Source organism: Burkholderia sp. Se-20373, from assembly GCF_017104705.1.
In the GTDB taxonomy this organism is placed as follows: Bacteria; Pseudomonadota; Gammaproteobacteria; order Burkholderiales; family Burkholderiaceae; genus Burkholderia.
On sequence record NZ_JAAGPH010000009.1, the window covers coordinates 1 to 54,820 of the forward strand.

At 68.1% G+C, this 54,820-nt stretch carries 57 protein-coding genes and 1 pseudogene (1 of these 58 cut by a window edge); 44 read left to right on the plus strand and 14 right to left on the minus strand.

Annotated features, from left to right (window positions below; all coding sequences use genetic code 11):
- Window positions 1–35 precede the first annotated feature (35 nt).
- The 3 genes from G3N96_RS05185 to G3N96_RS05195 all read left to right on the plus strand — a co-directional run bounded on the left by G3N96_RS05185 (window position 36) and on the right by G3N96_RS05195 (window position 2,047).
- Window positions 36–1,199, plus strand: coding sequence for a DUF1501 domain-containing protein (locus tag G3N96_RS05185; protein ID WP_206136514.1), 1,164 nt, complete (start codon window positions 36–38; stop codon window positions 1,197–1,199).
- A gap of 62 nt (window positions 1,200–1,261) precedes the next feature.
- Window positions 1,262–1,480, plus strand: a complete 219-nt coding sequence (locus G3N96_RS05190; RefSeq protein WP_041493558.1) for a YXWGXW repeat-containing protein — start codon at window positions 1,262–1,264, stop codon at window positions 1,478–1,480.
- Between the two features lie 168 nt (window positions 1,481–1,648).
- Complete coding sequence (locus G3N96_RS05195; RefSeq protein ID WP_206136515.1) at window positions 1,649–2,047, plus strand: lysozyme inhibitor LprI family protein; 399 nt, start codon at window positions 1,649–1,651, stop codon at window positions 2,045–2,047.
- A gap of 46 nt (window positions 2,048–2,093) precedes the next feature.
- On the opposite strand, the gene G3N96_RS05200 is transcribed toward G3N96_RS05195, so the two are convergent.
- Together G3N96_RS05200 and G3N96_RS05205 are read right to left on the minus strand one after the other, a co-directional pair.
- A complete protein-coding gene (locus G3N96_RS05200) occupies window positions 2,094–3,287 on the minus strand; it encodes a tyrosine-type recombinase/integrase (protein ID WP_206136516.1) in 1,194 nt (397 codons plus the stop codon).
- A gap of 94 nt (window positions 3,288–3,381) precedes the next feature.
- A pseudogene (locus tag G3N96_RS05205) lies at window positions 3,382–3,492 on the minus strand (SDR family oxidoreductase); the annotation flags it as partial.
- Between the two features lie 94 nt (window positions 3,493–3,586).
- Here G3N96_RS05205 and G3N96_RS05210 point away from each other — a divergent pair.
- The 3 genes from G3N96_RS05210 (at window position 3,587) to G3N96_RS05220 (ending at window position 4,715) form a co-directional block, all read left to right on the plus strand.
- Window positions 3,587–3,967 carry a DUF4377 domain-containing protein gene (locus G3N96_RS05210; RefSeq protein WP_206136517.1) on the plus strand — a complete coding sequence of 127 codons (381 nt, stop codon included), beginning with the start codon at window positions 3,587–3,589 and terminating at the stop codon, window positions 3,965–3,967.
- Window positions 3,968–4,158: 191 nt separating this feature from the next.
- Window positions 4,159–4,437: a CopG family ribbon-helix-helix protein gene (locus G3N96_RS05215; RefSeq protein ID WP_206136518.1), complete on the plus strand. Its 279-nt coding sequence runs from the start codon at window positions 4,159–4,161 to the stop codon at window positions 4,435–4,437.
- Window positions 4,425–4,715, plus strand: coding sequence for a type II toxin-antitoxin system RelE/ParE family toxin (locus G3N96_RS05220; protein ID WP_206136519.1), 291 nt, complete (start codon window positions 4,425–4,427; stop codon window positions 4,713–4,715). Before G3N96_RS05215 ends, G3N96_RS05220 begins: the two co-directional genes overlap by 13 nt.
- Window positions 4,716–4,828: 113 nt before the next feature.
- On the opposite strand, the gene G3N96_RS05225 is transcribed toward G3N96_RS05220, so the two are convergent.
- Window positions 4,829–6,217, minus strand: a complete 1,389-nt coding sequence (locus G3N96_RS05225) for a DHA2 family efflux MFS transporter permease subunit (RefSeq protein ID WP_206136520.1) — start codon at window positions 6,215–6,217, stop codon at window positions 4,829–4,831.
- A 159-nt stretch (window positions 6,218–6,376) separates the two neighbouring features.
- On the opposite strand from G3N96_RS05225, the gene G3N96_RS05230 reads away from it, so the two are divergent.
- Window positions 6,377–7,237, plus strand: coding sequence for a LysR family transcriptional regulator (locus G3N96_RS05230; protein ID WP_206136521.1), 861 nt, complete (start codon window positions 6,377–6,379; stop codon window positions 7,235–7,237).
- Window positions 7,238–7,294: 57 nt separating this feature from the next.
- Here the strand turns inward: G3N96_RS05230 and G3N96_RS05235 are convergent, their stop codons facing one another.
- Entirely contained in the window at window positions 7,295–7,645 is a 351-nt protein-coding gene (locus G3N96_RS05235; RefSeq protein ID WP_175011909.1) for a VOC family protein, read from the minus strand.
- 258 nt (window positions 7,646–7,903) lie between these two features.
- Between G3N96_RS05235 and G3N96_RS05240 the strand changes: the two genes are divergently transcribed.
- The 7 genes from G3N96_RS05240 to G3N96_RS05270 all read left to right on the plus strand — a co-directional run bounded on the left by G3N96_RS05240 (window position 7,904) and on the right by G3N96_RS05270 (window position 16,189).
- Complete coding sequence (locus tag G3N96_RS05240) at window positions 7,904–9,043, plus strand: LLM class flavin-dependent oxidoreductase (protein ID WP_124577126.1); 1,140 nt, start codon at window positions 7,904–7,906, stop codon at window positions 9,041–9,043.
- Between the two features lie 163 nt (window positions 9,044–9,206).
- On the plus strand, window positions 9,207–10,400 hold the full coding sequence (locus G3N96_RS05245; RefSeq protein WP_206136522.1) for an acyl-CoA dehydrogenase family protein: 1,194 nt from the start codon (window positions 9,207–9,209) through the stop codon (window positions 10,398–10,400).
- A gap of 10 nt (window positions 10,401–10,410) precedes the next feature.
- Entirely contained in the window at window positions 10,411–12,171 is a 1,761-nt protein-coding gene (locus G3N96_RS05250; RefSeq protein WP_206136523.1) for an FAD-dependent oxidoreductase, read from the plus strand.
- Complete coding sequence (locus G3N96_RS05255) at window positions 12,168–12,686, plus strand: flavin reductase family protein (RefSeq protein ID WP_124577120.1); 519 nt, start codon at window positions 12,168–12,170, stop codon at window positions 12,684–12,686. Before G3N96_RS05250 ends, G3N96_RS05255 begins: the two co-directional genes overlap by 4 nt.
- A 15-nt stretch (window positions 12,687–12,701) precedes the next feature.
- Window positions 12,702–13,757 carry a ferredoxin--NADP reductase gene (locus tag G3N96_RS05260; protein WP_206136524.1) on the plus strand — a complete coding sequence of 352 codons (1,056 nt, stop codon included), beginning with the start codon at window positions 12,702–12,704 and terminating at the stop codon, window positions 13,755–13,757.
- 39 nt (window positions 13,758–13,796) lie between these two features.
- Window positions 13,797–15,383 (plus strand): FadD3 family acyl-CoA ligase, encoded by a 1,587-nt coding sequence (locus G3N96_RS05265; RefSeq protein WP_277399429.1) that lies wholly within the window; start codon window positions 13,797–13,799, stop codon window positions 15,381–15,383.
- A 32-nt stretch (window positions 15,384–15,415) separates the two neighbouring features.
- The gene (locus G3N96_RS05270; RefSeq protein ID WP_206136526.1) at window positions 15,416–16,189 is read left to right on the plus strand and encodes an SDR family oxidoreductase; all 774 of its coding nucleotides are present in this window, start codon (window positions 15,416–15,418) and stop codon (window positions 16,187–16,189) included.
- 76 nt (window positions 16,190–16,265) lie between these two features.
- Here G3N96_RS05270 and G3N96_RS05275 read toward each other — a convergent pair whose 3' ends face one another.
- The 3 genes from G3N96_RS05275 to G3N96_RS05285 form a co-directional block, all read right to left on the minus strand.
- Window positions 16,266–17,501 (minus strand): acyltransferase, encoded by a 1,236-nt coding sequence (locus G3N96_RS05275; protein ID WP_206136527.1) that lies wholly within the window; start codon window positions 17,499–17,501, stop codon window positions 16,266–16,268.
- Window positions 17,502–17,802: 301 nt separating this feature from the next.
- The gene (locus G3N96_RS05280; RefSeq protein WP_206136528.1) at window positions 17,803–18,468 is read right to left on the minus strand and encodes a methyltransferase domain-containing protein; all 666 of its coding nucleotides are present in this window, start codon (window positions 18,466–18,468) and stop codon (window positions 17,803–17,805) included.
- A 216-nt stretch (window positions 18,469–18,684) separates the two neighbouring features.
- Window positions 18,685–19,062 (minus strand): hypothetical protein, encoded by a 378-nt coding sequence (locus G3N96_RS05285; protein ID WP_206136529.1) that lies wholly within the window; start codon window positions 19,060–19,062, stop codon window positions 18,685–18,687.
- Between the two features lie 135 nt (window positions 19,063–19,197).
- On the opposite strand from G3N96_RS05285, the gene G3N96_RS05290 reads away from it, so the two are divergent.
- From G3N96_RS05290 to infA, 23 genes are all read left to right on the plus strand, one after another.
- On the plus strand, window positions 19,198–19,881 hold the full coding sequence (locus G3N96_RS05290; RefSeq protein WP_206136530.1) for a hypothetical protein: 684 nt from the start codon (window positions 19,198–19,200) through the stop codon (window positions 19,879–19,881).
- Between the two features lie 397 nt (window positions 19,882–20,278).
- Window positions 20,279–20,515 (plus strand): DNA-binding protein, encoded by a 237-nt coding sequence (locus tag G3N96_RS05295; RefSeq protein ID WP_206136531.1) that lies wholly within the window; start codon window positions 20,279–20,281, stop codon window positions 20,513–20,515.
- On the plus strand, window positions 20,448–20,918 hold the full coding sequence (locus tag G3N96_RS05300) for a type II toxin-antitoxin system VapC family toxin (RefSeq protein WP_185634120.1): 471 nt from the start codon (window positions 20,448–20,450) through the stop codon (window positions 20,916–20,918). Before G3N96_RS05295 ends, G3N96_RS05300 begins: the two co-directional genes overlap by 68 nt.
- Before the next feature lie 199 nt (window positions 20,919–21,117).
- Window positions 21,118–22,014 (plus strand): VOC family protein, encoded by an 897-nt coding sequence (locus G3N96_RS05305; protein WP_206136532.1) that lies wholly within the window; start codon window positions 21,118–21,120, stop codon window positions 22,012–22,014.
- Between the two features lie 9 nt (window positions 22,015–22,023).
- On the plus strand, window positions 22,024–22,917 hold the full coding sequence (locus G3N96_RS05310; protein ID WP_206136533.1) for a CoA transferase subunit A: 894 nt from the start codon (window positions 22,024–22,026) through the stop codon (window positions 22,915–22,917).
- Between the two features lie 10 nt (window positions 22,918–22,927).
- Window positions 22,928–23,725, plus strand: a complete 798-nt coding sequence (locus G3N96_RS05315; RefSeq protein WP_206136534.1) for a ketoacid CoA transferase — start codon at window positions 22,928–22,930, stop codon at window positions 23,723–23,725.
- 8 nt (window positions 23,726–23,733) lie between these two features.
- Window positions 23,734–24,714, plus strand: coding sequence for an enoyl-CoA hydratase (locus G3N96_RS05320; protein ID WP_206136535.1), 981 nt, complete (start codon window positions 23,734–23,736; stop codon window positions 24,712–24,714).
- Complete coding sequence (locus G3N96_RS05325) at window positions 24,711–25,811, plus strand: nitronate monooxygenase (protein WP_206136536.1); 1,101 nt, start codon at window positions 24,711–24,713, stop codon at window positions 25,809–25,811. Before G3N96_RS05320 ends, G3N96_RS05325 begins: the two co-directional genes overlap by 4 nt.
- Before the next feature lie 25 nt (window positions 25,812–25,836).
- Complete coding sequence (locus G3N96_RS05330) at window positions 25,837–26,646, plus strand: enoyl-CoA hydratase family protein (protein ID WP_206136537.1); 810 nt, start codon at window positions 25,837–25,839, stop codon at window positions 26,644–26,646.
- Window positions 26,643–27,812, plus strand: a complete 1,170-nt coding sequence (locus tag G3N96_RS05335) for an acyl-CoA dehydrogenase family protein (protein WP_206136538.1) — start codon at window positions 26,643–26,645, stop codon at window positions 27,810–27,812. The genes G3N96_RS05330 and G3N96_RS05335 overlap by 4 nt, the downstream gene beginning before the upstream one ends.
- A 35-nt stretch (window positions 27,813–27,847) precedes the next feature.
- Window positions 27,848–28,915, plus strand: coding sequence for an acyl-CoA dehydrogenase (locus tag G3N96_RS05340; protein ID WP_206136539.1), 1,068 nt, complete (start codon window positions 27,848–27,850; stop codon window positions 28,913–28,915).
- Entirely contained in the window at window positions 28,915–30,066 is a 1,152-nt protein-coding gene (locus G3N96_RS05345; RefSeq protein WP_206136540.1) for an acetyl-CoA C-acetyltransferase, read from the plus strand. The genes G3N96_RS05340 and G3N96_RS05345 overlap by 1 nt, the downstream gene beginning before the upstream one ends.
- A gap of 34 nt (window positions 30,067–30,100) precedes the next feature.
- Window positions 30,101–30,979: an SDR family oxidoreductase gene (locus G3N96_RS05350; RefSeq protein WP_206136541.1), complete on the plus strand. Its 879-nt coding sequence runs from the start codon at window positions 30,101–30,103 to the stop codon at window positions 30,977–30,979.
- A 3-nt stretch (window positions 30,980–30,982) separates the two neighbouring features.
- Window positions 30,983–32,218 (plus strand): acyl-CoA dehydrogenase family protein, encoded by a 1,236-nt coding sequence (locus G3N96_RS05355; RefSeq protein WP_206136542.1) that lies wholly within the window; start codon window positions 30,983–30,985, stop codon window positions 32,216–32,218.
- Entirely contained in the window at window positions 32,215–33,417 is a 1,203-nt protein-coding gene (locus G3N96_RS05360) for an acyl-CoA dehydrogenase family protein (protein ID WP_206136543.1), read from the plus strand. Before G3N96_RS05355 ends, G3N96_RS05360 begins: the two co-directional genes overlap by 4 nt.
- Window positions 33,414–34,214, plus strand: coding sequence for an SDR family oxidoreductase (locus tag G3N96_RS05365; protein WP_206136544.1), 801 nt, complete (start codon window positions 33,414–33,416; stop codon window positions 34,212–34,214). Before G3N96_RS05360 ends, G3N96_RS05365 begins: the two co-directional genes overlap by 4 nt.
- A complete protein-coding gene (locus G3N96_RS05370; RefSeq protein ID WP_206136599.1) occupies window positions 34,214–34,699 on the plus strand; it encodes a MaoC family dehydratase in 486 nt (161 codons plus the stop codon). The genes G3N96_RS05365 and G3N96_RS05370 overlap by 1 nt, the downstream gene beginning before the upstream one ends.
- A gap of 17 nt (window positions 34,700–34,716) precedes the next feature.
- Window positions 34,717–35,922 (plus strand): acetyl-CoA C-acyltransferase, encoded by a 1,206-nt coding sequence (locus tag G3N96_RS05375; RefSeq protein ID WP_206136545.1) that lies wholly within the window; start codon window positions 34,717–34,719, stop codon window positions 35,920–35,922.
- 150 nt (window positions 35,923–36,072) lie between these two features.
- Window positions 36,073–37,044, plus strand: a complete 972-nt coding sequence (locus G3N96_RS05380; protein WP_206136546.1) for a sialidase — start codon at window positions 36,073–36,075, stop codon at window positions 37,042–37,044.
- A gap of 55 nt (window positions 37,045–37,099) precedes the next feature.
- Entirely contained in the window at window positions 37,100–39,562 is a 2,463-nt protein-coding gene (locus G3N96_RS05385) for an MMPL family transporter (RefSeq protein WP_206136547.1), read from the plus strand.
- Between the two features lie 68 nt (window positions 39,563–39,630).
- Entirely contained in the window at window positions 39,631–40,710 is a 1,080-nt protein-coding gene (locus G3N96_RS05390) for a Rieske 2Fe-2S domain-containing protein (protein WP_206136548.1), read from the plus strand.
- 289 nt (window positions 40,711–40,999) lie between these two features.
- Window positions 41,000–41,203, plus strand: coding sequence for a cold-shock protein (locus G3N96_RS05395; RefSeq protein WP_006483056.1), 204 nt, complete (start codon window positions 41,000–41,002; stop codon window positions 41,201–41,203).
- Window positions 41,204–41,672: 469 nt separating this feature from the next.
- Window positions 41,673–41,936 (plus strand): translation initiation factor IF-1, encoded by a 264-nt coding sequence (infA, locus tag G3N96_RS05400; protein ID WP_011355053.1) that lies wholly within the window; start codon window positions 41,673–41,675, stop codon window positions 41,934–41,936.
- Window positions 41,937–42,112: 176 nt separating this feature from the next.
- Here the strand turns inward: infA and G3N96_RS05405 are convergent, their stop codons facing one another.
- Window positions 42,113–42,292, minus strand: a complete 180-nt coding sequence (locus G3N96_RS05405) for an alpha/beta hydrolase (protein ID WP_241022494.1) — start codon at window positions 42,290–42,292, stop codon at window positions 42,113–42,115.
- 234 nt (window positions 42,293–42,526) lie between these two features.
- Here G3N96_RS05405 and G3N96_RS05410 point away from each other — a divergent pair, with 234 nt between their 5' ends.
- Together G3N96_RS05410 and G3N96_RS05415 are read left to right on the plus strand one after the other, a co-directional pair.
- Complete coding sequence (locus G3N96_RS05410; protein WP_206136549.1) at window positions 42,527–43,774, plus strand: alkaline phosphatase family protein; 1,248 nt, start codon at window positions 42,527–42,529, stop codon at window positions 43,772–43,774.
- Window positions 43,771–44,019: a hypothetical protein gene (locus G3N96_RS05415; RefSeq protein WP_206136550.1), complete on the plus strand. Its 249-nt coding sequence runs from the start codon at window positions 43,771–43,773 to the stop codon at window positions 44,017–44,019. The genes G3N96_RS05410 and G3N96_RS05415 overlap by 4 nt, the downstream gene beginning before the upstream one ends.
- A 121-nt stretch (window positions 44,020–44,140) precedes the next feature.
- Here G3N96_RS05415 and dmpG read toward each other — a convergent pair whose 3' ends face one another.
- From dmpG to G3N96_RS05445, 6 genes are all read right to left on the minus strand, one after another.
- Window positions 44,141–45,172 carry a 4-hydroxy-2-oxovalerate aldolase gene (gene dmpG, locus G3N96_RS05420; RefSeq protein WP_206136551.1) on the minus strand — a complete coding sequence of 344 codons (1,032 nt, stop codon included), beginning with the start codon at window positions 45,170–45,172 and terminating at the stop codon, window positions 44,141–44,143.
- A gap of 16 nt (window positions 45,173–45,188) precedes the next feature.
- Complete coding sequence (locus G3N96_RS05425; RefSeq protein WP_206136552.1) at window positions 45,189–46,088, minus strand: acetaldehyde dehydrogenase (acetylating); 900 nt, start codon at window positions 46,086–46,088, stop codon at window positions 45,189–45,191.
- Window positions 46,089–46,101: 13 nt separating this feature from the next.
- On the minus strand, window positions 46,102–46,884 hold the full coding sequence (dmpE, locus tag G3N96_RS05430) for a 2-oxopent-4-enoate hydratase (protein WP_124577061.1): 783 nt from the start codon (window positions 46,882–46,884) through the stop codon (window positions 46,102–46,104).
- Between the two features lie 117 nt (window positions 46,885–47,001).
- Window positions 47,002–48,384 (minus strand): DUF1329 domain-containing protein, encoded by a 1,383-nt coding sequence (locus G3N96_RS05435; RefSeq protein ID WP_206136553.1) that lies wholly within the window; start codon window positions 48,382–48,384, stop codon window positions 47,002–47,004.
- Between the two features lie 40 nt (window positions 48,385–48,424).
- Window positions 48,425–49,990, minus strand: a complete 1,566-nt coding sequence (locus G3N96_RS05440; protein ID WP_124577057.1) for a DUF1302 family protein — start codon at window positions 49,988–49,990, stop codon at window positions 48,425–48,427.
- A 157-nt stretch (window positions 49,991–50,147) separates the two neighbouring features.
- Complete coding sequence (locus G3N96_RS05445) at window positions 50,148–50,927, minus strand: SDR family oxidoreductase (RefSeq protein ID WP_206136554.1); 780 nt, start codon at window positions 50,925–50,927, stop codon at window positions 50,148–50,150.
- A gap of 137 nt (window positions 50,928–51,064) precedes the next feature.
- Here G3N96_RS05445 and G3N96_RS05450 point away from each other — a divergent pair, with 137 nt between their 5' ends.
- The 5 genes from G3N96_RS05450 to G3N96_RS05470 all read left to right on the plus strand — a co-directional run.
- Complete coding sequence (locus G3N96_RS05450; protein WP_206136555.1) at window positions 51,065–51,901, plus strand: alpha/beta hydrolase; 837 nt, start codon at window positions 51,065–51,067, stop codon at window positions 51,899–51,901.
- A 66-nt stretch (window positions 51,902–51,967) separates the two neighbouring features.
- Entirely contained in the window at window positions 51,968–52,756 is a 789-nt protein-coding gene (locus tag G3N96_RS05455) for an SDR family NAD(P)-dependent oxidoreductase (protein WP_089427384.1), read from the plus strand.
- 38 nt (window positions 52,757–52,794) lie between these two features.
- Window positions 52,795–53,544 carry an electron transfer flavoprotein subunit beta/FixA family protein gene (locus G3N96_RS05460; RefSeq protein ID WP_206136556.1) on the plus strand — a complete coding sequence of 250 codons (750 nt, stop codon included), beginning with the start codon at window positions 52,795–52,797 and terminating at the stop codon, window positions 53,542–53,544.
- Window positions 53,545–53,560: 16 nt separating this feature from the next.
- Window positions 53,561–54,505 carry an FAD-binding protein gene (locus G3N96_RS05465; protein ID WP_206136557.1) on the plus strand — a complete coding sequence of 315 codons (945 nt, stop codon included), beginning with the start codon at window positions 53,561–53,563 and terminating at the stop codon, window positions 54,503–54,505.
- Window positions 54,506–54,508: 3 nt separating this feature from the next.
- Window positions 54,509–54,820: the 5' portion of a transferase hexapeptide repeat family protein gene (locus G3N96_RS05470; RefSeq protein ID WP_206136558.1), read on the plus strand. Its footprint extends 216 nt past the window's final position; only the first 312 of its 528 coding nucleotides appear in the window; its start codon is at window positions 54,509–54,511; its stop codon lies beyond the right edge, outside the window.

Genomic DNA, 54,820 nt, shown 5'->3' on the forward strand with positions numbered 1-54,820 from the left:
TCGCTGTTGCTCGTCTCACCCGATTTCCAACGGAGATGACCATGGCACTGTCCCGCCGACAATTCCTGAGCGTGGCCGCCGCCGGCGCAGGCGCGATCCTCGTCGCGCCGCGGATCGTGTTCGCGAACGTCGAGACCGATCGCCGCTTCGTGTTCGTGATCCAGCGCGGCGCGGCCGACGGCCTGAACATCGTCGTGCCGTATGCCGAGCCCGCGTATGCGTCGCTGCGCGGCCCGCTCGCAATCGACACGTCGGCCGCGACGCGGCTCGACGGCACGTTCGCGCTGCATCCGTCGCTCGTGCAGACCGCACAGTTGTACCGCGACGGGCAGGCGCTGTTCGTTCATGCGATTGCGTCGCCGTATCGCGACCGCTCGCATTTCGACGGGCAGAACGTGCTCGAGACGGGCGGCCGCGCGCCGTACCAGGTGAAGGACGGGTGGCTGAACCGGCTCGCCGCGCTGCTGCCGGCCACGCGCGAAAACGCGATCGCGTTCGCGCCGACCGTGCCGCTCGCGTTGCGCGGCACCGTGCAGGCCGCGTCGTACGCGCCGTCCGGTTTGCCGGCCGCGCCGGACGACCTGCTCGCGCGCGTGTCGGCGCTCTACGAGGCCGATGCGCAGCTCGGCCCGTTGTGGCAGTCGGCGATGGACGCGCGCGGCCTCGCCGGCGATGCGCATGCGCGGCAGGATCCGGCGGGCGTCGGCAAGCTCGCCGCGACGTTCCTCGCGCGCGACGACGGCCCGCGCATCGCGATGATCGAGACGGGCGGCTGGGACACGCACAGCGCGCAGAACGCACGGCTCGGGAATCAGCTGAAAGCGCTCGACACGATGCTCGCGGCACTGCGCGATGGCCTCGGGCCCGCGTGGCAACAAACCACGGTGCTGGTCGCAACCGAGTTCGGCCGCACGGCGGCCGCGAACGGCACGGGTGGCACCGATCACGGGCAGGCGTCGGTTGCGATGCTGGCGGGCGGCGCGGTCGCGGGCGGCCGCGTGATTGCCGACTGGCCGGGGTTGCGGCCGGGCGACCTGTACGACGGGCGCGACCTGAAGCCGACTGCGTCGCTCGACGCGCTGATTTCGGGTGCCGCCGCCGACAGCCTGCGGCTCGATCCGCGCCGTACCGCGTCCGCGCTGTTTGCGGAAAGCGGTGCGACGCGGCCGATGAGCGGGCTGATTCGCGGAACCGCGTGACGCGCGACGTTGCCGCTTCGGCAATGAATCCATCTACTACACAAAAGGGAGAACACAAGATGTTGAAGATCCGATCCGTATCGCTCGCCATGCTGGTGACGGCCAGTGCGGCGCTGATGTCCGCCTGCGTGGTCGAGCCCGTGCGGCCGCCGCAACCGGCGCCCGTCGTCGAGGTACCACCGCCGATGCCCGCACCAGGCTATCGCTGGGCGAAGGGGCATTACCGGTGGGCCGGCAATCACTGGGCGTGGGTGCCCGGGCACTGGGTGGGTGTGTACTGATCACGCGAGGCGTGACGTGGCGTGCGGCGAGGGTGCCGGGATGCCGGGCAACGTATTGAATTGCGACGTGCGTTGACCTAAGCTGCCGGGTCGCGGCGACGGGCATTTCCGTTCGTCCATCACGGCGAGCCGATCAGCGGCCGCCGTCTTCTTCGTTACGGCACCCACATGAAAGCATGGCTCGTTGCGCTGGCCGTCGCGGCCGGCGTGACCGGCGCGCAGGCCGCGTCGTTCAACTGCGCGAAAGCATCCACGTTCGTGGAGCGCGAAATTTGCACCAATCCGACGTTGTCGCGTCTCGACGACGCGCTCAACGCGGATTACCAGCACGTCGTGGATGACTTCGCCAACTACCCGGTCGAGGATCCGCCCGAATATCACCGGTTCATCGCCGGCCAGAAGGCGTGGCTGAAGGCGCGCAACCGCTGCACGACGACGCAGTGCCTGATCGACAGCTACCGCAAGCGCATCGACGTGCTGTGCGGGCAGATCGACGTGCCGGCCGAAAGTGATCGCGCGAAATGCCGCGGCAACGGCGGCCTGGGCGGGCTCGAACTCGCAGACTGAGTGCGGACGCGTTGCACGAGCCGCGACCCGTCAGATCGGCGCGCGCCTACCACCCGATCCGGTGCTTCTCCTCCGTCTCGCGATGCCGCCAGTCGTCGTCCGCGTGCAGGTACTGGCTCGTCGTCGTCAGCGATACGTGACCGAGGTTGTCGCGCACGAGCCGCAGGTCGACTTGGCCGTCGGCCATATGCGAGCCCGCGCTGTGGCGCAGCCAGTGCGCGGACGCCTGTTCGAGCACGCGCGCCTGCTGCTCGCCGGCTTCGCCGTTCACACGCAGCCGGTCGGCCGCGTGCCGGAACACCTGCTTCACGATCCGGTGCAGCGCCGCGCGCGTGAGCGGCTTGCGCGCCTGGCCGACCGGCAGCACGAGCGGTGTGGCCTCGCCATCGGACGGCAACGCGGGCAGGCCGTGCGCGCGCCGGTAGCGCGACAGCTCGGCCATCATCTCGTCGGTGGCCGGCACGAGCCGCTGCCGGCCGCCTTTGCCCGTCACGTCGAGCCACCAGCGGTCGCGCCCGTCCGCGTCGCGCCGGCAGAAAAACTGGCCCATCGTCGTGTCGGCCGCTTCGGTGATGCGCAGCCCGCCGAGATACAGCAGCGTGAACAGCCAGCGCGCACGATCGGCATGGAAGCTTGCCCGCGCGTCGTCGCGCGGCATCGCGGCGATCGCATCCTTGACCGACTGCCACAGCGGCTGCCCGAGATGGCGCGTGACGCGCGGCGCGGGCCGACGCTGCCGCTGACGCGACAACGCGAGCGGATTGCCGGCGAGATAGCCGGCCTGCACGAGCCACGAAAACATCACGTTCAGGATCACCAGCGCCTGCCGCTGGCTGGCCGCCGACAGCGGCCCGTAGAACGGCCGCCAGCGCGGATCGTCGCGCGGATGCTTGCGCCCGCCGTTCGCGCACCACAGCTCGGCCGGCGCGGGCGCGAGCAGGAACTGCCGGTAGACGACCAGATCCTCGTGCGTGAGCGACGACAGCGGCTTGCCGCACGCGATCACGGCCCACAGCAGCAGGCGTTCGGCTTCCTTGCGGTAGTTCTGGAACGTGGTCGGTGTGTCGACGAAGCGGGCGAGCCACGCGCGCACCGCGTCGAGGTCGTTGGTCGCGGCAATCTGCGGATGCGCGCTGTTCGAGCGGTTGGTGCCCGTGCGTCCGTCGAGCGCGGCCGGCACGGCGAGTGCATCGATCGGCAGCGGGCGCAGCGCGGTGTCGGACGGAACGGGTGAGGTCATGCGAAACGGGGTGCGGTGTGCGAATCGTGCGCACGCAGAAGGGCGGACGAACGCAGCGCGATCAGGCATATCGGGAAGCGTCGATGGTACACGATCAGCACACGGTGAATTCGCCGTCGACAGCGAGCGCCTGACCGGTGACGAAACGCGCGGCGGGCGAGCACAGCCACGTCACCGGTTCCGCGATGTCGCGCGGCTCGCCGAGCATGAAGGGGGGCGTGATTTCTGTAAGGCATTTGTGAACTTTCTAGTCGTGGTTACCTCTAATCGGCCCTCCAACGCTTCCTGAGGAACCTCAGATGATTCGCCCATCCAGAACGCTGCTCGGCGCGGCCGTCATTGCCGGCAGCACGCTCCTTGCCGGATGCCAGACCGACGCCGTCGCCACGCAGCCGAACGCGGTGCGCGCGGCCGACAGCAAGCCGGTGACCAAGACCGTCTATGTCGCGCCGCAATCCGCGCGCTGCACGGGCGTCGCGCCGATGGAGTGCCTGCAGGTGCGCAACAGCCCCAACGAGCCGTGGAGCCTGTGGTACGCCGGTATCGAAGGCTTCGCGTACCAGCCCGGCTACCTGTACACGCTCGAAATCGACGAATACCGCGTCGCGCAGCCGCCGGCCGACGGTTCGTCGATCCGCTGGGCGCTCAAGCGCGTCGTCGAGCGCCGCGCGGCGAACTGACTTAGCAGGGGGCTCGGTCCCGCCTAGGTCGACGCATCGACGTACTCGCCCGCGGCGGCGTGTCAATCATGACATCCGGGCAGCCATGAGTGAAACAACTGGTCGGCTTAGATATTGGGGTTGCATGGACTCGGGTTGGGCTTGGGTCTATAGTAGTCTCTGGTATTACCTTTTGCTACGGAGGCCATGTCATGGTTGCGGCAACATCCATCAAGCTTGATGATGAATTGAAAGGGCGGGTTCAGCACTTGGCTGAAGCACGTCGGCGTACCGCGCATTGGATCATGCGTGAAGCCATTGAGCAGTATGTCGAGCGCGAGGAAAAGCGTGAGGAGTTGAATCAGGACACGCTCAAGGCGTGGGATGAATTTCAGGCGACTGGCCTGCACGCGACCGCTGAGGAAGTGGATAAGTGGCTCGCGAGTTGGGGGGCTGAAAACGAATTGCCCTCGCCCGAATGCCACAAGTAATCTTTGCACCGGCGGCTATCCGAGACCTGCAGCGACTGCGGGAATTCTTGTTGTCGAAGAATCCTGACGCCGCAAGGCGGGCTGGCGAAGCGATTAGACAAGGCGTTCAGGCTCTCGGTACTCACCCTCGAATGGGACGTCTCATAGAAGATCTCCCTGAGCAGTATCGGGAGTGGCCCATCGATTTCGGGGATAGCGGTTACTTGGCGCGATACCACTTCGACGGCAATGCCGTCACGATCTTGGCTGTGCGACACCAGAAGGAGGTGGGGTATTGATCATGGCGGACGGAAGCTGAACGTGAGCGCGGAATGAACCGTTTAGTCGGCGTCGTGCCATCAAGCATGTCTTATCCAGCGGGTACTTACCATCTCCACCATACGAGCGAATATTAGGCGGACGGACGCGCGGCCGCGCGGGCCGGCGGCGCGGCCGTATCGATCCGCCGGAACACGACGGACGACAGCAGCGTCACCACGCCCATGCACGTGAACGACAGCATGAACCCGTGCGCCATCGAGCCCCAATAGGTGGCAAACAGGTTGACGAGGCCGCCGCCGATCGACACGCCGAGCCCCATCGCCAGCATCTGCATCATCGTGAACAGGCTGTTGCCGCTGCCGGCGTCGGCGTGCGACAGCCCCTTCAACGTCACGCCGTTCATCGCCGCGAACTGCATCGAGTTCGCCGCGCCGAACACGATCAGCAGCGCGCCTTCCAGCAGCGGCGCGGGCCGCACCGACACCAGCGCGAACCCCGCGATCGCGCACCCGACGATCCCCGTATTCACGACCAGGAACGCCGCGTAGCCGAACCGCTTCACGAGCGGCGCGATCCAGCGTTTCGCGATGACGCCCGCGATCGCGGCCGGCAGCATCATCAGCCCCGATTGCAGCGGCGTATAGCCGAGCTGCACCTGCATCAGCAGCGGCAGCATGAACGGCACGGAGCTCGTGCCGATCCGGCACAGCAAATTGCCGAGCAGCCCCGAGCCGAAGTTCGGCTCACGGAACAGCCCGAGCCGGAACAGCGGCTGCGCGCGCCGCCGTGCGTGCGGCAGATACGCAAGCGCGCTCGCCAGCCCGACCACGGCGAGCCCGACCGCCCATGCGGCGCGATGCGCGGGCATCGGCGGGTCGATCGCGAGCGACAGCGCGATCATCGCGACCGACAGCAGCGCACAGCCGACGAAGTCGAACGGCGGCGGCTGTTGCGCCTGGTCGTGCGGCAGGTAGCGTTGCACGGCGACGAAGCCCACCACGCCGACCGGCACGTTGACGATGAACACCCAGTGCCACGAAATCGCCTGCGTGAGCCAGCCGCCGAGTGTCGGCCCGACGATCGGCCCGAGCTGGCCGGCGATCGACACGAACGCGATCGCCGCGACGTACTGTTCGCCCGGCACGCGGCGCAGCACGGCGAGCCGCCCGATCGGCAGCAGCATCGAGCCGCCGATGCCCTGCAGCGCACGCGCGGCGACGAGCTGGCCGAGCGTATGCGATGCCGCGCAGCCGATCGAGGCGAGCACGAACACGAGAATTGCGAGGGAGAACACGCGGCGCGTGCCGAACCGGTCGGCGAGCCAGCCGGACGCCGGCGTGAGCATCGCCATCGTCAGCGTATAGACGACCACGACGGGCTGCATCGCGAGCGGCGACGCATGCAGGCTTTGTGCGATCGAAGGCAGGGCGGTGTTGACGATCGTCGTGTCGAGCGACTGCATGAAGAAGGCAGCGGCGACGATCCAGAGCAGCGCGGCGTGTGTGGGTTCCCGGGACATGGCGAAATCGGTGGTGCGAAAGCCCGGCGTGGGGGGCGCCTTCACGCGGTTGCGCGGCGCCTGCCGGTCTCCAAGCGCACGATGGTACCGATTCCGATGGTCATCGGGAAGCCGCCTGAAGTCGTTGACTGTCATCGGCAATGCCGATGACAATGCGCCATGCTCAATCCCGTCTGGCTCAACACGTTCGCGACCGTCACGAACTGCCGCAGCTTCACCGAAGCAGGCCGGCAGCTCGGGCTCAACCAGTCGAGCGTCAGCGAACACATCCGTCGTCTCGAGGAGAGCGTCGGCCGGCGGCTGTTCGTGCGCGACACGCATTCGATCGCGATGACGGCCGACGGCGAGGCGCTGCTCGTGCATGCGAACGTGATCCTGCAGGCGCTGAACCGCGCGGAATCGCAGTTCCGCAAGCCGAGGCTGAAAGGGCTCGTGCGGCTCGGCGCGCCGGACGACCTCGCGCTCGTCGCGTTGCCGGACGTGCTCGCCGGGTTTCGCGCCGCGCATCCGGACGTCGCGCTGGAAATCACCACCGGCATGACGAGCCGGCTCTGCGAAGGGCTGGACGCGGGCGCGCTCGACCTGATGATCGGCAAGCGGCGGCTCGGCGAACGGCGCGGCACGCCGCTCTTGCGCACGCGGCTCGAATGGGTCGCGCGGCCCGGCACCGTCGTCGATCCGGAGCGGCCGCTGCCGCTCGTGCTGGTCGCCGAGCCGAGCGTGACGCGCGCGATCGTCCTGAACGCGCTCGCGGAGAAGGGGATCGGCTGGGAAGTCGTGTGTTCGAGCAGCAGCCAGCCGGGCTGCATCGCGGCCGCACGCGCGGGGCTCGGCCTGACCGCGACGTCGCACTATCTGTCGACGCGCGGGCTCGCGCCGCTGGTCAACGGCGACGCGCTGCCGGTGCTGCCCGACATCGAGTTCATCGCGCTGGCCGCGAAGCGGCTCAGCCAGCCGGCGCGCACGCTGCTCGAATTGCTGGAAGCGAGCGACCTGAGCACGCCGGGCGCGGACGCGTAACGGATCCGTCACGGGCACGGCACCCGCATCCGGCGCCCACGCCCGCGTCGCGTGCCGTCATGCGGACCGTTTCTGCGAAATCACGAGCAGCGCGCCGTTCTTGTCCTCCAGCACCGCGCGGAATTCGTGCGGCCCGGCCTGCACCGGCACGCGCACCGACGCGCCGGCCTTCACGACCCGCGCCATCGCCGCATACAGGTCGTCGTCCTCGTCGACGCGCAGCGTGAGCGCCGCGCGCTCGACGATCTGCTCGTCGCCCGCGACCAGCGCGATCGTCAGCGGGCCGCCGTCGAGCGCGCAATAACGGTCGCCGTCGCGGAACTTCACGTTCAGGCCCAGCCCGTCGACGAACAGCGGCAGCGCCGTGTCGATGTCGTCGACCGGATACAGCAGCATCGATACCTTCATTCCCTCTCTCCGTTGTCGTTGGTCGGCGCGCGCCACGCGCCCGCCGTTCGATGCTAGCGCGCCGCTCCCGCCGCCACGCAGTCCGATCGGATGACGGTGAAACCCCTCTGTCCCCACAGGGAGGTAGCTACTCCGAACAGATGATGCCCGCGCCAGCCGGCGCGCCGACACTTCCATTCGTGGACCGTCGCGCTTCGTCCGTATCGTGCGGGCGGGCTGCACGACCCGACTCGTCCAACAACCATGGAGACGCACGCAATGAAGTTTTCCCTCATCTACGAAGCCCAGACCACCGACGCATCGCGCGAGGGCGACCACCGGGTATTCAAGGAGACGGTCGAACAGGCGCTGCTCGCCGAGCAGGTCGGCTTCGACACGATCTGGTGCGTCGAGCACACGTCGCTGACCCACTATGCGCACATGAGCGCGCCGGAAACCTTCCTTGCGTACCTGGCCGGCCGCACGACGCGCATCGGCCTCGGTCATGGCGTCGTGTGCCTGCCGCCGGCGATGAACCACCCGATCAAGGTCGCGGAGCGCGTCGCGCTGCTCGACATCCTGTCCGGCGGCCGCGTGCACTTCGGCGTCGGCAAGGGCGGCAGCCAGCAGGAAGCCGGCGCGTTCGGCTATGACCTCAACGAACTGCAGCCGATGATCGACGAATCGATGTACCTCGTGCCGAAGATGTTCGTGCAGGACGAGATCGAGCACGACGGCAAGTACATCAAGATTCCGAAGCGTCCGATCCACCCGAAGCCGTTCCAGGATCCGCATCCGCCGATGTACCTCGCGTGTACCAACACCGACGCGCTGCTGCGCGCCGGCCAGCGCGGGATGGGCGCACTGGTGCTCGGCTTCGGCGGCCCCGACGAAGTCGCGAAGAAGAACGCCGTGTACCGCGAAGCGTGGGCGAACCGCAAGCCGGAAGACCAGGTCGGCTTTCGCCCGACCCAGCACCTCGCGGCGCTGTGCCCGACGGTCGTGATGGCCGACGGCCAGGCCGCCCGCAAGATCGGCATCCGCGGCCAGCGCTACTTCATGGAGTCGCTTGCGTACTGGTACACGGGCGGCGAGCGTCCGGACCCGGCGAAGTGGGGCGACGACCTCGTGCAGGCCGATACCGGCGAGATGGTGATCCGCTCGCGCTTCGCGTCGGAGGAAGTCGTCGTGAACTTCGCCGACCCGGCGCTCGCGATGATGAACCCGAACCACGCGTACGGCACGGTGGACGACTGCATCGGCTATGTCGGCCGTCTGCAGGAGGCCGGCGTCGACGAGGTGCTGTTCCTGTGCCAGATGGGTACGGTGCCGCACGACGCGCAGATGGAGACGATCCGCAACATCGGCGAGCACGTGATCCCGTTCTTCAACAAGGAGAAGGAGCGCGCCTGCGCGTGATGCACCGGGCCGCGCCCGTCGTCCGGTCGGACGATGCGGCGCGGTCGCGCGAAGCCGACCATCGGTGGTGGCGAGCATCGCCCGCGGCCAGGCCGCGCCGAACAACTTTGAACGAGAGCGGGGCACGCGCCGCGGCGCATCACCCGCTTCACAGGAGACATTCGTGCATCGCGACAACGATTCGAACGCACTGGCCGCCACGCTGATCGCCCGGGCCGAGGCCCTGGCGCCGACGCTGGCCGGCCGCGCCGCGCAGGCGGACGCGCAGGGCCGCATCCCGGCCGAGACGATCGCCGACATGCAGGCCGCCGGCTTCTTCAAGGTGCTGCAGCCGAAGCGCCATGGCGGCTACGAGCTCGATCCGCAGGCGTTCTTCGACATCCAGATGGCGCTCGCGCGCGGCTGCATGTCGACCGCGTGGGTGTACGGCGTCGTCGGCGTGCACAACTGGCAGCTCGCGCTGTTCGACGAACGCGCGCAGCAGGACGTGTGGGGTGACGATCCGTCCACGCTGATCGCGTCGACCTACATGCCGGTCGGCCGCGTGACGCCGGTCGACGGCGGCTTCCGCCTGTCGGGCCACTGGAAGTTCTCGAGCGGCAGCGAACTGTGCGAATGGGTGTTCCTCGGCGCGCTGGTGCCGCCAGCCGTTGCCGGCCAGCCGCCCGAGTACCGCACCTTCCTGCTGCCGAAAGCCGACTACCGGATCCAGCAGGACTGGGACGTGCTCGGCCTGCGCGCGACGGGCAGCCACGACATCGTCGTCGACGACGTGTTCGTGCCCGCGTACCGCACGCACAAGGCGATCGACGGGATGATGGGCACGAGCCCCGGCCTGGCCGTCAACGACGCGCCGCTGTTCAAGCTGCCGTTCGCGCAGATCTTCGTGCGCGCGGTGTGCACGTCGTGCATCGGCGCGCTGCAGGGCGCGCTCGACGATTTCACCGGCTATGCGGCCACGCGCGTGTCGGCCAACAGCGGCGCGAAGACGACCGACGATCCGGGCGCGCAGAACGCGTGCGCGAACGCGGCCGTCGCGATCGACGAGATGCAGGTGCTGCTCAAGCGCAATTTCGCGGAACTGATGGCATCCGTCACCGGCGGCCCGGCCGTGTCGATCGAGCGCCGCGTGCATTTCCGCTACCAGTCCGCGCAGGTCGCCGAGCGCTGCGCGCAGGCGGCGAACGCGCTGCTGCGCTATGCGGGCGGCAACGGCATCTATCACCGCAATCCGCTGGTGCGCCGCTTCCTCGACCTGCATGCGGCCCGCGCGCACTACGCGAACAACGTCGATCGCTTCGGCCAGAACCTCGGCGCCGTGATGCTCGGCCGCGAGAACACCGACTTCTTCATCTGATGGAGACGCGATGAACGACCCGCAAGCACAGCAATACGTGTTCGACGTGGTGGTCGTCGGTTCGGGTGCGGGCGCGCTGCTCGCCGCGTGCCGCGCGGCCGACCGCGGCCTGTCCGTCGTCGTGATCGAGAAGACGGCGCTGTACGGCGGCACGTCGGCCGTGTCGGGCGGCGGCATCTGGGTGCCGTGCAACCACCATATCGCCGAACTGGGCGCGACCGATTCGCGCGAGGCCGCGCGCGGCTACATCGAAGCGTGCGTGGCCGGCGAATCGACGCCCGAGAAGATCGACACCTATCTCGACCGCGCGCCGGAAATGCTGCGCTACCTGGAAACGAAGACGCCGGTGCGTTACCAGTCGCTGCCGAGATACGCGGACTATTTCCAGAAGGTGCCGGGCGCGATGCCGGGCTACCGTGCGCTCGATCCGATGCCGTTCGACGGCGGGCTGCTCGGCGACGAACTCGACCGGCTGCGGCCGGCGTCGCCCGGCACGCTGATCGGCGGGCGTGTGGCCGTGACGTCGAAGGAGGCGCACACGCTGTTCTCGCGCGGGCCCGGCTTCATGAAGCTCGCGATCGCGCAGTTCGGCCGCTACTGGCTCGATATCGGGATGCGCCGCCGCACGCGGCGCGACCGGCGCCTGACGCTTGGCAACGCGCTGATCGGCGGGCTGCGCCGCGCGCTGCTCGACCGCAACGTACCCGTGTGGCTCGACACGCCGATGCGCGATCTGCTCGACGTCGACGGCCGCGTGACCGGCGTGCGCGCGCAGCGCTTCGGGCAGCCGGTGACGATCGTCGCGCGGCGTGGCGTGATCCTCGGCGCGGGCGGTTTCGAGCGCAACCAGCCGATGCGCGAGCACTACCTGCCGCAGCCGACGCAGGCGCAGTGGAGCGCGACGCCGCCGGCCAACACCGGCGATGCGATCGCCGAAGGCCACCGGCTCGGCGGTGCGCTGGCGCTGATGGCGCACGTGTGGGGCGCGCCGACGGTCGGTGTCGCCGGCGAGGAGAAGCAGCGCGCGCTGTTCGTCGAGCGCAACCTGCCGGGCTGCGTGATCGTGAACCGCTTAGGCAAGCGCTTCGTCAACGAAGCCGCGCCGTATTCCGAATTCGTGCCGGCGATGTATCGCGACCATGCGCGCACCGGCGCGAGCGTGCCCGCGTGGATGGTGTTCGACGCGCGGTTTCGCCGCAAGTATCCGTGCGGGCCGATCATGCCGGCGTCGATGATGCCCGATGCGCGGATTCCGGCCGCGTTCCGCGACGTGATCGTGAAGGCCGACACGATCGACGCGCTCGCGGCGCGCATCGGCGTCGACGCGGCCGGCCTGCACGACACGCTGCGCGACATGGCCCGCTACGCGGCAACCGGGATCGACGAGGCGTTCGGCAAGGGCGACAACCTGTTCGACACGTACTACGGCGATCCGCGGAACAAACCGAACCCGTGCCTCGGGCCGGTCGACCAGGCGCCGTTCTACGCGGTGCGGATCGATGCGGGCGATATCGGCACGAAGGGCGGGCTCGTCACCGACGTGCATGCCCGCGTGCTGCGCGCCGACGGCGAGCCGATCGACGGTCTTTACGCGATCGGCAACACCAGCGCCTCGATGATGGGCGCGAGCTACCCCGGCGCGGGCTCGACGCTCGGTCCGGCGATGACCTTCGGGTATCTCGCCGCCGACCACCTGGCTGCTCGTGCAGCCGACGCCGGCGGGCAGCCCGCCCGGCCTTCCACGACTGAACTTGACGGAGTCCGATCATGAGCGATCTCACTACCCATCCGCTGCGCACCGACATGCTGCTCGCGATGCGCCGCCTCGCGCGCTCCGTCACGGTCATCAGCAGCGCGCACGACGGCCGGCGCTATTCGATGTCCGCGACGGCGGTCGATTCGCTGTCCACCGATCCGCCTTCGCTGCTGATCTGCATCAACCGCAGTGCGTCGCTGTATCCGCCGCTCGACGCGGGTGCCGGCTTCTGCGTGAACGTGTTGGCGGCGGCGCACGAAGGCATCGCGATCGACTGCAGCGGCCGCCTGAAGGGCGAGGCGCGCTTCACGACCGGCGACTGGCACACGTCGGCGCTCGGCGTGCCGTATTTGCGCGACGCGCAGGCGAGCCTCGTGTGCGAGCAGGACGGCCGCTTCGAATACGGCACGCACACGGTGTTCATCGGGCGCATTCGCGAGGTGCTGATGAGCGGCGACGTCGATCCGCTCGTCTATCTCGACGGTGCCTACACGACGCCCGGTGCGCCGGTGGCCCGTGCGGCCGCGTGACGTGAGGAGCCGGCCATGAGCGATTCGCGCTTCCATCGGCTGACCGTGGCCGACGTGATTGCCGAAAGCGACGACGCGTGCTCGTTCGTGTTCGACGTGCCGGCCGCGTTGCGCGACGCCTTCGCGTACCGGCCCGGCCAGTTCCTGACGCTGAACGTGCCGTGCGCGGACGCGACCGTCGCGCGCTGTTATTCGCTGTCGAGTGCGCCCGGCATCGACGCCGCGCCGAAGATCACCGTCAAGCGCGTGCGCGACGGCCGCGCGTCGAACTGGCTGTGCGACCGCGTGAAGGCGGGCGATGCGCTCGACGTGCTGCCGCCGGCCGGCGTGTTCACGCCGCGCACGCTCGATGGCGACCTGCTGCTGTTCGCGGGCGGCAGCGGCATCACGCCGGTGCTGTCGATCCTGAAATCGGCGCTCGTGCACGGACGCGGGATGCTGACGCTGATCTACGCAAACCGCGACGAACGCTCGGTGATTTTCCGTGCCGAATTGCAGCAGCTCGCGCAGCGCCATCCGGGCCGCGTGCGCGTGATTCATTGGCTCGACAGCGTGCAGGGCATTCCGCAGCAGCGCCATCTCGAGGAACTCGCGCGGCCGTTCAGCCGGCAGGAGACGTTCATCTGCGGGCCCGCGCTGTTCATGGAGAACGCGCTGGCCGCGATGCTCGGCCTCGGGTTGCCGCGCTCGCGGGTCCATGTCGAGCGTTTTGCCTCGCTGCCCGATGCGCCGGCGCAGGCGCAGGCGGATACGACGGCGTCAAGCGTCGCGGCGGCGGCCTCGGCATCCGGCGATGGCGCGTCGATCGAGACGGTGCTGGACGGCGATGCGTTCGCGTTCGACAGCGCCCCCGGCGAAACGCTGCTCGACGCGATGCTGCGCGCGGGGGTGCCGGCGCCGAATTCCTGCCGGATGGGGCAATGTGGTGCGTGCATGTGCCGGATCGAGCGCGGCGAGGTCGCGCTCGACAGCAACCACGTGCTCGATGACGACGAGATCGCGGCCGGCTGGACGCTCGCCTGTTGCGCACGGCCCGCGAGCGACGCGCTGCGCGTGGTGTTTCCCGACTGAGCCGTCGCGCGCCGGCGGCGCGCACGGCCACCCTGATCTATGACGATGGACAACGAAATCCTGACCACGCCCGCGCTGATCGCCCGGGCAGCCGCGCGCCACGGCGCGCATCCGGCGATCGAGTCGGAGCATGGCCGGCTGACCTACGCGGAACTCGACGCGGCGCGCGTCGACGCGGCCCGCGCGCTGCTCGCGAGCGGTATCGAGACAGGCGACCGCGTCGCGGTGTGGGCGCCGAACCTGCCGCAATGGATCGTCGCGGCGCTGGCGATCCACACCGTCGGCGCGATCCTCGTGCCGGTCAATACGCGGATGAAGGGGATGGAGGTGGGCGGCATCCTGCACGACGGCGGCGCGCGGCTGCTGTTCTGCTGCGGCGCCTTCCTCGGCGAATCGTATCCGGCGATGCTCGCGCCGCACCGGCCCGCGACGCTCGAGCGCGTCGTCGTGTTCGACGGCGAGCCGCCACCCGGTGCGCGCGACGAGACCTGGGACGCGTTCCTCGCGCGCGGCGCCGAGGTGCCGCTGGCCGCGGTGCGCGAACGCGAGGCGCAGGTCACGCCGGACACCGTGATGGACCTGATGTTCACATCCGGCACGACGGGCCGTCCGAAGGGCGTGATGACCGCGCACGGCCAGAACCTGCGCGCCGCGCAGGCATGGGCGGCGATCGCCGGCGTGCGCGCCGACGACCGCTACCTGATCGTCAATCCGTTCTTCCACACGTTCGGCTACAAGGCCGGCTGGCTCGCCGCGCTGTCGAGCGGCGCGACCGTGCTGCCGCATCTCGTGTTCCAGCCGGCCGACGTGCTGCGGCGCGTCGCCGACGATCGCGTCTCGGTGCTGCCGGGCCCGCCGACGCTGTACCACGCGCTGCTCGATGCACCCGATCGCGCGACGCGCGACCTGTCGTCGCTGCGGATCGCGGTGACGGGCGCGGCGGCGATCGCGCCGAGCCTGATCGAGCGGATGCGTACGGAGCTCGGCTTCGAGACGGTGCTGACCGGCTACGGGCTGACCGAATCGTGCGGCTTCGCGACGCTGTGCCGCCAGGGCGACGATGCGCAAACCGTTGCCTTTACGTCGGGGCGCCCGATGCCGGAGGTCGAATTGCGCATCGCGGGTGAAGGCGGTGAGCCGCTCGGGCCGGACGAGACCGGCGAGATCTGGGTGCGCGGCTACAACGTGATGCGCGGCTACTTCAACCAGCCGGACGCGACGCGCGAGACCGTCGATGCGGACGGCTGGCTGCATACGGGCGATCTCGGCTGCGTCGATGCGAACGGCAACCTGAAGATCACCGATCGCATCAAGGACATGTTCATCGTCGGCGGCTTCAACTGCTATCCGGCCGAGATCGAGCGGCTGCTCGCCGCGCATCCGGCGATTGCGCAGGTCGCGCTGGTCGGCGTGCCCGATACGCGGCTCGGCGAAGTCGGGCATGCGTATGTCGTGCTGCGGCCGGGCGCGCATGCCGACGCCGACGAACTGAACGACTGGGCGCGCCGCAACATGGCGAACTACAAGGTGCCGCGGCATTTCACGTTCGTCGAGCAACTGCCGACGAGCGCGGCCGGCAAGGTGCTGAAGTACCGCCTGCGGGCGGGGACCGACGCGGCGGCCTGAGTGCCGATGCATCACACGAACGGGATGAACGCATGAACGACAACGGATTTCCGCAGGGCGCGGTGCTGGTGTTCGGCGGCAGTGGCGGGATCGGGCAGGGTGTCGCGCTCGAGTTCGCGCGTGCCGGCGTGCCGGTCGCGGTGGGTTATCGGAGCAAGGCCGACGTGGCCGAGCGCGTCGCGCGCGATATTCGCGGCGAAGGTGTCGCGGCCACCACGCACTGCGTGGACGTGACCGATCCAGCCCAGGTCGAGGCCGCGCTCGCGGCCGCGATCGGCGCGCATGGCCGCGTGCACACGGTCGTCTGGGCGGCCGGGCCGTTCGTGAACCAGCGCCATATCGGCGACATGATGCACGACGACTGGCGCCGCGCGATCGACGTCGAGACGGTCGGCTTCTTCGTGGCGGCGAAGGCGGCGTTGCCGCACTTCCGTGCGTCGGGCGGCGGATCGTTCGTGACGCTCGGCTCGGCCGGGCATCTGCGCTGGCCGGATCGCGACGGGCTGTCGGTCGCGCCGAAGGCGGCGAACGAGGCGCTGGTGAAAGGGCTGGCGCGCGAGGAAGGGCGTTACGACATTCGCGCGAATTCGATCCTGGTCGGCGTGATCGAGGCCGGGATGTTTCCGGTGCTGCTCGAACAGGGGCAGTTCGACCAGGCGTGGATCGACGAGACGCGGAAGATGCTCGCGCTCAAGCGCTGGGGGAAGGCGCATGACGTCGGGCGGGCGGCGGTGTTCCTGGCGTCGGACCGGGCCAATTACATTACCGGGCAGCAGTTGAATGTGTCTGGGGGGTATGGGTTGTAGCACGGCCGACCGAACGCGAAGGGCTGACCGCTCGTTGCGAGCGGCCTTTGCATTTCCGATTCGCGTGACGGCCCTGCTACCGATGCTCGATGTGTTGCACGTTCGCAAGCACTTCCGGCGAACGCTTTGCCGGGGTTTCCGGCCGGACTGAGGGAACGCTCACAGCATTGCACCCGCTTCGCTCATCGCTGTTTCCCATGACCTTGTCGCGAAGCCGGATGTAAGGCTGCTCGACGAACTTGTATGTCAGATGTGCGAATGCGAAATAGAAGCCGGCGAGGGTGACATACAGGATGAGTGTCGTGCGATGACTTTCGATTGACCATCCGTATTTTGCAAACATGCCGAGCACCAGTGTCAGCATGCAGATGTGTCCCAGGTAGAGGGAATACGAAATCCGACTGGTCCAGTCGATGAAACGATCGAGCAGACGACTGCCCGACGTGCGAATGGTCATCGCTGCGGGAAGCAACGCGGCGATGACGACGGACAGCATCGGGTATGTCATGGTGCGGACGATGGCGTTGGTGACGAGATAAGGCGCACCGCATGCGAAGTAGAGCGTCAGGGCGGCAAAAATCGGCAACGCAAATTTCCAGAGCGATGCAAGACGCGCAAACTGTTTCGGTCGTTCGATGCGGATATATGCAACGATTACCCCAATGAACAGGGAATCCAGCCGGCACAAGACGATGGATCGAACATGACGATCGACATCCGATAGCGACTGGGCATGCCAACCAAAAACGATCCGTGCGACAAGCGGGCCAACGATGAACACGGCGCACGTTGCGAGCATCGCACGTCCGTTCGACTTCAGCATCCCTGCGGCGGCGAGAAATACGCACGGGAGCAACAGGTAGAACCATTCCTCGACGGCCAGGCTCCACGAGTGCTCGAAGAATGGTCCTATCGGCCACGCCAGATTCTGGAGAAAGAGGAAGAACGGCCAGGCGACGTCGAGCGATGCGGGGCCGTGGTAGTCGAAGCGTAGATAGACGAGCAGGAAGAAGGCATAGAGCGGGAGGGTGCGTGCCCAGCGGCGCTTCCAGAAATCAAGAACATCGCCCGGGGCCTTGAGCTTGCCCGCTTTCCGGGACCGGATCAGTACGCTTCCGATCAGGAACCCGCTCAGAACGTAAAAGATCTCTACGCCGATCGTCCCCTGTGCCGAGAAGTACCATCGCAGCCACGCAGGCGGCGCCCCGTGCGCCACGGTATGGCTGGCGAGAACGAGGAGAACCGCGAGCGCACGCAGTATATCCAGTCCGAATACGCGCGGACTATTGGGGGGCGGAGCGGACTTCGTCATCGATAACGTGGGTGGGTTGGACGCCGAAGTGTAAATCAACCTGGCGGTCAGAAACGCTGGGTCCCCAGTAGGAACTGCGATGCCATGACGATGCGGGTTCGCACCCGGATCGAACGCATCGCTGCATCCGGAAAGCGTTGCCGGATTTGCACGCCAGGCGGTAGCAATGTCCGATTGCGGTCGCCATGCCGCGATTCCGGCCGACCGGTTCGGACTGTCGAATTCAGGGAGCGGGAATGCGCGAGTGGTGAATCGTTCCGATGGGTGCGACTGAATTGAACGGCCGCACCCGCGTCGCCGATCAGAGTTTGCGCATCACGCAACCGATATGGTCAGCGCGATCAGGGGAGAGCGTTTCGATCGTCGCCAGGCCCTCGATTTCGCGGCAGATACTGAACGTCTCGTTTCGATTCGAGATCAGGAAATCGCGCCCGTCGACGTGGAAGTTCCATTGGTGGAAGCCTTCCCAGTTCTCGTTCAGCGCCTCGTTCGCTGCATGCTCGGTCGCAATGAAGCCACCGGGTTTCGTCACGGCGACCATTTGCCGAAACGCTTCGACCGGATTGTAGCTGTGGTCGAGCGTGTTTTTCGCATAGGTCAGGTCGAACGTGTTTGCCGGAAACATCGTAGTCAGGCATTCGCTTTCGCACTGCCGGGTTTTGATGAGGGGAAGCCCTGAGGGAAAATCCAGGCGGCTGTACAGATCGCCCAGCGCATCGACGGCGGTGATGTCCAGCGGCATGCCGTTCATCTTCTTGCCCAGCACCGTCATCGGGCCGGCACCCACGTCGAGGATCTTCGGATTCCGAATGCCGTTCAGCAGTTCGGTCATCCACGGATGTATTTCGGTGTCGGGGTCGATGCGGAACTGAAAATCTTCCGGCCACGGACCGCCCTTCGTATCCAACCACTTCGACCAGAATTCGATTTCGTTATCGATTCCGCTAGACCACTGCAGTTTTTGCATTGTGTCCGTCCAGAGGGTATGGACGGATGATTCTATCATCCGCTGGAAGGCTGTCATCGGTCGACGAAACTTCGGGCGATGCGGGAATCGGTGCGGCGTAGTGACCGGGTGCGGCTCACACGACCCGTTCGCGCAGCATGCGTGAACCGGCATCCGTATTCCCCCTGACCTGCCGGGCACGCTTGCGTATCGGCCTCGCCCACGCCCTGTGCGAGGTCACACCTTTGCAACGTTTCTTCGATGCATGCGGCCACGTCCGATCGACGGTAACGGAGACGGACGTGCGCTGACGGCCGTCCGGCCTTGTTCGGCGTGCATCGCGATATCGATGCGTGCGCACACAATCGCGCGCTGCGGCGTCGCGTGCCGAATATCGATACGTTCCTGAAACGTTTCTCCCGATTTCGCCCAGCACGACGGCGAGCGTTTGGCTGCGACGCTTGCTGCGCGTCGATTTGCGCCGCATGGCACGCGCTTTGCGGTTGACCCGGTGCCGTCAGTGCAGACGAATCTCGCCAGAACGATCAGGGCATCGGCGGCATGTAACGACATCGAAACAAAGGGGAATCGGATCGGGTCGCGGACGCCGCGCATGTCGTATCGGTCATGCGCCCAGCGTACCGCGTTCCCGATCCGTCGAACAGCAAGCGTGCTTGCAAGGTGTCGTGCCGGGGTTCGCGTCACGCGTGGCGGCGTAGGTCGCACGCGTTGGCGAGGCGCGCCCGGCACATGTCGGGGGAGGCGCCCGTGAAAACGACGGTGAAACAATGGGCAGCGGTCGCGGTGACGTGTGCCGCGAGCATGCATGTCCTCGCGCAGGAGATCTACCTGCAAGGCGGCACGCAGGGCGTCGGCATCGGCGCGGCGGTGAGCTTCAATTCGGTGCTGGGCGCGCATGCGGACTTCAATGCGATCGATCTTTCGCATGACTTCACGGTGGCCGGCAATCGCTATCAGGACGACCTGAAGCTGCGCCAGGGCGGCCTGTACGCGGACATCTTTCCATGGCGCGGCAGCGGCTTCCGGGCGACGCTCGGCCTGCGCTTCAACGACGACGAGCTCCGTGGCGTATCGGTGCCGACCAATGGCACCTATGTGTTCGGCGGCAAGCGCTATCCGGCGATGCCGGGGATGTTCGCGGTGGCGGAAGCGCGCTATCCGACCGTGATGCCGTACTTCGGGATCGGCTACGGGCACCGGCCTTCGTCGAAGGGGCTGGGCTTCGTTGCCGACCTCGGCGTGGCGTACGGGATACCGAAATGTTCGTACACGCTGTCGCCGGAACTGGCGGCCGCGGCCGGGCCGGCGAAGAGCCAGCTCCTGGCCTCGAGCGGGCTGGATTCGCTGCGGCAGGTGATGTCGCGCTACCGGTGGTACCCGGTGTTGCAGATCGGGATCTCGTATCGGTTCTGAGTGGGTGAGACGTCGTTGCGTGTGCCGGTGCGGGCAATGCCGGCATCGCCGATACGGGCGTGGCGACGAGGGTTGGCAAGACTGCCGTCTGACGACCGACGCGAGTACGGCGCGCGGAGGCGGTGCATGCAGCCGCGTCGCTGCAGCGTGTGCGTGCGCCTCCACAAGACGCGGTGAATAGCCGATCGGCCGTCTTTCCCGCCGTTCCGTTCCGGCTTACCTTGCTGACAGCAATTCGACCCGTCGGGCGAGCGGCGCATGCCGAGAGGATTCATGCGGCCCGTTGCCGTTCGCCGACGCCAATCACCGTCCTCTTTCCGTCAATGGCGATGATAGCAATGATTGCAATTCGCCCTCGTGTCGCTATCATTGATATCAAACCCGGATGGAGGAACTCATGGCAAATCTACTGGTGCGTAACGTGGATGACAGTATCGTTCAGAGCCTGCGGGAGCAGGCTGCGGCAAATGGCAGGAGTGCCGAGGCCGAACATCGGGCCATTCTGTCCGATGCGCTCGGCCGGCCGAAGCGAAAGACATTTGCGCAAGTGCTGATGAGCATGCCCGATGTTGGCGACGACGCGGATTTTCAACGTGTTCAGGATTCCTGCGAGGCCAGGCGTGTATTTGATTGACACGAATATCATCAGCGAAATCAGGAAGGGCAAGCGAACCAACCGAGGCGTGCGGGCGTTCTTCAGGCAGGCCGCGGCGGACTCAAGCCCGCTTTATCTTTCCGTCGTAACGGTTGCTGAACTTCGCCGCGGCGTCGATCTGATTCGTCATCGCGGCGATCATCCTCAAGCATCGGCGCTCGAGGCCTGGATGGCGACCATCCTGTCCGGCTATGCGCCGAACATCCTGCCGGTCGACATCGAGATCAGCCAGATGTGGGGGCATTTGCGCGTGCCCGATCCGACGCACGAACTCGACAAGCTGATCGCGGCCACCGCGCTGATCAACGATCTCACGGTGGTCACGCGCAACGTCGCGGATTTCGCCCGCACCGGTGTCCGGCTGCTGAACCCGTTCGACTGACCCGGATTGCCGCGCCGCGGCAATCCGCACCCGCTCCGCGTCTCCTGCCGCATGCATCGCCCGTCCCACCGGGCTTGCCCGCACACCTGCGCCGTGCCAGTTCCCCGCCGCCTCTCGTCCCAACAGACGATGTAACACCACCCCCGAGCGGCCAGAATCCTTTCACGAACAACGGATTCTGAACCAGGAGGAGGCCGACATGATCGATGTCCGTGCGCTTGGCTATGTCGTCGTCGAGGCGACGCGCGTCGATGCGTGGCGCCGCTACGCGGAAGACGTGCTGGGCATGCAGGCGCTCGACGCGCCCGACGGCGCGCTGTACCTGAAGATGGACGAGCGCGATTTCCGCTACGTGATCGTTCCCGGCTCGACCGACCGCTATTTCGCGTCGGGCTGGGAGCTGCCCGACGGCGCCGCGTTCGACACCGCGCTGGCGGCACTGCAGCGGGCGGGCGTCGAGCCGGTGCGCGCCACCCGCGACGAAGCCGCGCTGCGCCGCGTGCAGGCGATGGCGTGGTGCACCGACCCGTCCGGCAACCGCCACGAGCTGTACTGGGGCGCGCGCTGCGACTTCCGCCGCTTCGTGTCGCCGCTGGGCGTCGCGCACTTCGTCACCGGCGACATGGGGCTCGGCCACGCGGTGCTGCCCGCGCCGCAGTTCGACGCGACCGACGCATTCGTGCGCGGCGTGCTCGGCTTCGAGCTGTCCGACATCTACCGCGTGAAGTTCACGCCCGATCCGGCGGAACCCGAGAAGCGCATCCACTTCATGCACTGCCGCAACGCGCGCCATCACAGCCTCGCGCTGTTCGAGATGGCCGTGCCGTCGGGCTGCGTGCACGTGATGGCGGAAGTCGACTCGATGGACGAAGTGGGCCGCGCGCTCGATCGCGTGGCCGCGCACGACGTGAAGATGTCCGCGACGCTGGGCCGTCACTGCAACGACCAGATGATCTCTTTCTACATGAAGACCCCCGGCGGCTTCGATCTCGAATACGGCTTCGGCGGCCTCACGGTCGACTGGTCGAAGCACGCGGTGTTCGAGGCCACGAAGGTGAGCCAGTGGGGCCACGATTTCAGCATCGGATACCGGTAAGCCAGCACGATGACGATGAAACCTCTCGACAAGACGATGTCCGCGCGCGACGTGGTCGCGCAACTCGCCGACGGCATGACGATCGGCATCGGCGGATGGGGGCCGCGGCGCAAGCCGATGGCGCTGGTGCGCGAAATCGCGCGCTCGAACCTGAAGGACCTGACGATCGTCGCGTACGGCGGCGCCGATGTCGGCCTGCTGTGCGCGGCCGGCAAGGTGCGCAAGGTGGTGTTCGGCTTCGTGTCGCTCGACGTGATTCCGCTCGAACCGCATTTCCGCCGGGCTCGCGAGCAGGGCCGCATCGACGTGCTCGAACTCGACGAAGGGATGCTGCAGCTCGGCCTGCGCGCGGCCGCCGCGCGCCTGCCGTTCCTGCCGACCCGCGCCGGGCTCGGCACCGCGCTGCTCGATCACGCACCGCAACTGCGCACCGTGCAATCGCCGTACGACGACGGCGAGACGCTGCTCGCGATGCCCGCGATCGAACTCGACGTCGCGCTGCTGCACGTGAACGCGGCCGACCGGATGGGCAACACGCGCATCGACGGCCCCGATCCGTTCTTCGATGCATGGATGGCGCGGGCCGCACAGCGCTGCTACGTGTCGGCGGAAACGGTCGATGCATCGCTCGCGAGCGAGGACCTCGATGCCGCCAAACGCAATCCGTTCGAGCGCTCGCTCGTCACCGGCGTCGTGCATGCGCCGGGCGGCGCCCACCCGACGTCGTGCGGGCAGGCCTACGGCTGGGACCTGCCGCACCTGCGTGCGTACTGCGCGAGTGCGGAAGACGACGCGAAAACGACGGCGTACCTGCGCGACGTGGTCGGCCAGGACGAACGCCGGTACCTCGAAGGCGTCGGCGGCCTGTCGCACGTGACGACGCTGCCGTTGCCGATTCTGTAAAGGAGCGCCTGTGAGCGAATCTCTCGACCATTCCCTCGCGGAACTGATGATCGTCGCGTCCGCGCGACTCTGGCGCGACGACGGCGAAGTGCTGGCGACCGGCATCGGCACGGGCCCGCGGCTCGCGGCCGGCCTCGCGCGGCTCGCGTACAACAACGGGCTGATGCTGACCGACGGCGAAGCGTATCTCGTCGAGGAGCCGGTGCCGCTTGGGCCCCGGCCCGACGGCTATCGCGTGAAGGCGAGCGGCTGGATGACCTACGAGCGCGTGTTCGACTGCCTGTGGCACGGCCGCCGCCATGCACTCGTGATGCCGACGCAGATCGACCGCTTCGGCCAGGCCAACATCTCGTGGCTCGGCGACGACTACGCGCGCCCGAAAACCCAGCTGCTCGGTGCGCGCGGCTTCCCCGGCAACGCGACGAACCACGCGAACTCGTTCTTCGTCAGCGGCCACGGCAAGCGCACGTTCGTCGAAAGCGAAGTCGACATGGTGTGCACGGTCGGCTACAACCCGGCGCGCCGGCTGCCCGGGATGAAGACCTTCGTCGACCTGCGCAGCATCGTCACCGACCTGTGCGTGATGGATTTCGGCGGGCCGGACCATGCGATCCGCGTGCGTTCGCTGCATCCGGGCGTGAGCTTCGACGAGGTGCAGGACGCGACGGGCTTCCCGCTGATCGCCGCACCCGACCTCGGCACGACGGCCCCGCCGAACGCGGAAGACCTCCGCATCGTGCGGGCGCTCGATCCGCACAACCTGCGCGCGACGATCGTGCGCAACAATCCGGCGCCGCGCCGGGGATGAGGTCCGACATGGAAGCGACCCAGGTGACCTTCGGCGACGGTGTCGTCGACTACGCGGTCGAGGATGGCATCGCGACGATCACGATGAACCGCCCCGAGTATCACAACGCGCAGAACTCGAAGATGACGTATGCGCTCGACGCGGCGTTCCGGCGCGCCGCGCACGACGACGCGGTGAAGGCGATCGTGCTCGAGGGCGCCGGCAAGCATTTCTCGGCGGGCCACGACATCGGCACGCCGGGCCGCGACATCCACGAGTCGTTCGACCGCGCGTCGCTGTGGTACGACCACGTCGACAAGGAAGGCGGCGAATTCCTCTATGCGCGCGAACAGGAGGTGTACCTCGGGATGTGCCGGCGCTGGCGCGACCTGCCGAAGCCGACGATCGCGATGGTGCAGGGCGCGTGCATCGCCGGCGGGCTGATGCTCGCGTGGGTGTGCGACCTGATCGTCGCGTCCGAGGATGCGTTCTTCGCCGATCCGGTCGTGCGGATGGGGATTCCGGGCGTCGAGTATTTCGCGCATGCGTACGAGCTGAACCCGCGCATCGCGAAGGAATTCCTGTTCCTCGGCGAGCGGATGCCGGCCGAGCGTGCGTACCAGATGGGGATGGTCAATCGCGTGGTGCCGCGCGAGCGGCTGCGCGACGCGACCTACGCGATCGCCGCGAAGATCGCGACGATGCCGCGCCTCGGGCTCACGCTGACCAAGCAGGCGCTGAACCACGTCGAGGAGCTGCAGGGCAAGCGCGCGGCGATGGACGCGGCGTTCGCGTGGCATCACTTCGCGCATGCGCACAACGAACTGGTGAGCGGCGATCGCCTCGGCGGCTACGACGCGCGCAGCATGGCCAGCTCGCAGCGCCAGCCGAACGGCGCGGAGGCGCAGGCAGCGGGCAATGGCGCGGCCGTGTCCGTCAATGGCGCTTCGCCAGCCGCGCCTGCGCTGGACGCGCTCAAACCGGCCGCCGTGAATGGAGCTGCCGCATGAGCGCGACGCATCAACGCACACTGCATACGCCGCTCTGCGACCTGCTCGGCTGCCGCTACCCGATCGTGCAGACCGCGATGGGCTGGGTGGCCGATGCCCGGCTCGTCGCGGCCACCGGCAACGCGGGCGGCTTCGGCTTCCTGGCCGGCGCGACGCTCGAACCCGAGCAGGTCGAGGCCGAGATCCTGAAAGTGAAGTCGCTGACGGACCAGCCGTTCGGCATCAACTTCCACATGTTCCAGAAGAACGCGCAGCAGGTCGTCGAGCTGGCGATCAAGCACCGGCTGCGCGCGGTGAGCTACGGCCGCGGGCCCGATGCGAAGACGATCCGCCGCTTCAAGGAGGCCGGCATCGTCTGCATGCCGACCGTCGGCGCGCCGAAGCATGCGGCGAAGGCCGTTGACCTCGGTGCGGACATCGTGACCGTGCAGGGCGCGGAAGGCGGCGGTCACACGGGGTCGGTGCCGACCACGCTGCTGCTGCCGAAGGTGCTCGACGCGGTGCGCGTGCCGGTGGTCGCGGCCGGCGGGTTCTTCGACGGGCGCGGGCTGGCTGCCGCGCTCGCGTACGGTGCGGCCGGCATCGCGATGGGCACGCGCTTCCTGATGAGCGCCGAATCGCCGGTGCCGCGCGAGACGCTCGAGCGCTACGTCGCGGTCGGCGACCCGGCGCGCATCCGCGTATCGGACGCGCTCGACGGGCTGCCGCAACGCATGATCGACAACCCGTATCTGCTGAAGCTCGAACGCTTCGGCCCGCTGCGCCGCACGTGGTTTGCACTGAAGACCGCCGAAGCGTGGCGGCGCCAGAACGGGCTGAGCACGGGCGACATGCTCGGCCTTGCGCTCAAGGCGCTGCGCTCGAACGACTACACGGCCAGCCAGACGCTGATGGCCGCGAACGCGCCGTTCCTGATCCAGCGCGCGATCGTCGAGGGCCGCCCGGATGAAGGCGTGCTGCCGAGCGGCCAGGCTGCCGCGATGATCGGCGCGATCGAATCGTGCGACGCGTTGATCGCACGGATCGTCGCGGAAGCCGGCGAGCGGCTCGACGCACTGGCCGCGCTGCGCGGCGCGCCGGCCGCACAGGCCGCGTGAACACAATCACAGGGAGGCAGAGGAGATGACAGCATCCAACCAACCGGCCGGCGCGACGCCGTTCCGGATCGATCGTGCCGACGGCATCGCCGAACTGGTGATCGCCCATCCGCCCGTGAACGCGCTCGACGCGCAGGGCTGGCATGCGCTTTCCCGCGCGCTCGATGCGCTGGGCGCGGACGACGACGTGCGCGTGATCGTCGTGCGCGGCGAAGGCCGCGGTTTCTGCGCGGGCGTCGACATCAAGGAACTGGCCGCGCATCCGGAGCGGATCGTCGCGGTCAACGCGGGCAACTACGAGACGTTCCGCGCGGTGCACCGCAACCCGAAGCCGGTGATCGCGGCCGTGCACGGCTTCGTGCTCGGCGGCGGGATCGGCATCTGCGGCGCGGCGGACATCGTCATCGCGGCCGATTGCGCGCGCTTCGGCGTACCCGAGATCGACCGCGGCGCGATGGGCGGCGGCGCGCACCTGCAGCGGCTGTTCGGCGTGCAGAAGGTGCGCGCGATGTACTTCACCGGCGACCTGATCGACGCGGCGGAAGCGTACCGGCTCGGCGCGGTCGAGCAGGTCGTGACGCGCGACACGCTGCGCGACGCGGCGCTCGCGATCGCCCGCAAGATCGCGGAGAAGAGCCCGGCGATGGTGCGGCTCGCGAAAGAGGCGCTGAACGGCGTCGAGGATGGCGATCTCGAGGACAAGTACCGCTGGGAGCAGGGCTTCACGCTGCAGGCGTACATGACGAACGATTCGACGGAAGCGCGCGCCGCGTTCGTCGAGAAGCGCGACGCGCGGTTCGACGCGCAGGCAACCGCCGAGGAGGCACGCGCATGAACCTGACCTATACGCCGCAGCAACAGGCGTTCCGTGCGGAGATCCGCGAATGGCTCGCCGCGCACGTACCGCGTGAGCGGCTGCCGAGCTTCGACACCGAGGCAGGCTTCGCCGCGCACCGTGAATGGGAGCGCACGCTGCACTCGGGCCGCTGGAGCATGGTCACGTGGCCGCGCGAGCTGGGTGGGCGCGGCTGCGACCTGATCGAGTGGCTGATCTTCGAGGAAGAGTACTGGCGTGCCGACGCACCGATGCGCGTGAACCAGAACGGCATCTTCCTGCTCGGCCCGACGCTGATGGATTTCGGCACGGCGGAGCAGAAGGCGCGCTTCCTGCCCGCGATGGCGGCCGGCGAGCACGTGTGGGCGCAGGGCTGGTCGGAGCCGAACGCGGGCTCCGACATGGCCGCGATCCGGACGACGGCCGCCCGCATCGGCGACGAATACGTGCTGAACGGCCAGAAGATCTGGTCGACGCGCGCGGTGTGGGCCGACTGGCTGTTCGGCCTGTTCCGCAGCGATCCCGAATCGTCGCGTCACCACGGGCTCACGTTCCTGATGGTGCCGCTGTCCGCGCCGGGCATCACGGTGCGGCCGATCCGCCAGCTCAACGGGCAGACGGGTTTCGCGGAAATCTTCTTCGACGACGTGCGCGTGCCGGTCGAGAACCGGCTCGCGGCCGAAGGCGCGGGCTGGCAGGTCGCGATGGCGACGGCCGGCTTCGAGCGCGGGCTGATGCTGCGTTCGCCGGCACGGTTCCAGCGCACCGCGCAGGCGCTGCGCGACCTGTATCTCGCCCACCGCGACAGCGCCGACCGCGATCCGACGCTGCGCGAACGCGTGGTGCAGGCGTGGATGGATGCGCAGGCGTACGCGCTGTCGACCTACGCGACCGCGAGCCGGCTGCTGAAGGGCGGTCATATCGGCGCGGAGTCGAGCACCAACAAGGTGTTCTGGTCGGAGCTCGATTTGCGCATGCACCAGATCGCGCTCGACATCCTCGGTGCGCACGGCGAGGTCGTCCCGCAGACGGCTGCGCAGCACGCGACGCTCGGCCACTGGCTCGACGGTTTCCTGTTCGCGCAGGCCGGCACGATCTACGCGGGCACCAACGAGATCCAGCGCAACATCGTCGCCGAACGGATGCTCGGCATGCCGCGCGCGTAAGCGCGCCGGCGCCACCCTTACAGAACGGACATCGTATGGATTTCGTATTCGATGAAGACCAGGAAGCGCTCGCGGACAGCGTGAAGCGCCTGCTGATGACCGAGATGACGCCCGAGCTGATCCGCGAGCTCTGGGCCACGCCGACCGGGCGTTCGGACGACCTGTGGGCGCTGTTCGCGTCGCAGGGGCTGACCGCCGTGTCGGTGCCCGACGCGCACGGCGGCCTCGGCCTGACCGAAGCGGAATGGGCGCTGCTCGCGCAGACCTACGGCTATTTCGGCAGCCCCGAGCCGCTGCTCGACACGGCGCTCGTGTCGGCCGGCGTGCTCGCGCGGCTGCCGGCGAGCGACTGGCGCGACGCGCTGCTGCGCGACATCGCCGAAGGGCGGGCGCGCGTCGCGCTCGTGCATCCGGTGAATCCGTATGCGGCCGACGTGCATGTCGCGCAGACGCTGCTGTGCGAGCACCGCGGCGAGCTGCACCGCGTCGACCCGGCGCAGTGCGCATGGCGTGCGGTCGACAGTGTCGACCCGTCGCGACGGCTGTTCACGCTCGACTGGGAACCGTCGGCGGCCACCCGCATCGCGAGCGCCGACGCGGCCGCGCCGCTGCTGAACCGCGCGCTCGACCACGGCGCGTTCGCGGTCGCCGCACAGCTGCTCGGCCTCACGCAGCGCGTGCTCGACGTCGCGATCGACTACAGCGCGCAGCGCAAGCAGTTCGGCAAGGCGATCGGTTCGTACCAGGCGCTCAAGCATCTGCTCGCCGATGTCGCGATCCGCTACGAGTTCGCGCGGCCGGTGGTCGCACGCGCCGCGCAGGCGATCGCCGACGATCACCCGCAGCGCGCGGTGTTCGTGTCGCACGCGAAGCTCGCGGCGACGTCGGCCGCGCAACTGGCCGCACGCCACTCGATGCAGGTGCACGGCGCGATCGGCTACACGTGGGAGCTCGACCTGCAGATCTTCATGAAACGCATCTGGGCGCTGTCCGGCAGCTGGGGCGACAGCGCATTCCACAAGGCCCGCGTGGCCGACGCGATCCTCGGCGACGCGTTGCCGATCGGCCCCGCGCAGACCTTCGACCTCGAGGAATTGAACTGATGAAACAAGCCTATATCGTCGACGCGCTGCGCACGCCGACCGGCCGCCGCAAGGGCGGGCTCGCGCACGTGCATGCGGCGGATCTCGGCGGCTTCGTGCTGAAGACGCTGGTCGAGCGCAACGCGATTCCCGCCGACGAATACGACGACGTGGTGTTCGGCTGCGTCGACACGATCGGCCCGCTCGCGGGCAACATCGCGCGCACCTGCTGGCTCGCGGCCGGGCTGCCGCTGCAGGTGCCGGGCGTGACGGTCGACCGCCAGTGCGGCTCGTCGCAGCAGGCCGTGCATTTCGCCGCGCAGGCCGTGATGAGCGGCGTGCAGGACGTCGTGGTGGCCGGCGGCGTGCAGACGATGACGCAGATCCCGATCTCGTCCGCGATGACCTGCGCGGCGCCGCTCGGTTTCAACGACCCGTTCTCGGGCAGCACCGGCTGGCGCGCGCGCTTCGGCGATGCGCCGGTGTCGCAGTTCGTCGCCGCGCAGCGGATCGCCGATCACTGGAACCTGTCGCGCGACGCGATGGAGCGTTATGCGCTCGAAAGCCATCGCCGTGCGGTTGCGGCCATCGAGGCCGGGCATTTCAAGCGGGAAATCGTGCCGCTCGAAGGCGTGCTGCACGACGAGACGCCACGCCCCGACACGTCGCTCGAAAAGATGGCGACACTCGAACCGCTGACGCCGGGCGGCTCGCTGACGGCCGCCGTCGCGAGCCAGACCTGCGATGCGGCCGCCGCGCTGCTGATCGTGTCGGAGGAGGCGTTGAAGCGCTACGGCCTCACGCCGCGCGCACGCATCCATCACCTGAGCGTGCTCGGCGACGATCCGCTGTGGATGCTCACCGCGCCGATTCCCGCGACGAAGGCGGCGCTGAAGAAGAGCGGCCTCGACTGGTCGCAGATCGACGTCGTCGAGATGAACGAGGCATTCGCGTCGGTCGCGCAGGCCTGGCTCGCGGACACGCGCTTCCCGCACGAAAAGACCAACCCGAACGGCGGCGGGATCGCGCTCGGCCATCCGCTCGGCGCGACCGGCGCACGGCTGATGACGACGCTGCTGCACGAACTGGAGCGTACGGGCGGCCGCTACGGGCTGCAGACGATGTGCGAAGGCGGCGGCCTCGCGAACGTCACGATCATCGAGCGCCTGTGAGCGCGCCATCTTTCACGATCCACGAGGCATGAGCATGGGAATCTGTAACGGACGCACCGTCATCATCACCGGCGCGGGTGGCGGGCTCGGGCGCGAATACGCGCGGGCGTTCGCGGCCGAAGGCGCGGCGGTCGTCGTCAACGACATCCGGCACGACGCCGCACAGGCGGTCGTCGACGAAATCGCACAACGCGGCGGCCGCGCGCTCGCGAATGCGGACGACATCACGCAGGTCGACACCGCGCAGCGGATCGTCGACGCGGCGCGCGAAGCGTTCGGCGACGTGCACGTGCTCGTCAACAACGCGGGCATCTGCCGCGACAAGATGTTCACGAGCATGACCGAAACCGACTGGGACGACGTGATGCGCGTGCACCTCCGCGGCCACTTCTGCCTGTCGAGCGTGCTGGCGCGTGTGTGGCGCGACGCGGCGAAGGCCGGCAACCCGGTCGATGCGCGGATCGTCAACACGAGTTCGGGCGCCGGGCTGCAAGGCTCGATCGGCCAGTCGAACTACGGCGCGGCAAAGGCGGGCATCGCTGCACTCACGCTGATGCAGGCGGCCGAGCTGCAGCGCTACGGCGTGCGCGTGAATGCGCTCGCGCCGGCCGCGCGCACGTCGATGACCGAAGGCGTATTCGCCGACATGATGAAGAAGCCCGAGGACGGCGGCTTCGACTATTTCGATCCGGCCAACGTCGCGCCGCTGGTCGTGTGGCTCGGCAGCGCGCTGTCGGCCGACGTGACGGGCCAGGTGTTCGAGGTCGCGGGCGGGATGATCGCGGTCGCGGAAGGCTGGCGCACCGGCCCGAGCGTCGATCGCGGCGCGCGCTGGGCGGCGGCAGAGGTTGGTCCGGCGATTGCACGGCTGCTTGCCGATGCGCGTCCGGCGCAGCGCGTGTACGGGAGCTGAGAAATGGATCTGGCGCTCACCGACGAACAGGCGATGATCCGCGACGCAGCGGCCGACGTGCTCGCCGAACGCAGCGCGTCCGCCGACGTGCGCCGCGCGCTCGCGCAGTCGGCCGGCCGTGACGATGTGTTGTGGGCCGCGCTGTCCGCCGAACTCGGCTGGAATGCGCTTGCATTGCCCGAGACGGCCGGCGGGCTGGGGCTCGGCGCGGTCGAGCAGACGGTGCTGATGGAGCAGCTCGGCCGGCGCATTGCGTGCGTGCCGTATTTTTCGACGGCGTGCCTGGCGGCGACCGCGCTCGCGGGCTGTGCCGAGACGCCGCTGGCGAAAGACTGGCTTGCAAGGATCGCAGAAGGCGCGTGCAGCGCGACGCTGGCGCTGCCGTTCGACCTGCCGACCGTTTTGCGGTCGTTGCCGGTCGTCGCGGAAGAAACGGCGGGCGGCTACGCGGTGTCCGGCACGCTCGAACAGGTGCTCGACGGCGCGCATGCCGACCTGCTGCTGGTGCCCGCGCGGATCGCGAACGAAGGGCAGTCGATCGGCCTGTTCGCAATCGACGTCGCGACGGCATCCGGGCTCAAAGTCACGCCGCTCGACACGCTCGATGCAACACGGCCGATCGCACGCGTGGTGTTCGACGAAGCGCGCGTGAGCCGCGACGCGCTGCTTGCTGGCGGCACTGCGGCGGCACAGTTGCTGGAGCGCACCGCCTGGTTCGCGGCACTTGCGCTGGCCGCCGAACAGCTCGGCGGCGCCCAGCAATGCCTCGACCTGACGCTCGACTACACGAGCCAGCGCGTGCAGTTCGGCCGTGCGATCGCATCGTTCCAGGCCGTCAAGCACCGCTGCGCACAGATGATGGTGCTGATCGAATCGGCGCGCTCGGCCGTGCTCGGCGCCGCGCATGCGTGGGACGCGGAAGCCGGCAGCGCGCAGCCGAGCGACGCATTGCGTGCCGAAATCGCCGCCGCGAAATCCGCCGCGAACGACGCGTATGCGTTCTGCGCGCAGGAAGCGATCCAGCTGCACGGCGGCGTCGGCTTTACGTGGGAATACGACCCGCATCTCTATTTCAAGCGCGCACAGGCGTCGGGTGCGCAGTTCGGCAGCACGCCGCAACTGCTCGAATGGATCGCGTCCCACGCGATCGACGGCGGCGCATCGCCTCGCGACGAAGCGTTCGCCGCCGCCGCGGTGGCCCTTCGTCCGTCGGCCGCACGCGCAGGAGCCCTGCAATGAACAGCGAAACGCGCGAACAGCAATTGCGGCACGAAGTGGCCGACTGGGTGCAGTCGCACCTGACCGGCAACTTCGCTTGCCTGAAATACCGCGGCGGCCCCGGCGACGAGGAAGCGTGGCCCGAACTGCGCAAGGCGTGGGAACAGGAACTGGCGAAGGGCGGCTGGACCGGCCTCGGCTGGCCGACCGAGGCCGGCGGGCGCGGGTTCTCGGTCGCCGAGCAGGTGATCTTCCACGAGGAATACGCGCGGGCGGGCGGTCCCGGCCGGATGGGCCATATCGGCGAAGGGCTGCTCGGGCCGACGCTCGTTGCGTGCGGCACCGACGACCAGCGCGCGCGCTTCCTGCCCGGCATTCTCGCTGGCACGCAGTTCTGGTGCCAGGGGTATTCGGAGCCCGGCGCGGGTTCCGACCTCGCCAACGTGCGCACGCGCGCCGAACAGGATGCGGACGGTACGTGGCGCGTCCATGGCCAGAAGGTCTGGACGTCACTCGCGCACGATTCCGACTGGATCTTCGTGCTCGCGCGCACCGACCCCGCGTCCAAAGGCAACAAAGGGCTGTCGTTCCTGCTGATGCCGCTCGACCAGCCGGGCATCGAGATCCGGCCGATCAAGCAGCTCAACGGCGGCGCGGAATTCAACGAAGTATTTTTCGACGGCGCAAGAGCGGAAGCGCGCGACCTCGTCGGCGCACCCGGCGACGGCTGGCGGATCGCGATGACGCTGCTCGGCTTCGAGCGCGGGATGTCGACGCTCGGCCAGCAGATGCAGTTCGTCCGCGAACTCGAATGGGTGATCGACGCCGCGCGAGAATCCGGCGCGGACCGTGACCCCGTGCTGCGCCAGCGGATCGGCCGCGCGTGGGCCGGGCTGCGTGTGATGCGCTACAACGCGCTGCGGATGTTGTCCGGCGCGGACGACACGGAAGCCGGCGCCGGCGCGCCGCTGCGTCGCGAGGCGCTGATCTACAAGTATTTCTGGTCGAACTGGCACCGCGACCTCGGCCAGCTGGCGATGGATGCCCTCGGCCCGCGCGCGAACGTGATCGACCCGGCCGACGAAAAGCTCACCCATCTGCAGCGCGTGTTCCTGTTCTCCCGTGCGGACACGATCTACGCGGGCACCAACGAAATTCAGCTCAACATCATGGCCGAGCGCGGGCTCGGCATGCCCAGGGAAGCCAGAGGAACAGCATGACCGAATCCCAGATCCAGAAAGCGCCGGCCTACGTGCCGGGCCACCAGCTGCTCGCCGGCAAATCGGTGCTGATCACGGCGGCCGCCGGCGCCGGCATCGGCTTCGCGGCCGCGCGCCGCTGCGCGGAAGAAGGCTGCCGCGCGCTGTTCATCTCCGACATCCACGAAAAGCGCCTCGAACAGGCGGTCGAGACATTGCGCGCCGAAACGGGGCTGCAACAGGTCTACGGCCGCCTGTGCAACGTCGCGGTCGAGGCCGACGTGCAGGCGCTCGTCGCGCAAGCTCAGGACAAGCTCGAAGGCGTCGACGTGCTGATCAACAACGCGGGGCTCGGCGGTTCGACCCGCATCGTCGATATGGACGATGCCGAATGGTCGCGCGTGATCGACATTAGCCTGACCGGGACGTTCCGGATGACGCGCGCGATGCTGCCGCACATGCAGGCCCGTGGCCGCGGCGCGATCGTCAACAACGCATCGGTGCTCGGCTGGCGCGCGCAGGCGGAACAGGCGCACTACGCGGCCGCGAAAGCGGGCGTGATGGCGCTCACGCGCTGCGCGGCGCTCGAGGCGTCGCCATACGGCGTGCGCATCAACGCGGTCGCGCCGAGCATCGCGATGCACGATTTTCTGAAGAAGTCGGCCCCGGCCGACCTGCTGAATCAACTGGCGTCGCGCGAGGCCTTCGGGCGCGCCGCCGAAGTCTGGGAGGTCGCGAACGTGATGGTGTTCCTTGCAAGCGATTACGCGTCGTACATGACGGGCGAAGTGCTGTCGGTCAGCAGCCAGCACGCATGATGAGCACGACCCTCGACCCCGTGCGCACGACGCCCCGCGTGTTCGCCCATCCCGGCGAACTCGCGGCGGCCGTCGGCGACACGCTCGGCGCGAGCGCATGGCTCGCGATCGACCAGTTCCGCATCGACGGCTTCGCCGATGCGACGGGCGACCACCAGTGGGTGCACGTCGACCCGGTGCGCGCGAAGGACGGCCCGTTCGGCGCGTGCATCGCGCATGGGTACCTGACGTTGTCGCTCGTCAACTATTTCCTGCCGCAGATCGTGCGGATCGACGGCGCGCGGCTCGGCGTCAACTACGGTTGCGACAGGATCCGCTTCCCGGCGCCGGTGAAGGTCGGCGCGCGCGTGCGCGGCGTCGGCGAGCTGCTGCGCGTCGAGCCGCTCGACGGCGGCGTGCAGGCCTGGATTCGCGTGACCGTCGAGATCGAAGGCGAAGCGAAGCCCGGCTGCGTGGCCGACACGATCAGCCGTTACTACTTCTAGATTCAGAGAGCAGAGACATGGAAGACGCAGTCATCGTTTCCGTCGCACGCACGCCGATCGGCAAGGCGTTTCGCGGCATGTTCAACGACACCGAGGCGCCCGCGCTGGGCGGCCACGTCGTGCGCACCGCACTCGAACGCGCGGGTGTCGCGCCGGCCGACGTCGACGACGTGCTGATCGGCTGCGCCGCGCAGCAGGGCACGCAGGGCTACAACATCGGCCGCCTGTCGGCCGCGGCGGCCGGGCTGCCGGCGTCGGTACCGGGCATGGCGATCGACCGCATGTGCTCGTCGGGCCTGATGTCGATCGCGAGCGCCGCGCGCGGCATCGGCGCGGGCGATGCGCGGATCGTCGTCGCGGGCGGCGTCGAGTCGATCTCGCTTACGCAGAACAAGCACAAGAACGCGTATCGCGCACGTTCGCAGGCCGTGCTCGACCACCAGCCGGCCGCGTACATGGCGATGATGGAAACGGCCGAGATCGTGTCGCGCCGCTACGGGATCTCGCGCGCCGCGCAGGATGCGTTCGCGCTGCAGAGCCACCAGCGCACCGCTGAAGCCCAGGCGGCCGGCCGCTTCGACGCGGAAATCGTGCCGCTCGACGTGCGGCGCACGCTGTTCGACAAGGAAGGCAACCCGGCCGGCTACGAGGACGTGCACGCCGCGCGCGACGAAGGCGTGCGCGCCGACACGACGGCCGAGCGGCTCGCGGGGCTGAAGCCGTCGTGGAGCGGCGGCAAGGTCGTCGAGCAGGGCGAATTCGTGACGGCCGGCAATGCGTCGCAACTGTCGGACGGCGCGGCGGCCGTGGTCGTGATGTCCCGCAGCGAGGCGGTACGCCGTGGCCTGACGCCGCTCGGCGCATTCCGCGGCCTCGCGGTGGCCGGCTGCGAGCCGGACGAGATGGGCATCGGCCCGGTGTTCGCGATTCCGAAGCTGCTGGCGCGCTTCGGGATGACCGTCGGCGACATCGGGCTGTGGGAGCTGAACGAGGCATTCGCGTGCCAGGCGCTGTACTGCCGCGACACGCTCGGCATTCCCGATGACCGTTTGAACGTCGATGGCGGCGCGATCGCGCTCGGCCATCCGTTCGGGATGTCGGGTACGCGGATGACGATGCACGCGCTGCTCGAAGGCGCGCGGCGCGGCGTGCGGCACGCGGTCGTGACGATGTGCATCGGCGGCGGGATGGGTGCCGCCGCGCTGTTCGAAGTCGGCGCGTAGCGGCACGCGGACGGGCCGCGCCGCACGCGCGGCCCGCCATTCAGGACCATTCGAGGCCGCGGCAACGACCGACGGCCCGGAGACATGCAGGCGACGGCGGTGGGCGCGATGGCGCGAACCGTCGTCGCACGCAGACACAGGAGACAAGCGATGAAACGAACTTTGCCCGGACTCGCGATGTCGGCGCTGGTGCTCGGCGCCGCGTTGTTCGCGTTTTCGCCGCGCCCGCTGCCGGCGTTCCCGGTCACCGCGATCCACGCGGACCGGCTGCAGATCAACGGGCTCGCCCGGGCTGGCGCGCGCATCGTCGCGGTCGGCGAGCGCGGCGTGATCCTGCTGAGCGACGATGCGGGCGCCCACTGGCGGCCGGCCTCGACCGCACCCGACCCGGCATCGACGCTCACGCAGGTGCGCTTCATCACGCCGACGCTCGGCATCGCGGTCGGCCACGACGGCCGGATCGTGCGCAGCGACGACGCCGGCCTGCACTGGCGCGACGTGCATATGGATCACGCGCATGCCGATCCGCTGCTGTCCGTCTGGGGCACGGCCGACGGCCCGCTGTTCGCGGCCGGCAGCTTCGGCCAGCTGCTGCGCTCGGACGATGCGGGCGTCACGTGGCAGACCGTGAACACCCCGGCCGGCGACCGTCACCTGAACGCGATCGTCGGCGACGGCCACGGCAACCTGCTGGTCGCGGGCGAGAGCGGCACGCTGCTGCGCTCGACCGACAACGGCGCGACGTGGGACAAGCTGCCGTCGCCGTACGCGGGCTCGCTGTTCGGCGCGCTGATGCTCGCGAACGGCGACTGGGTCGCATACGGGATGCGCGGCAACGTGGTGCGCAGCACCGATCGCGGCGCGACCTGGACGCACGTCGACAGCCACGTGCCGGTGTCGTACTTCGGCGCGACCCAGCTCGCCGACGGCGAACTCGTGCTGGTGGGCCAGGGCGGCGCGATCGTCGCGTCGCGCGACGGCGGGCTGACCTTCGACGTGCGCAAGCTCGGCGGCGTGCAGAGCCTCGCGGCGGTGCTCGACATGGGCCACGGCGCGCTGCTGCTCGGCGGCGAGGCCGGCGTCGCGCCGCTCGCCGGCGCGGTTGCGTCAACGCCGTCCTGACGCGCGGCCGTCCCGCTGCCTGCTCCCGTTCGTTTCGCATCGACAAGAGAATTCCATGAACGACCTGTCACGCCCCCCTGAAGCCGTTCCCGCGTCGCGCCTCGCCGCGTTCGTCGAGCGCTGCGCCGACACGATCATCCGCCGGCGCAAGCTGCTGATGCTGCTGTGCGTCGCGGTGACGCTCGCGCTCGGGCTGTCCGCGACGCGCCTGAAGCTCGATCCGGGCTTCAACAAGATGATCCCGATGCAGCACCCGTACATGCAGGTGTTCGAGCGTTATGCGGGCGCGTTCCCCGGTGCGAACACGATCCTCGTGAGCCTGCGCTGGAAGGGCGATGGCGACATCTACAACCAGACGTTCATGGACGCACTGCGCCACGCGACCGACGACGTCTTCTTCATCCCGGGCGTGAACCGCTCGCGCGTGTTCTCGCTGTTCACGCCGAACGTCCACTACACCGAGGTGACCGAGGCGGGCTTTCGTGGCGACGTGGTCGTGCCGGGCCAGTTCTCGAGCGCGAACCCGGACGATCTCGCGAAGGTGCGCCGCAACGTCGCCCGTTCCGGGCAGATCGGCCGCCTCGTCGGCAACGACCTGAAGTCGGCGCTGATCCGCGCGGAACTGCGCGAGACCGACCCGGCCACCGGCAAGCGGCTCGACTACAGCGCGGTCGCGCGCCAGCTCGAGGAGATCCGCGCGAAGTACGCGAAGCAGGGCATCGACGTGAACATCATCGGCTTCGCGAAGCTGGTGGGCGACGTCGAGAACGGCATCGCGGGCGTGATGGCGTTCTTCGCGCTCGCGTTCCTCGTGACGGCCGCGCTGCTGTTCGCCTATACGCGCTCATTGAAGACCACCGTGCTGGCGCTCGTCGTCGCGCTGCTGCCGGTCGTGTGGCTGCTCGGCGCGCTGCCGCTGCTCGGCCTCGGCATCGATCCGATGTCGATCCTCGTGCCGTTCCTGATCTTCTCGATCGGCGTGTCGCACGCGGTGCAGATGACCAACGCGTGGAAGCAGGCGCTGGTGCGCGGCGCGTCGTCGGCCGATGCCGCGCGCGACGCGTTCCGCAAGCTGTTCGTGCCGGGCACGGTCGCGCTGCTGACCAACGCGCTCGGCTTCATGGTGATCATGCGGATCAGGATCGACATCGTGCGCGAGCTCGGCATCACCGCGTGCCTCGGCGTGCTGCTGATGATCGTGACGAACAAGGTGTTCCTGCCGATCCTGCTGTCGTACACGCGCCTCGAGCGCGGCACGCTGGCGCGTGCGCAGCGCACGGCGGCGGCCGGCGGCAGCCGGATGTGGTCGCGCTTCGCGGTATTTGCCCGGCCGGCGCCGGCGCTCGGCGTGTTCGCGGTGGCGCTCGCGCTGCTCGCGTACGGCACGCTCGAATCGCGCAAGCTGGAGATCGGCGACATCGGCACCGGCGCGCCGGAGCTGCGCGCGAACTCGCGCTACAACCTCGACAACGCGGCGATCACGCACCAGTACAACATCGGCGTGGACGTGCTGTCTGTGATCGTCGAGACGACCGGCTTCGACGACGCGTGCCTGCATTACCCGGTGATGAGCGCGATCGAGAAGTTCGAGATGAACATGCGCGGCGTGGCCGGCGTGCAATCGGTGACGAGCGTGTCGTCGCAGGGCAAGGTGTTCATCGCCGCGTTCAACGAGGGCAACCCGCGCTGGGCCGCGCTGCCGCGCTCCAGCGACGGGCTCACGCAGGGTGCCAACGCGTTCGACCCCGACAACGGGATGAACACCGCGAACTGCAAGGCGATCCAGGTGCTGATCTACACGAAGAACCACGAAGGCACGACCATCGCGCACATCGTCGACGAGATCAGGCGCTTCGCGGCCGAAAACCCGACGCCGAACGTCGCGTTCCGGCTCGCGGGCGGCAACGTCGGCGTGATGGCCGCGACCAACGAGGCCGTCGGCGACGCGGAGATCGCGATGCTGCTGTCGATCTTCGGCGCGATCGCGCTGCTGTGCGCGGTCACGTTCCGCTCGTGGCGCGCGGTGCTGTGCATCATCGTGCCGCTCACGCTCGTGTCGATCCTGTGCAATGCGGTGATGGCGCGCCTCGGCATCGGGCTGAAGGTCGCGACGCTGCCGGTGATCACGCTCGGCGTGGGCGTGGGCGTCGACTACGGGATCTACCTGTACGAGCGCCTGCAGCACGACATCCGCCACGGCGCGACGCTGCCCGACGCGTTCGCCGACGCAATGCGCCAGCGCGGCACCGCGGCGCTGTTCACGGCGGTCACGATGTTCATCGGCGTCGGCACGTGGGCGTTCTCCGCGCTGAAGTTCCAGGTCGACATGGGCGTGCTGCTCGCGTTCATGTTCCTCGTGAACCTGTTCGGCGCGGTGTTCCTGCTGCCCGCGCTCGCCGCGTGGCTCGGCGTCGAGCGTGCCGAGCGCCGCGCGCTGCACAGGCAGCAGCCGTCGCCGGCGGCCCCGGCGCCGCTGAAGCCGTCGCCCGCGCTCGAACCCGGCAACCCGATGCGCTGACCGGCACCCCCCATTTCCCCCGCGCGCGGCCGGCCGCCGCGCGTTCTCCACAACAGGAGTCAACCCACATGTCCGCACGCCCCTACAAGATCGAAGCCCAGCCGCTCGCGCAGCGCTATGCGCGCGGCTGGCATTGCCTCGGGCTCGCCAGCGATTTCAAGGACGGCAAGCCGCACACGCTGAACGCCTTCGGCCGCAAGCTTGCCGCATTCGCCGATTCGACCGGCAAGGTCAACGTCGTCGACGCGTATTGCCCGCACATGGGCGCCGACCTGAGCCTCGGCACGGTGCAGGGCGACAACCTCGTGTGCCCGTTCCACGGCTGGGCATGGAGCGGCGAAGGGCAGTGCGCATCGATCCCGTACTGCAAGCGGATCCCGCCGAAGGCGCGCATCGGCGCATGGCCGACCTGCGAGGAAAACAACCTGCTGTTCGTGTGGAACGACCCGGAAGGCAACGCGCCGCCGCCGGAAGTCGCGATTCCGCGGCTCGACGTGTGCTTTTCCGACGAATGGTCGGACTGGGTCGTCGACACGATGGTGATCCAGGCCAACTGCCGCGAACTGGTCGACAACATCTCGGATGTCGCGCACTTCGCGACCGTGCACCACGCGCCGATCGACTATTTCGCGAACCTGTTCGAGGATCACAAGGCGACGCAACTGATGGTCGGCCGCAGCGAGAAACTCGGCGGTGACGCCCTGACCGCGCTGTCGACGTATTTCGGGCCGGCCGTGCACATCACGCAGATGACGGGGCAGAGCGGCGGGCAGCCGATCCATTCGGTGCTGCTGAACTGCCACGTGCCGATCGACATGAACAGCTTCGAGCTGCGTTACGGCGTGATCGTGAAGAAGGTGGCCGGGCTGACCGACGCGCAGAACATGGAGATCGCGAACGCGTACGTGAAGGAAGCGCAGCGCGCGTTCTACGAGGACGTCGACATCTGGCACAGCAAGACGCGGATCGACAACCCGCTGCTGTGCGAAGGCGACGGGCCGCTGTACCAGATGCGCGACTGGTATTCGCAGTTCTACCTGGACGTGGCGGACGTGCGGCCGACGAGCGTCGCGCGTAAGGCATTCGAAATGCGGATTCGCGAAGGCGCCGCGCCGCCGGCCCTGCATCACGTGTTCGAGCCGCAGTAAAAACCGGCGGGCCGGCCGAAAAAGGGGGCGCATCGAAAACCGTCCCGTCGGCCGGCAACACCCGCTGCATAAGGCGCTCGCGGCGGGCATGCTTGTGCGTCGCATCAAAAAGACTTGACTAAACGGCCGCTCCCGCGTAGTGTCCATGACCGAAGTGTTCAAGAAGTTCGATTGCTCATCATTGGCCGCACTCCGTGCGGCGGTCGTTGGTCTCTCCCTCTTTTGATTCTTTCTGTGCCCGTCACGGGCGCATGTTCAATCATTCGTCATTTGTATTAAGGAAGTAATTGTGGATACCGGTACCGTCAAGTGGTTCAACGAAACCAAGGGCTTTGGTTTCATCTCCCCTGACAACGGCGGCGACGATCTGTTCGCCCATTTCTCCGAAATTCGCGGCACGGGCTTCAAGACCCTGGCCGAAGGCCAGAAGGTCAGCTTCGAAGTGAAGCGCGGCCCGAAGGGTCTGCAAGCGTCGAACATCACGCCGCAGTAAGTCGCATCGGCAACGGCCGCCCCGCGGTGGCCGCTGCCGGATGGATTGGCGCGCAGGGCGCCGCTTTGGCGGCAGCCGGCGCGTTTCCGATGCGCACGACCGATGCATCGCGACATCCACGATGCATCGGTCGTGACGCCTCCCTCATCGCATGCGCGACCCGCGTGCGACGCAACGCCTTCGTGAAGCGCCCGCCGTTTCGCGAGCGCATCACCGCTTCAACGCATCAACCCGAGCAGACCGCCGCCATGCCGTAGCAGGCGCGGTCCCGACTTGCGCGGCGCTTCATGCGCCGCCGCCACCGACCGCCTGAACGCCGCAACGCGCCGGGCTCCGATCGCAAGACAGGCCCTGGGCCCGTCTGAACGAACCGATCCCCGGCAGCCTGCCGGCCGCCGTCCCGTTGTGGGGCACGGCGCCGGGCAGATCGCCGCGGCCGCGGTCAATTACCTTGTCTGGAGGAATTGGTTTGGCAAAAGAAGAACTGCTGGAACTGGACGGAATCGTCGACGAAGTGCTGCCGGACAGCAAATACCGTGTCACGCTGGAAAACGGCGTCGTGGTCGGCGCGTACGCGTCGGGCCGCATGCGCAAGAACCACATCCGCATTCTCGCGGGCGATCGCGTGACGCTGGAACTGTCGGTCTACGACCTCACCAAGGGTCGCATCAACTTCCGTCACAAGGACGCGAATTCGCCGCGTCCGCCGCGCACCGGCCAACCGCGCCGTTAAGCGGCAACGATCGGCGCGGGCATGCCGCACCGCCTCGCCGATCGAATCCCGTCCGGCCGACGAAGCCGGACGAACCGGGTGGACGACACATCGCGTGCCGTCCGCCGGTCGCCGTCGGCATCGCCATGCCGCGGCGGCCAATACCGCCTTCACCGGCCGCCGCGCGTGCGCAACGCTCAGGCGGCCGCGTCCCGCAGGAAATCCTCGACGATCATCGCGAAATACGGCGGACATTCCTGCATCGGGTAATGCCCGCAATTCGGTATCGTCACGAGCCGCGCGTTCGGATGCCACGCGAGGAACGTCGCCTGCATCGCCGCTGCGTCGAGCCCCGGATCCTTGTCGCCGACGATCACCCCGTCACGAATCGCACGAGCCGGCCAAACGCATCGTCGTTGACGGTCGTACTTGCAAGAAGGCGCGCGAGTCGTCACAACACGGTTCGTGTGCGGCTTTACGTGCGGGCCGGCGCGGTCGTACACTCGTCGGCAATTCGCGGCCCGCGCCACCGCTTTCAAACCCTTCAGCAGCTTTCAGCGGGCCAACGACCGTGCCAGCAGGACTTTCGTCGCGCGACGCCAGGAGGCGCCATGAGTGCAGACGCAGCCCCCGCATCCCCGTCGGTTCAGGACCGCATCCAGCACGTGTTCGTGCTGATGCTCGAGAACCGTTCCTTCGATCACCTGTTCGCGTTGTCGGGCTATCCCGACATCGTCGCCGCGTCGCCGGGCAACAGCAACGCGTATGGTGATGCGGTCTATCCGTTCGGCGGCGGCGCGCCCGAGCGGATGCCGACCGATCCGTGCCACGAATTCACCGACGTGCTCGAGCAGCTGTGCGGCGCGGGCGCGCGGTTCGTGAAAGGGCAGCCGTATCCGCCGGTCGTCAACACCGGGTTCGTGTCGAACTACGCGACCTCGCATTCCGAAGGCACGCCGCCGCAGCCGGCCGACGCGGGCAAGATCATGCAGGGCGTCGATATCGCGACGCAGGCGCCGTCGCTGCACGCGCTCGCGAACGCGTTCGTGCTGTGCGACGCGTGGCATGCGTCGATGCCGGGGCCGACCTGGCCGAACCGCTTTTTCCTGCACGGCGCGTCGTCGGCCGGGCTCGACCATTCGCCGACCAAGGAAGAAATGGCCGGATGGGACGCGTTCAACGGCTTTCCGTATCCGAAGGGGTCGATCTTCGCCGCGCTCGGCGACGACAACTGGCGCATCTACCAGGACCAGACCGGCAATCCGCTCGGCCACGTGCCGCAGGTCGCGTCGCTGAAGGGCATCAGCTTCTTCGACATCGACGACCTCGCGCATTTCGAGGCCGATCTCGCGGCCGGCTATACGGCGCGCTACACGTTCATCGAGCCCGGTTACGGCGACATCGTGCACGGCACCTATCAGAACGGCAGCTCGCAACACCCGATGGACGGCCTGGCCGGTGGCGACCAGCTCGCCGCGCGCGTGTACAACGCGATCCGCCATTCGCCGGTGTGGAACAGCAGCCTGCTCGTGATCTGCTACGACGAGCACGGCGGCTTCTACGATTCGGTCAGGCCGGGCGCCGCGCCGCCGCCGAACGACGGCGCGGCGGCGACGTTGAACGCGAGCGGCTTCGGGTTCGACGTGTATGGCGTGCGGGTGCCGGCGATCGTGATTTCGCCGTGGGTCGCGGCCGGGCAGGTCGACCATACGCCGTACGATCATGCCTCGGTCGCCGCGACGCTCGAGCGGCTGTTCGGCCTCGCGCCGCTGACGGACCGCGACCGCCTCGCGAACGACCTGCTGGCGCTGGTCTCCACGACGTGCCGCACCGACTGCCCGCAAAGGATCGGATCATGAGTACGACACCGACGTTCGACCCGCGCGATGCATTGCCCGTGCGCGACGGCACGAGCCTGATCGCGTTTCTGCACATCCTGAAGAAAGCGCATGCGGCGCTGGTCGGCCATGACAAGGCCCATCAGCGCTTCAGCGAGATCGTGACGCGCGGGCAGGCGCGGCAATACATCGAGGAACTGATGCCGTCGCTGCTGCAGGCGCGTGAAGCGCATCGGCACAAGCGGCACGGCGGGAAGCATCGCTGAAGTCGGCGGGCGATGCGTGATCGAGGTGGCTCGATCCGCGCATCCGAAATGAAAACGGGGCTTGCGCCCCGCTTCCCGCCGCTTCCCGCCGCTTCCGGGTGAATGCCGGCCGCGTTCTCGCTCAGGCCGCCACCTCCCGCGCCCGCACCATCGTCAGTGCCGCGTCCTCGATCATGTCCTCCTGCCCGCCGACGAGCCGTTGCCGGCCCAGTTCGACGAGGATGTCGCGCGCGGGAATCCCGTACTTCGCTTCCGCGCGCTTCGCGAACAGCAGGAACGACGAGTAGACGCCCGCATAGCCGAGCGTCAGCGCATCGCGGTCGAGGCGGATCGGCGCGTCCATGATCGGCACGACGAGATCCTCGGCGACGTCCGAGATCGCGAACACGTCGACGCCCGTCTCGATCCCCATCCGGTCGCACACCGCGACGAACACTTCCATCGGCGTGTTGCCCGCACCGGCGCCGAGGCCGGCCGCGGCCGCATCGATCCGGTTCGCGCCGGCGGCCACCGCCGCGACCGAGTTCGCGACGCCCATCGCGAGGTTGTGGTGGCCGTGGAAGCCGAGCTCCGTCTCCGGCTTCAGCGCGTCGCGCACCTGGCTGATCCGCGCGGTCACGTCATCCGGCAGCATGTGGCCGGCCGAATCGGTGATGTAGATGCAGTTCGCGCCATACGATTCCATCAGCTTCGCCTGCACGACGAGCTGCGCCGGCGACGACATGTGCGCCATCATCAAAAAGCCGACCGTATCGAGCCCGAGCGTGCGCGCGAGGCCGATGTGCTGCTCCGACACGTCCGCCTCGGTGCAGTGCGTCGCGACGCGGATCGTGCCGACGCCGAGTGCGTGCGCCATGCGCAGATGCTCGACGGTGCCGATCCCCGGCAGCAGCAGTGCCGACACCTTCGCCTGCTTCAGCTCCGGAATCACGGCGCTGAGGTACGCCTCATCGGTGTGCGCGGGGAACCCGTAGTTGACCGATGCGCCGCCGAGCCCGTCGCCGTGCGTGACCTCGATCAGCGGCACGCCGGCCGCGTCGAGCCCGCGCGCGATGTTGCGCATCTGGTCGAGCGTGATCTGGTGGCGCTTCGGGTGCATCCCGTCGCGCAGCGACATGTCGTGGACGGTGATCTTCTTGCCTGCAAGTGACATCGTGTGACTCCTCGACTCAAGCGGTGGCGGCCGTCGCGGCCAGCATCTGTTCGGCGAAACGCTCGGCCGTGGCGGCCGCGGCGGCGGTCATGATGTCGAGGTTGCCCGCGTATTTCGGCAGGTAGTCGCCGAGCCCTTCGACTTCCATGAACACCGACACGCGATTGCCGTCGAACACCGGGCCGTTCTTCAGCGTGTAGCCGGGCACGTAGCGCTGCACTTCCTTGACCATCGCATGCACGGACGCGGTGATCGCATCGACGTCGGGCGGGCCGTCGGTCAGGCAGTGGATCGTGTCGCGCATGATCAGCGGCGGCTCGGCCGGGTTGATCACGATGATTGCCTTGCCCTTGCGTGCGCCGCCGACCTGTTCGATCGCGCCGGACGTCGTGCGCGTGAATTCGTCGATGTTCTTGCGCGTGCCGGGGCCGACCGAGCGCGACGACACGGTCGCGACGATCTCGCCGTACGCGACCGGCTGCACGCGCGATACCGCGTACACCATCGGGATCGTCGCCTGGCCGCCGCACGTGACCATGTTCACGTTCGCCTGCGCGCTGTCGAGATGCGCGTCGAGGTTCACCGGCGGCACGCAGTACGGCCCGATCGCGGCGGGCGTCAGGTCGATCATCTTCACGCCGAGCGCGGTGAGCTTGTCGGAATTGTCGCGGTGCACGTAGGCCGACGTCGCGTCGAACGCGATGCGGATGTCGTCGTCGGCCACGTGCGGCAACAGCCCGTCGACACCCTTGTCGGTGGTCTTCAGGCCGAACTCGCGCGCCCGCGCGAGGCCGTCGGACGCCGGATCGACGCCGACCATCCACACGGGTTCGAGCACCGCCGAGCGGCGCAGCTTGTAGAGCAGGTCGGTGCCGATGTTGCCGGGCCCGATCAGTGCGCATTTGATTTTCTTCATCAGGATTCTTCCTTTAGATAAAGCGGACGTCGCAGCTGCCGATGCCGGAGATGTGCATCGACAGCGCGTCGCCGGCCGTGACCGGAATCAGTTTGGCAAGCGAGCCGGACAGCACGATCTCGCCGGCGAGCAGCGGCACGTCGTACGCGGCGAGCGTGTTCGCGAGCCACGCGACCGCGTCGGCGGGGTGGCCGAGCGCCGCGTCGCCGCGGCCCTGCGCGACGGGCTCGCCGTTCTTGTCGATCGTCATCTCGCATGCAGCGAGATCGAGCGTGCGCGGATCGACGCGTGCATCGCCGAGCACGTACACGCCGCACGACGCGTTGTCGGCGACGGTGTCCTCGATGCGGATCGCCCAGTCGCGGATGCGCGAATCGACGATCTCGAAGCAGGGCGCGACGGCGGCCGTCGCGGCGATCACGTCGGTGCGGTCGATGCCGGGGCCGCGCAGGTCGCGCGCGAGGATGAACGCGATCTCGCCCTCGGCGCGCGGCGCGATCAGCGAATCGGCGGCGATCGCTTCGCCGGCCGCGTAGTGCATGCCGGACAGCAGGATGCCGAAATCGGGCTGGCGCACGTTCAGCATGTCCTGCACGGCCTGGCTCGTCACGCCGATCTTCTTGCCGACCACGGCCTCGCCGTGTTCGATGCGGCGTTCGATGAAGCGCTGCTGGATGCGGTAAGCGTCGTCGAGCGACAGGCGGCGCGGGCGGCTCGACAGCGGCGCGACCGGCGCACGCGCGTGCCACGCGTCGTACAGCTCGTCGCCGAGCGTCGTATGCAGGCGGGAAGACATGAAAGAGCCCTCGAATCTCGAATGAATCGAATGGAACAGCCGCCGTCGCGGGCGGCGCCGGGCGCCGGAGCGAGGCTCCGGCGCGTGGGTCGCGGGCGTGCCGCGTCGGCGGGTTGCTTAGTTACCCGAACTGCGGATCGCGTCCGGCGAGAAGTACGCCTCGTTGAACTGCGGGCTGTTGTCGAGCTTCGGCATCGGGCCTTCGTTCGTCAGGCGGTCGGCCATGTACGCGCCGGAGATCAGGTCGTGAAAGAACACGACGCCCGGGTAGAACACCTTCGCGTCATACGCGTACAGCGTCGTCGCGACGTTGGTGCGCCACAGCTGGCCGCGCGCGTCGTAGTTGTCGGCGAGCAGCGTCATCCACGAATCCTCGTCGATGTACAGCACGCGCTTCGCGTACTGGTGGCGGTAGTTGCTCTTCAGCGTCGCCTGCAGCACCCACACGCGATGCAGCTCGTAGCGGATATACGACGGGTTCTCGTGGCCCTTGGTCAGCAGGTCGGCGTACTTCACCGAGCTGTCCATTGCCTTGTAGTTGTCGTACGGCACGTAGATCTCGCGCTTGCCGACGATCTTCCAGTCGTAGCGGTCGCCGGGGCCGTTGTACAGGCGGTCGTCGTCGACGGTGCGGAAGCCGCCCGGGCCCTGCGGCTGGTCATAGCCGTATTCCGGCGCCTGGCGCACGCGCCGCGTGCCGGGGTTGTACATCCACGTGCGCGACGAGTTGTCCGCGCCGGCCTTGTCCCAGTTCGTGAAGCCGACGATCAGCGAGCCGCGGTCGGACAGCGGCAGCTCCGTCGCGTTGCGGTAGTACGTGCGGTTGTTCAGGTCGCTCTTCACGTCGTACTTGCCGGCGTTGCGCGGCGAGTAGATGTCGTAGCGCACCTTGCCCCATGCGATGTTGCCGTCCGAGTACACGACCGCCTGGTCGTAGGTCGCCTGCTCGGCGCCGATCGCCGACGAGAAGCGCTGGTTCCACAGCAGCTCGGCGGCCGTTTTCGGGATCGGGTAGGGCACCGTCGGCGGCGCGTTCGTGAGGCCGTTCGCGTCGGATGTCATCGTCGATTCCGGCGCGTATGCACGGATGTCCTTGTAGACGGAATCCGCATAGCGGAAGTCGCGATGGCTCGGGTAGACGTTGATCTTGAACGTGGCCGGGTAGCGCTTGAACATCGCCTTCTGGCCGTCGGTCAGGTGCTCGGCGTACTGCGCCATGTTTTCCGCGGTGATCGTCGCGACCGGCTTCTCGCTCGCGAATGGATCGGGGTAGCGGCTGCCGCGCTTGTACTGCACGTCCGGCGGCGTGCCGAGCCACTTGCCCGACCACTCGGGCACACCGCTGTCCTTGCTCGCGGCGCGCACCGCGCCCATCGGCGTCAGCGGGCCGTCGAGCGCCTTCAGGTCGTCCGGCGTGACCTTCGGGTACGACGCCGTCGCGACGACCGCGCACGCGGCCATCACCGACGCGCGCAGGAGGGGGAGATGAATGCGTTTCATATCGATCCTCATAGTGCTGAATGACGAGCGGCCGGGCCGCTCAGAAGTGGTAGGTCGCCGTGGCCAGCACGTAGTCGCGATCCGCGAGCGGGCGCGTGACCGGGTTCGGCGAGCCGAGGAACTTCGCGTACACGAGCGACAGCTGCAGGTTGCTCAGGCGCGTGAAGGTCACGCCGGCCGTCACGCGGTGGTCGCCCTGGCCCGTCAGCGAGCCGAGCGCGCCGGCGAGCGGCGACGTGCCCGTCAGGTCGTGCGTGTAGGTCAGCGGCACGTCGAGATCCCAGCCGTTGAACACGTTCTTGTAGCTGAGCGTCCACGCGATCTCCAGCGCGAGCGCGTTGCGCGAATTCGCGAGCGTGGTCGAGCCGTCGAGCTCGGAGATGCTGCCGGCATGCACGTACGTGAGTTCGCCGATCAGCGACTGAGAATTCGCGAGGAAGCTCGGCCCGATCGAGTAGATGCCGGACAGGTTGGTCTGCAGCACGTTCGCGCGGGTCGACTGCGGGCCCGTCGGCGTGTTGACGAGCACGGCCGCGCCCTGACGGTACGACACTTCGCCCGCGACGTTCACCGGGCCGACCTGCGTCGAGAAGCTCGCGCCGGTCAGCTTGATGTTGCTGAAGTAGGTCTGCTGGTACTGGAGCGTCGGGAAGTAGGTCGTGACGACGCTCGGGTTCATGTCGTTGTAGTGCAGGTGGTACAGGCCGAGCTCGGTGTCGCCGAGCACGCGGAAGCGCGCGCCGATCCCCCACTGGTTGCGCGCGCTCGGCTTGTCGTCGGGGCCGCGCGGAATGATCATCCCGCCCGGGCCGATGATGAACTGCGCGCCGGGGCCCGTGACGTCCGAATAGCTCCAGTACGTGCCGGGCGCGGTCAGCCGGTTCTGCTGGTACGAGAACTGGTAGTAGCCGAGCAGGCTGAAGTTCGGCGTGATCTGCCACTGCGTCGAGATCTGCGGCACCGGCAGCAGGATGTCCTTCACTTCGGCGCCGGCCATGTACGACTTGGTCGCGTCGGACGGCCCCTGTGCGCCCGCGATGTTCGGGAAGAACAGGCTTTCGCCCCACGCGACGACCTGGTCGCCGACCTTCACGTTCAGGCTCGTCGAGCCGATCTTGAACGTGTTGTACGCATACGCGGCGAGCAGCGTCGTGTGGCCGCCCGACCAGTAGCGTGCATCGCTCGTGAAGTTGTTGTACTGGCCCGACTGGTTCACGGTGCCCGGCGCGTCGTTGTAGTTCGGGCGGCGATACGCCTGGTCGTAGAACGTGTCGGCGCGCACGAACACGCCCCAGTCGTCGTGCTTCAGGTTCACTTCGCCAAGCAGGCTGACCTGGTTCTCGATCAGCTTGTTCTTCGCGAAGTTGCGGTCGCCGTCGTCGCCGTTGATGTTCGCCGGCGTGAGGAGATTGCCGCTCGGCGCGCGGGTGCGCATGCCGAGGCCGTAGCTGAGCGTGAACGTGTAGTCCAGCGTCGTGTCGGCGCCCAGCTCGATCGTGCTGCCTGCGTGTGCGCCGGGAGCGGCACACGCGAGCAGCGCGGCGGCCAGCGTCGACAGCGTGGCGGTTGCCCGCTTGTCGGTACGGCGCGAAATCCGTTGATGCATGGTGTCTCCTCTTGGGGGTATCGACGACGGTCGACTGTGTGTGTTGTCGTGAGAGGCAGAGTAGGGAGATCGCGGTAGCAGGGAATCGTCAAAATGAACTAGATGACTTCCCTAGGACTGGAGAACAATTCGCGCCGTACGGTCGGCCATGCGTGCATCAGCGTGCGGCCGCCTGCGCGGCCGACAGGAACGCGGGCCGCTCGCCGCCGCCGTCGAGCCGCAGGTTCGCACCCGACGTGTACGACGCGTCGGGCGACGCGAGGAACAGGCACGCGGCGGCGACGTCGTCGGGGGTCGCGAGCCGTCCGGCGGGAATCGTCGCGCGAATGGCGTCGAGCGCGTCGTCGTCGCCGTAGTGGCCTTCGGCGGCCGATTCCGTCTGCACGAGGCTCGGGCTGATCGCGCACACGCGCACGCGCGGCGCCCACTCGACCGCGAGCGACGTGACCGCGTTGACGAGGCCCGCTTTCGCGGCGCCGTACGCGGCCGTGCCGGGCGACGGCCGCGACGCGCTGACGCTCGCGATGAACAGCATCACGCCGCCTTCGGGCCGCGGCTGCATGAGCGCGTTCACGCGCTGTGCGAGCTGCAGCGGCGCGATCAGGTTCAGCCGCACGATCGATTCGGTGAAGCGCGGCGATGCATCAGCCGCGAGCGCGAACGGCGAGCCGCCCGCGTTGTTGACGAGCACGTCGAGGCGGCCGGCCGCCGCGTGAATCGTCGCGAGCATCGCGTCGACCTGTTCGATGTCCCGCAGGTCGGCCGCGACGAACGTCGCCGTGCGGCCGTCGGCCGACGGCGGGGTGTCGGGCGCGCTGCGTCCGCAGACGAACACGCGCGCGCCTGCCGCGAGAAACCGCTCGGCGATGCGCCGCCCGATGCCCTTGGTGCCGCCCGTCACGAGCACCGTCTTGCCGCTGTAGTCGAATCCGTTCATCGTTGCCTCCGTTTCGGTGGGCCGATGATAGGAAGAAGCGCGCGCGGCTTCGTAGTCTGAAAGGATGATGCCGGCCGGCGCCGGCGGCGCAATCATCGTGGCAGACAGCCATCGAACGACGAAGGAGACAACCCGCGATGACGATCCCCACGACGCCGCCGGCCGGCAGCTTCACCGACGTGCCGGGCGGCCTGCGCCTGCACCACTACGAGGCGGGCGCAGGCCGGCCCGTGGTGTTCATCCACGGCAGTGGCCCGGGCGCCAGCGGTTTCAGCAACTTCAAGCACAACGTGCCCGCGTTCGCGGCGGCCGGCTATCGCGCGATCGTCGTCGACCTGCCCGGCTACGGGCAGTCGTCGAAGCCCGCCGACGTCGCCTATACGCTCGATTTCTTCGTCGCCGCGCTGCATGCGCAACTGAACGCGCTCGGCATCGGCCCGGCCGTGCTGCTCGGCAACTCGCTCGGCGGCGCGATCGCGCTCAAGTACGCGCTCGACCATCCGGACGAAGTCGACGGGCTGATCATGATGGCGCCGGGCGGCGTCGAGGATCGCGACACCTATTTCCAGATGGAAGGCATCCAGCGGATGGTGAAGCTGTTCACGAATCGCCAGATGAATGACGACACGATGCGCGAGCTGCTGACGCTGCTCGTGCACGACCCGGCGATCGTCACCGACGCGCTCGTCGCCGAGCGGATGAAGGTGTGCGTCGAACAACCGACCGAAGTGCTGTCGACGATGAGCGTGCCGAACCTGACCGACGCGCTCGGCGACCTGCGTACGCCGGTGCTCGGGTTCTGGGGCACGGACGATCGTTTCAATCCGGTCGGCGGCGCGCTGAAATTCCTCGAACGCTGCCGCGACGCGCGCTTCGTGCTGATGAACCGGTGCGGCCACTGGGTGATGGTGGAACACGCCGACTATTTCAATCGGGAATGCCTCGATTTCCTTGCGACGCGGAATACGCGATAACGCCGGATGCCCTCGAAGGCCGGCCTCGATGCAGGCGGCCTGTCTGAACAAAACCCTGGAGACGACATGAAGCTCATCGAAGACCTGTTCGACCTGCGCGGCAAGGTGGCCGCGATCACCGGCGGCGCGCGCGGCATCGGCGCGGAGACCGCGCGCACGCTGGCGGCCGCCGGCGCGAGCGTCGCGATTCTCGACGTACTGTCGCAGCCGGCGGAAGCGCTGGTCGAGGAAATCCGCGCGCAGGGCGGCCAGGCCGCGTTCTGGTCGCTCGACGTCACGCACGAGGCCGACGTGGCGCGCGTGTTCGGCGAGATCGTCGCGCGCTTCGGGCGCCTCGACGTGCTCGTGAACAACGCGGGCATCGAAGGCCACAACGTGCCGACGCACGAACTCACGCTCGCGCAGTGGCAGCGCGTGCAGGACGTCAACGTGAACGGCGTGTTCCTGTGCACGCGTGCGGCGATTCCGCATATCGACGCGGCCGGCGGCGGCTCGATCGTGAACCTGTCGTCGATGTACGGGATCGTCGGCGGGCCCGACGTGCCCGCGTATCACGCGTCGAAGGCGGCGGTGCGGATGATGGCGAAGGTCGACGCGATGCTGTACGCGGCGAAGAACATCCGTGCGAACTCGGTGCATCCCGGCTATATCCGCACGCCGATGCTCGAGGACGCGTTCCGCCAGATGGGGCAGGACCCCGATCGCGCCTTCGAGTACATGCAGACCAACGTGCCGATGGCGAAGATCGGCAGCCCGCGCGACATCGCGGCCGGCATCCTGTATCTCGTGTCGCCGGCAGGCCGCTACGTGACGGGCGCGGAGCTCGTGATCGACGGCGGCTTTACCGCGCGCTGACGCGGCGCGACGCACGCAACGGAACAGGAGACAGGCAGTTGAAAGCGCTCGTGGCAGTGAAACGCGTGGTCGACGCGAACGTGAAGGTCGGCGTGAAATCCGACCGGACGGGCGTCGACATCGCGAACGTGAAGATGTCGATGAACCCGTTCGACGAGATCGCGGTGGAAGAAGCCGTGCGGTTGAAGGAAGCCGGCGTCGTGACCGAAGTGGTGGCCGTGTCGGTCGGCGTGGCGCAGGCGCAGGAAACGCTGCGCACGGCGCTCGCGATCGGCGCGGATCGCGCGATCCTCGTCGAATCGAATGAAGGCGTCGAGCCGCTCGGTGTCGCGAAGGTGCTGAAGGCGCTGGTCGACAAGGAGCAGCCGCAACTGGTGATCGTCGGCAAGCAGGCGATCGACGACGATTCGAATCAGACCGGGCAGATGCTGGCCGCGCTGGCGGGTTTGCCGCAAGCGACGTTTGCATCGAAGGTCACGGTGGCCGACGGTCGTGCGACGGTCGCACGCGAAGTCGATGGCGGCGCGGAAACGCTGTCGCTTCGACTGCCCGCCGTCATCACCACGGATCTGCGCCTGAACGAGCCGCGCTACGTGACGCTGCCGAACATCATGAAGGCCAAGAAGAAGCCGCTCGAAGTCATGAAGCCCGGCGACCTCGGCGTGGACGTGACGCCACGCCTGAAGGTGCTCGAGGTGAACGAGCCGCCGAAGCGCGCGGCCGGCGTGAAGGTGCCGGACGTGCAGACGCTGGTCGCGAAGCTGAAGACCGAAGCCAAGGTGCTGTAACAGGGAGCGGAAGGAAATGACGATTCTGGTGATTGCGGAACACGACAACGCGTCGATCAAGGCCGCGACGCTGAACGCCGTGGCTGCCGCACAGGCGCTCGATGCGGCGGGCGGCGGCGACGTTCATGTGCTCGTTGCCGGACACCACGCGCAAGCGGCAGCGGAAGCAGCAGCGAAGATCCCGGGTGTGTCGAAGGTGCTGCTGGCCGATGCGCCGCAGTTGGCCGACGGTCTGGCCGAGAACGTCGAAGCGACGGCGATGACCGTCGCGAACGACTACTCGCATATCGTTGCGTCGGCAACGGCCTACGGCAAGAACATCGCGCCGCGCATTGCCGCGAAGCTCGATGTCGCACAGATCTCCGAGATCACGGCGGTGGTGTCGGCCGATACGTTCGAGCGCCCGATCTACGCGGGCAACGCGATCGCGACGGTGCAGTCGAGCGATCCGGTCAAGGTCATCACGGTGCGCGCGACCGGGTTCGATCCGGTGGCAACGGAAGGCGGCAGCGCCACGGTCGAGAAGATCGAAGCGGCAGCCGATGCCGGCAAGTCGCGGTTCGTGAGCCGTGAAGTGACGAAGCTGGATCGTCCGGAACTCACCAGCGCCAACATCATCGTGTCGGGCGGCCGCGGTCTGGGCAGCGGCGAGAACTACGCGAAGGTGCTGGAGCCGCTGGCGGACAAGCTTCAGGCCGCACTCGGCGCATCGCGCGCCGCGGTCGACGCCGGCTATGTACCGAACGACTACCAGGTCGGCCAGACCGGCAAGATCGTCGCGCCGCAGCTGTACATCGCGGTCGGCATCTCGGGTGCGATCCAGCACCTGGCCGGCATGAAGGATTCGAAGGTGATCGTCGCGATCAACAAGGACCCGGACGCGCCGATCTTCAGCGTGGCCGACTATGGTGTGGTCGGCGACCTGTTCACGCTCGTGCCGGAAGCCGCCGCGGCGCTCTGACGGATGCCGCTGTTCGAATTCAACGGGATGCGGCCGCGCATCGACCCGTCCGCGTATGTCGATCCGAGCGCGGTCGTGATCGGCGACGTGACGGTCGGCGCGCGCTGCTACATCGGCCCGCATGCGAGCCTGCGCGGCGACTTCGGCGCGATCGTCGTCGAAGGCGGCAGCAACGTGCAGGACGGCTGCGTGCTGCACGTCGGGATCGGCGAGACGTGCCGGCTCGGCATCAACAGCCACGTCGGCCACGGCGCGATCGTGCATGGCGCGACGCTCGAACCCGACACGATGATCGGCATGAACGCGGTCGTGATG

What these genes read in the sequence shown, in the direction of transcription:
- dmpG (WP_206136551.1), bottom strand. Translation starts at nt 45,172, where the DNA reads ATGTCACTTGCAGGCAAGAAGATCACCGTCCACGACATGTCGCTGCGC.
- G3N96_RS05230 (WP_206136521.1), top strand. Translation starts at nt 6,377, where the DNA reads ATGCTCAATCCCGTCTGGCTCAACACGTTCGCGACCGTCACGAACTGC.
- G3N96_RS05250 (WP_206136523.1), top strand. Translation starts at nt 10,411, where the DNA reads ATGAACGACCCGCAAGCACAGCAATACGTGTTCGACGTGGTGGTCGTC.
- G3N96_RS05465 (WP_206136557.1), top strand. Translation starts at nt 53,561, where the DNA reads ATGACGATTCTGGTGATTGCGGAACACGACAACGCGTCGATCAAGGCC.
- dmpE (WP_124577061.1), bottom strand. Translation starts at nt 46,884, where the DNA reads ATGTCTTCCCGCCTGCATACGACGCTCGGCGACGAGCTGTACGACGCG.
- G3N96_RS05285 (WP_206136529.1), bottom strand. Translation starts at nt 19,062, where the DNA reads ATGCGCGGCGTCCGCGACCCGATCCGATTCCCCTTTGTTTCGATGTCG.
- G3N96_RS05300 (WP_185634120.1), top strand. Translation starts at nt 20,448, where the DNA reads ATGTTGGCGACGACGCGGATTTTCAACGTGTTCAGGATTCCTGCGAGG.
- G3N96_RS05320 (WP_206136535.1), top strand. Translation starts at nt 23,734, where the DNA reads ATGGAAGCGACCCAGGTGACCTTCGGCGACGGTGTCGTCGACTACGCG.
- G3N96_RS05305 (WP_206136532.1), top strand. Translation starts at nt 21,118, where the DNA reads ATGATCGATGTCCGTGCGCTTGGCTATGTCGTCGTCGAGGCGACGCGC.
- G3N96_RS05360 (WP_206136543.1), top strand. Translation starts at nt 32,215, where the DNA reads ATGAACAGCGAAACGCGCGAACAGCAATTGCGGCACGAAGTGGCCGAC.
- G3N96_RS05355 (WP_206136542.1), top strand. Translation starts at nt 30,983, where the DNA reads ATGGATCTGGCGCTCACCGACGAACAGGCGATGATCCGCGACGCAGCG.
- G3N96_RS05325 (WP_206136536.1), top strand. Translation starts at nt 24,711, where the DNA reads ATGAGCGCGACGCATCAACGCACACTGCATACGCCGCTCTGCGACCTG.
- G3N96_RS05185 (WP_206136514.1), top strand. Translation starts at nt 36, where the DNA reads ATGACCATGGCACTGTCCCGCCGACAATTCCTGAGCGTGGCCGCCGCC.
- G3N96_RS05345 (WP_206136540.1), top strand. Translation starts at nt 28,915, where the DNA reads ATGAAACAAGCCTATATCGTCGACGCGCTGCGCACGCCGACCGGCCGC.
- G3N96_RS05200 (WP_206136516.1), bottom strand. Translation starts at nt 3,287, where the DNA reads ATGACCTCACCCGTTCCGTCCGACACCGCGCTGCGCCCGCTGCCGATC.
- G3N96_RS05225 (WP_206136520.1), bottom strand. Translation starts at nt 6,217, where the DNA reads ATGTCCCGGGAACCCACACACGCCGCGCTGCTCTGGATCGTCGCCGCT.
- G3N96_RS05340 (WP_206136539.1), top strand. Translation starts at nt 27,848, where the DNA reads ATGGATTTCGTATTCGATGAAGACCAGGAAGCGCTCGCGGACAGCGTG.
- G3N96_RS05440 (WP_124577057.1), bottom strand. Translation starts at nt 49,990, where the DNA reads ATGCATCAACGGATTTCGCGCCGTACCGACAAGCGGGCAACCGCCACG.
- G3N96_RS05270 (WP_206136526.1), top strand. Translation starts at nt 15,416, where the DNA reads ATGAACGACAACGGATTTCCGCAGGGCGCGGTGCTGGTGTTCGGCGGC.
- G3N96_RS05265 (WP_277399429.1), top strand. Translation starts at nt 13,797, where the DNA reads ATGACGATGGACAACGAAATCCTGACCACGCCCGCGCTGATCGCCCGG.
- G3N96_RS05375 (WP_206136545.1), top strand. Translation starts at nt 34,717, where the DNA reads ATGGAAGACGCAGTCATCGTTTCCGTCGCACGCACGCCGATCGGCAAG.
- G3N96_RS05260 (WP_206136524.1), top strand. Translation starts at nt 12,702, where the DNA reads ATGAGCGATTCGCGCTTCCATCGGCTGACCGTGGCCGACGTGATTGCC.
- G3N96_RS05235 (WP_175011909.1), bottom strand. Translation starts at nt 7,645, where the DNA reads ATGAAGGTATCGATGCTGCTGTATCCGGTCGACGACATCGACACGGCG.
- G3N96_RS05390 (WP_206136548.1), top strand. Translation starts at nt 39,631, where the DNA reads ATGTCCGCACGCCCCTACAAGATCGAAGCCCAGCCGCTCGCGCAGCGC.
- G3N96_RS05330 (WP_206136537.1), top strand. Translation starts at nt 25,837, where the DNA reads ATGACAGCATCCAACCAACCGGCCGGCGCGACGCCGTTCCGGATCGAT.
- G3N96_RS05240 (WP_124577126.1), top strand. Translation starts at nt 7,904, where the DNA reads ATGAAGTTTTCCCTCATCTACGAAGCCCAGACCACCGACGCATCGCGC.
- G3N96_RS05215 (WP_206136518.1), top strand. Translation starts at nt 4,159, where the DNA reads ATGGTTGCGGCAACATCCATCAAGCTTGATGATGAATTGAAAGGGCGG.
- G3N96_RS05195 (WP_206136515.1), top strand. Translation starts at nt 1,649, where the DNA reads ATGAAAGCATGGCTCGTTGCGCTGGCCGTCGCGGCCGGCGTGACCGGC.
- G3N96_RS05280 (WP_206136528.1), bottom strand. Translation starts at nt 18,468, where the DNA reads ATGCAAAAACTGCAGTGGTCTAGCGGAATCGATAACGAAATCGAATTC.
- G3N96_RS05335 (WP_206136538.1), top strand. Translation starts at nt 26,643, where the DNA reads ATGAACCTGACCTATACGCCGCAGCAACAGGCGTTCCGTGCGGAGATC.
- G3N96_RS05385 (WP_206136547.1), top strand. Translation starts at nt 37,100, where the DNA reads ATGAACGACCTGTCACGCCCCCCTGAAGCCGTTCCCGCGTCGCGCCTC.
- G3N96_RS05275 (WP_206136527.1), bottom strand. Translation starts at nt 17,501, where the DNA reads ATGACGAAGTCCGCTCCGCCCCCCAATAGTCCGCGCGTATTCGGACTG.
- G3N96_RS05425 (WP_206136552.1), bottom strand. Translation starts at nt 46,088, where the DNA reads ATGAAGAAAATCAAATGCGCACTGATCGGGCCCGGCAACATCGGCACC.
- G3N96_RS05210 (WP_206136517.1), top strand. Translation starts at nt 3,587, where the DNA reads ATGATTCGCCCATCCAGAACGCTGCTCGGCGCGGCCGTCATTGCCGGC.
- G3N96_RS05255 (WP_124577120.1), top strand. Translation starts at nt 12,168, where the DNA reads ATGAGCGATCTCACTACCCATCCGCTGCGCACCGACATGCTGCTCGCG.
- G3N96_RS05350 (WP_206136541.1), top strand. Translation starts at nt 30,101, where the DNA reads ATGGGAATCTGTAACGGACGCACCGTCATCATCACCGGCGCGGGTGGC.
- G3N96_RS05370 (WP_206136599.1), top strand. Translation starts at nt 34,214, where the DNA reads ATGAGCACGACCCTCGACCCCGTGCGCACGACGCCCCGCGTGTTCGCC.
- G3N96_RS05365 (WP_206136544.1), top strand. Translation starts at nt 33,414, where the DNA reads ATGACCGAATCCCAGATCCAGAAAGCGCCGGCCTACGTGCCGGGCCAC.
- G3N96_RS05295 (WP_206136531.1), top strand. Translation starts at nt 20,279, where the DNA reads ATGGCAAATCTACTGGTGCGTAACGTGGATGACAGTATCGTTCAGAGC.
- G3N96_RS05310 (WP_206136533.1), top strand. Translation starts at nt 22,024, where the DNA reads ATGACGATGAAACCTCTCGACAAGACGATGTCCGCGCGCGACGTGGTC.
- G3N96_RS05455 (WP_089427384.1), top strand. Translation starts at nt 51,968, where the DNA reads ATGAAGCTCATCGAAGACCTGTTCGACCTGCGCGGCAAGGTGGCCGCG.
- G3N96_RS05445 (WP_206136554.1), bottom strand. Translation starts at nt 50,927, where the DNA reads ATGAACGGATTCGACTACAGCGGCAAGACGGTGCTCGTGACGGGCGGC.
- G3N96_RS05380 (WP_206136546.1), top strand. Translation starts at nt 36,073, where the DNA reads ATGAAACGAACTTTGCCCGGACTCGCGATGTCGGCGCTGGTGCTCGGC.
- G3N96_RS05450 (WP_206136555.1), top strand. Translation starts at nt 51,065, where the DNA reads ATGACGATCCCCACGACGCCGCCGGCCGGCAGCTTCACCGACGTGCCG.
- G3N96_RS05435 (WP_206136553.1), bottom strand. Translation starts at nt 48,384, where the DNA reads ATGAAACGCATTCATCTCCCCCTCCTGCGCGCGTCGGTGATGGCCGCG.
- G3N96_RS05410 (WP_206136549.1), top strand. Translation starts at nt 42,527, where the DNA reads ATGAGTGCAGACGCAGCCCCCGCATCCCCGTCGGTTCAGGACCGCATC.
- G3N96_RS05220 (WP_206136519.1), top strand. Translation starts at nt 4,425, where the DNA reads ATGCCACAAGTAATCTTTGCACCGGCGGCTATCCGAGACCTGCAGCGA.
- G3N96_RS05415 (WP_206136550.1), top strand. Translation starts at nt 43,771, where the DNA reads ATGAGTACGACACCGACGTTCGACCCGCGCGATGCATTGCCCGTGCGC.
- G3N96_RS05290 (WP_206136530.1), top strand. Translation starts at nt 19,198, where the DNA reads ATGTCGGGGGAGGCGCCCGTGAAAACGACGGTGAAACAATGGGCAGCG.